This is a genomic window from Mycobacterium lehmannii, assembly GCF_001499925.1.
Classification (GTDB): domain Bacteria; phylum Actinomycetota; class Actinomycetes; order Mycobacteriales; family Mycobacteriaceae; genus Mycobacterium; species Mycobacterium lehmannii.
In genome coordinates this window covers 1-57,281 of record NZ_LQIR01000021.1, presented here as the reverse complement: position 1 = coordinate 57,281, position 57,281 = coordinate 1, and the positions used below count along the sequence as shown (strand labels likewise).

Annotated in this window: 53 protein-coding genes and 2 tRNA genes (1 of these 55 running past the window's edge); 27 read left to right on the top strand and 28 right to left on the bottom strand. The window is 66.7% G+C overall.

Annotation, left to right across the window (positions count from 1 at the left end; translation table 11 throughout):
* A protein-coding gene (locus tag AU192_RS12735) for an SDR family oxidoreductase (RefSeq protein WP_064396638.1) crosses the window boundary here: on the bottom strand, nt 1–611 show its 5' portion. It extends 214 nt beyond the left edge of the window; the window shows 611 of its 825 coding nt (coding positions 1–611); the start codon lies at nt 609–611; its stop codon lies off the left edge, out of view.
* A 69-nt stretch (nt 612–680) separates the two neighbouring features.
* Here AU192_RS12735 and AU192_RS12730 point away from each other — a divergent pair, with 69 nt between their 5' ends.
* From AU192_RS12730 to AU192_RS12720, 3 genes are all read left to right on the top strand, one after another.
* Complete coding sequence (locus AU192_RS12730; protein WP_064396636.1) at nt 681–1,373, top strand: demethylmenaquinone methyltransferase; 693 nt, start codon at nt 681–683, stop codon at nt 1,371–1,373.
* Between the two features lie 115 nt (nt 1,374–1,488).
* Nucleotides 1,489–3,270 carry a hydroxysqualene dehydroxylase gene (locus AU192_RS12725; RefSeq protein WP_064396634.1) on the top strand — a complete coding sequence of 594 codons (1,782 nt, stop codon included), beginning with the start codon at nt 1,489–1,491 and terminating at the stop codon, nt 3,268–3,270.
* A gap of 46 nt (nt 3,271–3,316) precedes the next feature.
* A complete protein-coding gene (locus AU192_RS12720) occupies nt 3,317–4,375 on the top strand; it encodes an alpha/beta hydrolase (protein WP_064396632.1) in 1,059 nt (352 codons plus the stop codon).
* On the opposite strand, the gene AU192_RS12715 is transcribed toward AU192_RS12720, so the two are convergent.
* Entirely contained in the window at nt 4,372–4,617 is a 246-nt protein-coding gene (locus tag AU192_RS12715; RefSeq protein WP_133148028.1) for a hypothetical protein, read from the bottom strand. The genes AU192_RS12720 and AU192_RS12715 overlap by 4 nt on opposite strands.
* Before the next feature lie 114 nt (nt 4,618–4,731).
* Complete coding sequence (locus AU192_RS12710) at nt 4,732–5,172, bottom strand: hypothetical protein (RefSeq protein ID WP_064396628.1); 441 nt, start codon at nt 5,170–5,172, stop codon at nt 4,732–4,734.
* 21 nt (nt 5,173–5,193) lie between these two features.
* Here AU192_RS12710 and AU192_RS12705 point away from each other — a divergent pair, with 21 nt between their 5' ends.
* Entirely contained in the window at nt 5,194–5,448 is a 255-nt protein-coding gene (locus AU192_RS12705) for a hypothetical protein (RefSeq protein WP_064396626.1), read from the top strand.
* Here AU192_RS12705 and menJ read toward each other — a convergent pair whose 3' ends face one another.
* Nucleotides 5,449–6,669 (bottom strand): menaquinone reductase, encoded by a 1,221-nt coding sequence (menJ, locus tag AU192_RS12700; RefSeq protein WP_064396624.1) that lies wholly within the window; start codon nt 6,667–6,669, stop codon nt 5,449–5,451.
* 21 nt (nt 6,670–6,690) lie between these two features.
* On the opposite strand from menJ, the gene grcC1 reads away from it, so the two are divergent.
* Entirely contained in the window at nt 6,691–7,698 is a 1,008-nt protein-coding gene (grcC1, locus tag AU192_RS12695) for a nonaprenyl/(2E,6E)-farnesyl/geranylgeranyl diphosphat synthase (RefSeq protein WP_165593300.1), read from the top strand.
* 68 nt (nt 7,699–7,766) lie between these two features.
* Nucleotides 7,767–8,645 (top strand): zinc metalloprotease HtpX, encoded by an 879-nt coding sequence (gene htpX / locus AU192_RS12690; protein ID WP_064396620.1) that lies wholly within the window; start codon nt 7,767–7,769, stop codon nt 8,643–8,645.
* Between the two features lie 4 nt (nt 8,646–8,649).
* Here the strand turns inward: htpX and AU192_RS12685 are convergent, their stop codons facing one another.
* Nucleotides 8,650–9,162 (bottom strand): nitroreductase family deazaflavin-dependent oxidoreductase, encoded by a 513-nt coding sequence (locus AU192_RS12685; RefSeq protein WP_064396618.1) that lies wholly within the window; start codon nt 9,160–9,162, stop codon nt 8,650–8,652.
* Between the two features lie 256 nt (nt 9,163–9,418).
* On the opposite strand from AU192_RS12685, the gene AU192_RS12680 reads away from it, so the two are divergent.
* Entirely contained in the window at nt 9,419–10,396 is a 978-nt protein-coding gene (locus AU192_RS12680; RefSeq protein ID WP_165593299.1) for a helix-turn-helix transcriptional regulator, read from the top strand.
* Here AU192_RS12680 and AU192_RS12675 read toward each other — a convergent pair.
* Nucleotides 10,364–11,539, bottom strand: a complete 1,176-nt coding sequence (locus tag AU192_RS12675; RefSeq protein ID WP_064396615.1) for a flavin-containing monooxygenase — start codon at nt 11,537–11,539, stop codon at nt 10,364–10,366. The genes AU192_RS12680 and AU192_RS12675 overlap by 33 nt on opposite strands.
* A gap of 134 nt (nt 11,540–11,673) precedes the next feature.
* On the opposite strand from AU192_RS12675, the gene AU192_RS12670 reads away from it, so the two are divergent.
* Nucleotides 11,674–12,249, top strand: a complete 576-nt coding sequence (locus AU192_RS12670) for a hypothetical protein (protein WP_064396613.1) — start codon at nt 11,674–11,676, stop codon at nt 12,247–12,249.
* Between the two features lie 3 nt (nt 12,250–12,252).
* Here AU192_RS12670 and AU192_RS12665 read toward each other — a convergent pair whose 3' ends face one another.
* Together AU192_RS12665 and AU192_RS12660 are read right to left on the bottom strand one after the other, a co-directional pair.
* Nucleotides 12,253–13,278, bottom strand: a complete 1,026-nt coding sequence (locus tag AU192_RS12665; RefSeq protein ID WP_064396611.1) for an NAD(P)H-dependent glycerol-3-phosphate dehydrogenase — start codon at nt 13,276–13,278, stop codon at nt 12,253–12,255.
* A 155-nt stretch (nt 13,279–13,433) separates the two neighbouring features.
* A complete protein-coding gene (locus AU192_RS12660) occupies nt 13,434–13,925 on the bottom strand; it encodes a YajQ family cyclic di-GMP-binding protein (protein WP_064396608.1) in 492 nt (163 codons plus the stop codon).
* Between the two features lie 115 nt (nt 13,926–14,040).
* On the opposite strand from AU192_RS12660, the gene AU192_RS12655 reads away from it, so the two are divergent.
* Nucleotides 14,041–14,123: transfer RNA gene (locus tag AU192_RS12655), tRNA-Tyr, on the top strand.
* A 56-nt stretch (nt 14,124–14,179) separates the two neighbouring features.
* Here AU192_RS12655 and AU192_RS12650 read toward each other — a convergent pair.
* Nucleotides 14,180–14,857: a TetR/AcrR family transcriptional regulator gene (locus AU192_RS12650; RefSeq protein WP_064396605.1), complete on the bottom strand. Its 678-nt coding sequence runs from the start codon at nt 14,855–14,857 to the stop codon at nt 14,180–14,182.
* 79 nt (nt 14,858–14,936) lie between these two features.
* Between AU192_RS12650 and AU192_RS12645 the strand changes: the two genes are divergently transcribed.
* From AU192_RS12645 to AU192_RS12630, 4 genes are all read left to right on the top strand, one after another.
* Nucleotides 14,937–15,680, top strand: a complete 744-nt coding sequence (locus AU192_RS12645) for a carboxymuconolactone decarboxylase family protein (protein WP_233151475.1) — start codon at nt 14,937–14,939, stop codon at nt 15,678–15,680.
* Nucleotides 15,680–16,513: a mycofactocin-coupled SDR family oxidoreductase gene (locus tag AU192_RS12640; protein ID WP_064396603.1), complete on the top strand. Its 834-nt coding sequence runs from the start codon at nt 15,680–15,682 to the stop codon at nt 16,511–16,513. Before AU192_RS12645 ends, AU192_RS12640 begins: the two co-directional genes overlap by 1 nt.
* A gap of 7 nt (nt 16,514–16,520) precedes the next feature.
* Entirely contained in the window at nt 16,521–17,327 is an 807-nt protein-coding gene (locus tag AU192_RS12635) for an SDR family NAD(P)-dependent oxidoreductase (RefSeq protein WP_064396601.1), read from the top strand.
* A gap of 98 nt (nt 17,328–17,425) precedes the next feature.
* Nucleotides 17,426–18,280: a phytanoyl-CoA dioxygenase family protein gene (locus tag AU192_RS12630; protein WP_064396599.1), complete on the top strand. Its 855-nt coding sequence runs from the start codon at nt 17,426–17,428 to the stop codon at nt 18,278–18,280.
* A gap of 61 nt (nt 18,281–18,341) precedes the next feature.
* Here the strand turns inward: AU192_RS12630 and AU192_RS26145 are convergent, their stop codons facing one another.
* Entirely contained in the window at nt 18,342–18,467 is a 126-nt protein-coding gene (locus tag AU192_RS26145; protein ID WP_269845555.1) for a hypothetical protein, read from the bottom strand.
* A 125-nt stretch (nt 18,468–18,592) separates the two neighbouring features.
* Nucleotides 18,593–20,056: an APC family permease gene (locus AU192_RS12625; protein ID WP_064396597.1), complete on the bottom strand. Its 1,464-nt coding sequence runs from the start codon at nt 20,054–20,056 to the stop codon at nt 18,593–18,595.
* Nucleotides 20,057–20,489: 433 nt separating this feature from the next.
* On the opposite strand from AU192_RS12625, the gene AU192_RS26215 reads away from it, so the two are divergent.
* Nucleotides 20,490–21,422, top strand: coding sequence for a BBE domain-containing protein (locus AU192_RS26215; RefSeq protein WP_068193250.1), 933 nt, complete (start codon nt 20,490–20,492; stop codon nt 21,420–21,422).
* 7 nt (nt 21,423–21,429) lie between these two features.
* On the opposite strand, the gene AU192_RS12620 is transcribed toward AU192_RS26215, so the two are convergent.
* On the bottom strand, nt 21,430–21,912 hold the full coding sequence (locus tag AU192_RS12620; RefSeq protein ID WP_064396595.1) for a hypothetical protein: 483 nt from the start codon (nt 21,910–21,912) through the stop codon (nt 21,430–21,432).
* 226 nt (nt 21,913–22,138) lie between these two features.
* On the opposite strand from AU192_RS12620, the gene AU192_RS12615 reads away from it, so the two are divergent.
* On the top strand, nt 22,139–24,352 hold the full coding sequence (locus tag AU192_RS12615) for a 6-phosphofructokinase (RefSeq protein WP_064396593.1): 2,214 nt from the start codon (nt 22,139–22,141) through the stop codon (nt 24,350–24,352).
* Nucleotides 24,353–24,597: 245 nt separating this feature from the next.
* On the opposite strand, the gene AU192_RS12610 is transcribed toward AU192_RS12615, so the two are convergent.
* The 4 genes from AU192_RS12610 to AU192_RS26130 form a co-directional block, all read right to left on the bottom strand.
* Complete coding sequence (locus tag AU192_RS12610; protein WP_064396591.1) at nt 24,598–25,560, bottom strand: L-lactate dehydrogenase; 963 nt, start codon at nt 25,558–25,560, stop codon at nt 24,598–24,600.
* Nucleotides 25,561–25,659: 99 nt separating this feature from the next.
* Nucleotides 25,660–25,782: a hypothetical protein gene (locus AU192_RS26140; RefSeq protein WP_120275612.1), complete on the bottom strand. Its 123-nt coding sequence runs from the start codon at nt 25,780–25,782 to the stop codon at nt 25,660–25,662.
* A 21-nt stretch (nt 25,783–25,803) separates the two neighbouring features.
* Entirely contained in the window at nt 25,804–26,202 is a 399-nt protein-coding gene (locus AU192_RS26135) for an SLC13 family permease (protein ID WP_278183965.1), read from the bottom strand.
* Nucleotides 26,181–26,429 carry an SLC13 family permease gene (locus AU192_RS26130; RefSeq protein WP_278183964.1) on the bottom strand — a complete coding sequence of 83 codons (249 nt, stop codon included), beginning with the start codon at nt 26,427–26,429 and terminating at the stop codon, nt 26,181–26,183. The genes AU192_RS26135 and AU192_RS26130 overlap by 22 nt, the downstream gene beginning before the upstream one ends.
* A gap of 204 nt (nt 26,430–26,633) precedes the next feature.
* Between AU192_RS26130 and AU192_RS12595 the strand changes: the two genes are divergently transcribed.
* Nucleotides 26,634–28,976, top strand: coding sequence for a glycoside hydrolase family 65 protein (locus AU192_RS12595; RefSeq protein ID WP_064396585.1), 2,343 nt, complete (start codon nt 26,634–26,636; stop codon nt 28,974–28,976).
* Nucleotides 28,977–28,992: 16 nt separating this feature from the next.
* On the opposite strand, the gene AU192_RS12590 is transcribed toward AU192_RS12595, so the two are convergent.
* Nucleotides 28,993–29,379, bottom strand: coding sequence for a DUF2237 family protein (locus AU192_RS12590; protein ID WP_064396583.1), 387 nt, complete (start codon nt 29,377–29,379; stop codon nt 28,993–28,995).
* Nucleotides 29,380–29,455: 76 nt separating this feature from the next.
* On the opposite strand from AU192_RS12590, the gene AU192_RS12585 reads away from it, so the two are divergent.
* Nucleotides 29,456–30,706 (top strand): KasA/KasB family beta-ketoacyl-ACP synthase, encoded by a 1,251-nt coding sequence (locus tag AU192_RS12585; RefSeq protein ID WP_064396582.1) that lies wholly within the window; start codon nt 29,456–29,458, stop codon nt 30,704–30,706.
* Between the two features lie 3 nt (nt 30,707–30,709).
* Here AU192_RS12585 and AU192_RS12580 read toward each other — a convergent pair whose 3' ends face one another.
* The 4 genes from AU192_RS12580 to AU192_RS12565 form a co-directional block, all read right to left on the bottom strand.
* Nucleotides 30,710–31,585, bottom strand: a complete 876-nt coding sequence (locus AU192_RS12580; RefSeq protein ID WP_165593298.1) for a cyclopropane mycolic acid synthase family methyltransferase — start codon at nt 31,583–31,585, stop codon at nt 30,710–30,712.
* Between the two features lie 82 nt (nt 31,586–31,667).
* Nucleotides 31,668–32,612: a cyclopropane mycolic acid synthase family methyltransferase gene (locus tag AU192_RS12575; RefSeq protein WP_064396577.1), complete on the bottom strand. Its 945-nt coding sequence runs from the start codon at nt 32,610–32,612 to the stop codon at nt 31,668–31,670.
* 124 nt (nt 32,613–32,736) lie between these two features.
* Nucleotides 32,737–35,112 carry a lysylphosphatidylglycerol synthase transmembrane domain-containing protein gene (locus AU192_RS12570; RefSeq protein WP_064396576.1) on the bottom strand — a complete coding sequence of 792 codons (2,376 nt, stop codon included), beginning with the start codon at nt 35,110–35,112 and terminating at the stop codon, nt 32,737–32,739.
* Nucleotides 35,113–35,220: 108 nt separating this feature from the next.
* Nucleotides 35,221–36,678, bottom strand: a complete 1,458-nt coding sequence (locus AU192_RS12565) for an aldehyde dehydrogenase family protein (protein WP_064396574.1) — start codon at nt 36,676–36,678, stop codon at nt 35,221–35,223.
* Nucleotides 36,679–36,720: 42 nt separating this feature from the next.
* Between AU192_RS12565 and AU192_RS12560 the strand changes: the two genes are divergently transcribed.
* A complete protein-coding gene (locus tag AU192_RS12560) occupies nt 36,721–38,106 on the top strand; it encodes a cytochrome P450 (RefSeq protein ID WP_064396572.1) in 1,386 nt (461 codons plus the stop codon).
* Here the strand turns inward: AU192_RS12560 and AU192_RS25105 are convergent, their stop codons facing one another.
* Together AU192_RS25105 and AU192_RS12555 are read right to left on the bottom strand one after the other, a co-directional pair.
* Entirely contained in the window at nt 38,107–38,676 is a 570-nt protein-coding gene (locus AU192_RS25105) for a hypothetical protein (protein ID WP_082695007.1), read from the bottom strand.
* A gap of 210 nt (nt 38,677–38,886) precedes the next feature.
* The gene (locus AU192_RS12555) at nt 38,887–39,474 is read right to left on the bottom strand and encodes an Rv1733c family protein (protein ID WP_133148027.1); all 588 of its coding nucleotides are present in this window, start codon (nt 39,472–39,474) and stop codon (nt 38,887–38,889) included.
* 329 nt (nt 39,475–39,803) lie between these two features.
* Here AU192_RS12555 and stpK7 point away from each other — a divergent pair, with 329 nt between their 5' ends.
* Entirely contained in the window at nt 39,804–41,612 is a 1,809-nt protein-coding gene (stpK7, locus tag AU192_RS12550; protein WP_064396568.1) for a serine/threonine protein kinase StpK7, read from the top strand.
* 274 nt (nt 41,613–41,886) lie between these two features.
* Nucleotides 41,887–42,363, top strand: a complete 477-nt coding sequence (locus AU192_RS12545; RefSeq protein WP_064396566.1) for a DUF5994 family protein — start codon at nt 41,887–41,889, stop codon at nt 42,361–42,363.
* A gap of 3 nt (nt 42,364–42,366) precedes the next feature.
* On the opposite strand, the gene selD is transcribed toward AU192_RS12545, so the two are convergent.
* Complete coding sequence (selD, locus tag AU192_RS12540) at nt 42,367–43,374, bottom strand: selenide, water dikinase SelD (RefSeq protein WP_064396644.1); 1,008 nt, start codon at nt 43,372–43,374, stop codon at nt 42,367–42,369.
* A gap of 51 nt (nt 43,375–43,425) precedes the next feature.
* On the opposite strand from selD, the gene AU192_RS12535 reads away from it, so the two are divergent.
* Nucleotides 43,426–43,520, top strand: a tRNA-Sec gene (locus tag AU192_RS12535).
* A 13-nt stretch (nt 43,521–43,533) separates the two neighbouring features.
* Here the strand turns inward: AU192_RS12535 and AU192_RS12530 are convergent.
* Nucleotides 43,534–44,055, bottom strand: coding sequence for a DUF488 domain-containing protein (locus tag AU192_RS12530; RefSeq protein WP_064396564.1), 522 nt, complete (start codon nt 44,053–44,055; stop codon nt 43,534–43,536).
* A 110-nt stretch (nt 44,056–44,165) separates the two neighbouring features.
* On the opposite strand from AU192_RS12530, the gene selA reads away from it, so the two are divergent.
* Together selA and AU192_RS12520 are read left to right on the top strand one after the other, a co-directional pair.
* Nucleotides 44,166–45,476, top strand: coding sequence for an L-seryl-tRNA(Sec) selenium transferase (gene selA, locus AU192_RS12525; RefSeq protein WP_064396562.1), 1,311 nt, complete (start codon nt 44,166–44,168; stop codon nt 45,474–45,476).
* Complete coding sequence (locus AU192_RS12520) at nt 45,464–47,173, top strand: selenocysteine-specific translation elongation factor (RefSeq protein WP_064396560.1); 1,710 nt, start codon at nt 45,464–45,466, stop codon at nt 47,171–47,173. The genes selA and AU192_RS12520 overlap by 13 nt, the downstream gene beginning before the upstream one ends.
* A gap of 312 nt (nt 47,174–47,485) precedes the next feature.
* Here AU192_RS12520 and AU192_RS12515 read toward each other — a convergent pair whose 3' ends face one another.
* The 3 genes from AU192_RS12515 to AU192_RS12505 form a co-directional block, all read right to left on the bottom strand.
* Complete coding sequence (locus AU192_RS12515; RefSeq protein WP_064396558.1) at nt 47,486–47,956, bottom strand: nuclear transport factor 2 family protein; 471 nt, start codon at nt 47,954–47,956, stop codon at nt 47,486–47,488.
* 75 nt (nt 47,957–48,031) lie between these two features.
* A complete protein-coding gene (locus tag AU192_RS12510; protein WP_064396642.1) occupies nt 48,032–49,549 on the bottom strand; it encodes a glycosyltransferase family 39 protein in 1,518 nt (505 codons plus the stop codon).
* Nucleotides 49,543–50,388: a glycoside hydrolase family 16 protein gene (locus AU192_RS12505; protein ID WP_064396640.1), complete on the bottom strand. Its 846-nt coding sequence runs from the start codon at nt 50,386–50,388 to the stop codon at nt 49,543–49,545. Before AU192_RS12505 ends, AU192_RS12510 begins: the two co-directional genes overlap by 7 nt.
* A 221-nt stretch (nt 50,389–50,609) precedes the next feature.
* Here AU192_RS12505 and fdh point away from each other — a divergent pair, with 221 nt between their 5' ends.
* From fdh to AU192_RS12480, 4 genes are all read left to right on the top strand, one after another.
* On the top strand, nt 50,610–53,861 hold the full coding sequence (fdh, locus tag AU192_RS12495) for a formate dehydrogenase (protein ID WP_120275610.1): 3,252 nt from the start codon (nt 50,610–50,612) through the stop codon (nt 53,859–53,861).
* On the top strand, nt 53,858–54,748 hold the full coding sequence (locus AU192_RS12490; protein WP_064396552.1) for a 4Fe-4S dicluster domain-containing protein: 891 nt from the start codon (nt 53,858–53,860) through the stop codon (nt 54,746–54,748). The genes fdh and AU192_RS12490 overlap by 4 nt, the downstream gene beginning before the upstream one ends.
* On the top strand, nt 54,748–55,704 hold the full coding sequence (nrfD, locus tag AU192_RS12485) for an NrfD/PsrC family molybdoenzyme membrane anchor subunit (protein ID WP_064396550.1): 957 nt from the start codon (nt 54,748–54,750) through the stop codon (nt 55,702–55,704). Before AU192_RS12490 ends, nrfD begins: the two co-directional genes overlap by 1 nt.
* Before the next feature lie 101 nt (nt 55,705–55,805).
* The gene (locus AU192_RS12480; RefSeq protein WP_064396548.1) at nt 55,806–57,155 is read left to right on the top strand and encodes an MFS transporter; all 1,350 of its coding nucleotides are present in this window, start codon (nt 55,806–55,808) and stop codon (nt 57,153–57,155) included.
* The last annotated feature ends 126 nt before the right edge of the window (nt 57,156–57,281 follow it).

Below are 57,281 nucleotides of genomic sequence, written 5' to 3'. Positions count from 1 at the left end.
TGCACCTCTTTATAGTCAGGCAACGGCGTCGAGCGGCGAGACGACGAGCCCGCCCAGTCGGTCGAGTAGCCGCCCGGTTCGATCAGCGTGACGTGCACCCCGAACGGGGCCACTTCCTGCGCCAGCGACTGCGAGAAGCCCTCAAGGGCCCACTTCGACGCGTGGTAGATGCCGACGTTCTGGAACGCGACGATCCCGCCGATCGACGACACCTGGATGATGTGCCCGCTGCGCTGGGCCCGCAGATACGGCAGTGCGGCCTGGGTGACCCACAGCGCGCCGAAGACGTTCGTCTCGATCTGATCGCGCGCCTCCTGTTCGGTCACCTCCTCGATGAAGCCGAAGTGCCCGTAGCCGGCGTTGTTGACGACGATGTCGAGCCGGCCGAAGTGGTCGTGGGCCTGCTTGACCGCGGCGAAATCCGCCTCGCGATCGGTGACGTCCAACGCCAGGGGCAGCAACGCGTCGCCGTATCTCTCGACGAGATCGTCCAGTGAGGAGACGTTGCGCGCCGTCGCCGCGACCTTGTCGCCGCGCTCGAGCGCCGCGATCGTCCACTCGCGCCCAAAGCCCCGCGACGTTCCGGTGATGAACCAAACCTTTTCGCTCATGCTCCCTATATCTCCTCTGGACGGACTCCGCATTCCCGCTTCAAGCATCTTCACAGCTACGGTTGCCTCATGAGCCGCGCGACGCTGGAGAAAGACCCCCGCGATGTGGCGTCGATGTTCGACGCGGTGGCCCGGCGTTACGACCTCACCAACACTGTCATGTCGCTGGGCCAGGACCGGTTCTGGCGACGGGCCACACGGGCGGCACTGCGCATCGGCCCGCAGGACAAGGTGCTCGACCTGGCGGCAGGCACGGCCGTGTCGACGGTCGAGTTGGCCACCTCGGGGGCGTGGTGTGTGGCCGCGGACTTCTCGGTCGGCATGCTGGCCGCGGGCGCCTCGCGGGACGTGCCCAAGGTGGCCGGTGACGCCACCCGACTGCCCTTCGGCGACGGTGTGTTCGACGCGGTGACGATCAGCTTCGGTCTACGCAACGTCGTCGACCACGTAGCGGGGCTGCGCGAGATGGCGCGCGTCACCCGTCCCGGCGGACGGCTGGTGGTGTGCGAGTTCTCCACACCGACGAACCGATTGTTCGCGACGGTGTACAAGGAGTACCTGATGCAGGCGCTGCCGAGAATCGCTCGGGCGGTCTCGTCCAACCCGGACGCCTACGTCTACCTCGCCGAGTCGATCCGCGCATGGCCCGATCAGACGCAGCTGGCCCATCAAATCGCCGACGCCGGATGGTCCTCGGTGCGCTGGCGCAACCTCAGCGGCGGCATCGTCGCACTGCACGCCGCCACCAAACCCCAGCGCTGACGACAACATCGCACGCACGAAAACCATCGCCCACCCGGCGTGTCGCACGCTGTTGTGACGAGAATCACCATTAACTTGTTGCGACAACGGGGTCCGCGAATGAGGCGGTGGCGGAATGTCGGGTGGGGTCGGATCGCGACGGGTGTCGCGCCGGACGTTCGTGATGGGCACCGCAACCGCGGCCGCCCTGATGGCGATGCCGCCGACGGCACGCGCGGCACCGGGCAAGTCGGTCGCCGTTTTCGGGGCGGGTATTGCGGGGCTCACCGCCGCTCACGAACTTGTCGAGCGCGGCTACACGGTGACCGTCTACGAGCGCAAGGCGCTCGGCGGCAAAGCCAGGTCGATTCCTGTACCGAACTCCGGTGTGACACCGTTGCCCGCCGAACACGGCTTCCGGTTCTTCCCCGGCTTCTACCGCAACGTCACCGACACGATGCGACGAGTCCCGTTCCCCGGCAACCGAAACGGCACCTGGGACAACCTGACCCGCGCGACGTCATATCTGCACTCCGGACTCGGGCGCCACGACCTGACGATCCCGCTTCCGTTCCCGCTGCCGATGATCCCGAATCCGATCACCCCGAAGGCGTTCATCGACTCGGTGGCGACGGTGTTCGAGACGCTGTTCCAGTTGCCGCCGTGGGAAGCGGTCTACGCGGCGCAGAAGCTCGCCGTCTACGTCACCAGCAGCACCGAACGCAAACTCGGGCAATGGGAGCACATGACGTGGGAGGACTACATCGGCGCGAACAGGAAGTCGCCGGAGTACAACCGGTATCTCGCCGACGGCATCATCCGCAACCTCGCCGCATCGAAATCCAAAGACGCGAGCGCACATTCGATCGGTCTGGTCGGCGAAGCCTCTGTCTGGTCGATCCTGCTTCTCGGAAACGACTCCGACAACAAGGGATTCGACCGCGTACTCAACGGGCCGACCAGCTCGCAGTGGCTCGACCCGTGGGTCGACCACCTGCGTGCGCAAGGCGTGACCTTCCGCGTCGGTGAGGCCCTGGCCCGCCTCACACCGAACGGCAGGCACATCGAATCCGCCACCGTCGTCAGCACCAGCGGAGTACCACGCCAGGTCACCGCCGACTGGTATGTCTCCGCGATCCCGTGTGAAAAGCTCGCCGCCGTGCTCACCGCCGATGTGCTCGAGGCCGACCCGCAACTGGCGAACATCGCCTTGCTGCGCACCGAGTGGATGAACGGCCTGATGTTCTACCTCAAGGAACGGGTCGACGTCACCAAGGGGCACGTCAACTACGTCGACTCCGGATGGGCCATCACCTCGATCAGCGAGGAGCAGTTCTGGAAGAAGAGCCTGACGAACTACGGCGACGGCACCGTCAAAGACTGTCTGTCCGCGATCATCTCGGACTGGACCACGCCCGGCAACTTCAACCGTCGAAGCGCGCGGGACTGCACACCGCAGGAGATCGCCAGTGAGGCCTGGGCTCAGATCAAGGCGCACCTCAACGACACCGACAGGGTCGTCGACGACGCGATGCTGCACTCCTGGTTTCTCGACCCCGCGATCATCGACCCGGGCACACCGGATGTGCGAAACGACGAACCGTTGTTCATCCAGGACCCCGGCTCGTGGAACCGTCGCCCCACCGCGGTCACCGGTATCGACAACCTGTTTTTGGCCGGCGAATGGATCAAGACCGACCAGAACGTCACGACCATGGAGGGCGCCAACGAGGGCGGCCGCTACGCAGCCAACGGCGTGCTGCAGGCGTCGGGTTACAACGGGGACATGGTGAAGATCGTCGAATTATTCCAGGCGCCGTGGTGGGTGCCGTTCAAGAACGCCGACCGGGCTCGCTACCGCGCCGGTCTTCCGCATCTGCTCGACATCGTCGACACGCGGTGGCCGACGCGGCGGTAACCGGAAACCGGGTTCAGTCCCGGCGATCGCGCGCTACGGTCTGGACATGTACGGACGCCTGACCGACCCGGACCGCACGCTGGCAACCGACCCCCGTTCCGACCCCCGAATGGTCAAGGCGTTCGCGCAGTTCGGTCTCGAGGGCCGACTGCCCGCGGTACCGCTGAGCGTCGACTCCCCGCTCGAGGACCGCATCGCCTTCGCGACGATGAGCGAGGAGGGGATGGGCGCGATCCTCGAAGCGCTGGGCAAGGATCTGCCCACCGTCTCCGGGGTGGCCACATCGACGACGACGATCACCGGACCCGACGGCAACGACATCACGCTCTACATCAGCCGCCCAGAGGACGACGCCGGCGGCCCGCTGCCCGCCGTCGTCCATCTGCACGGGGGCGGTATGGCGATCGGCAGCGCGGCCGACATCGGCTACATGAGGATGCGTGAATACCTCGCCGCCACAGGGCTCGTCGTGGTCGGTGTGGAGTTCCGCAACTCCGGCGGCAAACTCGGCCCGCACCCATACCCCGCCGGTCTCAACGACTGCGCGGCCGCGGTGCGCTGGGTGGCCGCCAACCGCACAGAACTCGGTGTCAGCCACCTGATCGTGTCGGGGGAGTCCGGCGGCGGCAACCTCACACTGACCGTGGCGCACAAGGCCAAACGGGAGGATTGGCTGCACGAGATCGCCGGGTGCTACGCGCAGTGCCCGTACATCTCCAACCGCTGGCTCGACGAGTGCGAGGACCTGCCCTCACTGGCGGAGAACGACGAGTACTTCGTCAGCCGCCACCAACTCGCGCTGCTCGGTTCGATCTACAACCCCGACGGCTCTCACGCCGGCGACGCCACGTGCTGGGCTGCCGTTGCGACCGACGAGGAACTCAGTGGGCTTCCGCCACATGTCATTTCGGTCAACGAACTGGACCCGCTGCGCGACGAGGGCCTCGCCTACTACCGCCGCCTGCTCCGCGCGGGCGTTTCCGCGGTCGGCCGGGTGGTGGCGGGCACCTGCCATGGCGGCGACCTACTGTGTGGGGCTTATATGCCCGAGGTGTTCGACGCATCCATCCGCGACGTCAGCGGGTTCGCGAAATCGCTAGGTTAGTCGTCGATGTCGATCGCCGCTTGCTGGCCGCCGCCTGTTGCCGGGGCGGTGTTGACGACCGGCAGGGGCGGTTCGGACTTGGCGTTCGAGGACGGCTTGCCGGTGGCCCCTCGATACGGTGTGCACACACCGACGAAAGGCACGTCCTGACAGGGCCCCTGCGGCAGAGCGGGTGCGACGGGGGCGGAGAGAAGCGCGGCAGCCGCGACCGCGATCGCGGCAACTGCCGATCGAACCGTCACACCGAGCATCGTGGTTTCCTTCCGCCGATGCATATATGAACGCCGCTGTGCTCCAGGATAATCCCCGTAGGACGCCAAAAACAGGTCGTCTAGCTGGGCTTACAGTTAGCCTGGTTACGAAATTTGATCGCTGCGGGCATCCCACACGCGTTCCGTATGCGGGCCCACATCGGGGTCGTGCGTTTGCTGAAAGTTGCGCCCACCGCGTGCGTAGGTCGCGAGAACCGCTGCGGGAACGTCGGATTCGAGGATGGGTTCGCTGAGCCAGCGGCACGGCCGCACGTGAACCAGGTCGACAGCGGCGGCCTCGTCGGTGTCGTCACGGCGGTACGGGCCTTCGATCCGGCCCAACCAGAAAAGGCCATCCGCATCGCGTGTCCACACGAACGACCCGTCCTCGATATCGGCGAACCGGTCCACCCGGCGAGCCAGCCGCTCACCGAAACCCGCGTCGCCGAAACCGACGACCCCCACCGACAACGCCCGATCGAGCGACGCCTGCGGGTCGATGTCATCGCGGCGGGATCGCATCGGAGCCCGGTACACGGCGGTCATCCGCGATATTCTGCCTGCGACATGGAGACGTTCAAGCGCTATCTGATGTTTCAGGGCATGATGTTCGTCTTCGGCATCGTCGGCCCGATCTTCCTCGTCTTGTACTTCGCGTCCCAACCGGACCCCACGGTGCGGTGGGCGTACTGGATCGGGCTGTTCATCACCGCGGCCGACATTCTGATTGCCTTGAGGCTCACGGCTTCTACGCAGACGAACCGGGATCCCGCGCACACCCGCATCGCCCTCAAGCTCGCTGAGCGGCGTCGTCGCGACTGACTAACTGAACGGTGTGCGGGTATCGATACGCCCCGACAGCAGGCCCGCTGCGCGCCAAACCCGGGCGGTCCAGTCCTCGTCCTCGTCGGTGACGAAGTTGCCCATCACCCGCACCGCGATGTTCATCAGCGTCTCCGACCGCATGGCGAGCGGCCCGGTCGACGGCAGGAACCGCGGGAACGTCAGCAGTAGCGCGAGCCGCCGGGCCACCGAGAATCCGCGCGCATAGTGCGCCGTCAGCACGGCGGGCCACGCCTGCGAGAGATCGCCGGTGCCCAGCAGTTCGGCGGCCAGCCTGCCGGTTTCGAGGCCGTAGTCGATGCCTTCGCCGTTGAGCGGGTTCACGCAGGCGGCCGCGTCGCCGATCAGCATCCAGTTCGGTCCGGCCACACCCGACACGGCGCCGCCCATCGGCAGCAGCGCGGACAGGCCGGCGCGCGGTTCCCCGACAAAGCCCCATTCCTCACGACGTAACTCGGTGTAATACGACATCAGCGGCCGCAGCGCGGCGTCTGCCGGGCGCTTGGCCGTCGCGAGCGCCCCGACGCCGATGTTCACCTCCCCATTGCCCAGCGGGAAGATCCAGCCGTATCCGGGCAGCACCGCACCCTCGGGCGAGCGCAGCTCCAGGTGTGAGGTGATCCACGGTTCGCTTGCGCGCGGTGTGGCGATGTAACCGCGGATCGCCACGCCGTACACCGTCTCCTGATGCCATTCGCGGCCCAGCACGCGGCCCAGCGTCGAGCGGGCTCCGTCGGCGACAATCAGCTCGCCGCAGCCGATCTCGGCTCCCGAGTCGAGGATCACCGCCTCCACGCGCCCCGAGGCGTCACGGCGCACGTCGACGGCTTTCACGCCGAGCATCATCTTCGCGCCGTCGTCGACGGCGACCATGCGGATGCGGTCGTCGAGTTCGGTGCGGGGGACCGCGCTCGACGTCGAGGGGAACGACGGCCCCGGCCATTCGATCTCGACGTCGGCCCCGAATCCGGACATCCGCAGTCCGCGGTGCTGCACCCGGTCATCCAGCCACGGCCCGAGTCCGAGGCGGCGCATCTCCAGCACCGCGCGCGGGGTCAGCCCGTCACCGCAGGCCTTGTCGCGCGGGAACTGCGCCTTGTCGATGACGAGGACGTCGCGGCCGTTGCGCGCGGCCCACGCTGCGGCGGCCGAACCCGCGGGCCCGGCCCCGACGACGACCACGTCCCCTCGGGTTTCCATGGTTCCCAGTATGTTGGCAGGGTGAGGACGCCAGCGACGGTGGTAGCCGGGGTGGACTTCGGAGATCCCGAATTCGCGCAGGAAGTGCGCGACGGGGTCGCCCGCATCGAAGACCTGATGGCCACTGAGCTCGGCAAAGCCGACGAGCTGATGGCCGAAGCGGTACAGCACCTGTTTCAGGCCGGCGGGAAGCGGTTCCGTCCGCTGTTCACGGTGCTCTCAGCCCGGCTGGGTCCGGACCCGGATGCGTGGCAGGTCACCGTCGCGGGCGCGGTCATCGAACTGGTCCACCTCGCGACGCTGTACCACGACGACGTGATGGACGAAGCGCAGGTCCGCCGCGGTGCCGACAGCGCCAACGCGCGCTGGGGCAACAACATCGCGATCCTGGCCGGCGACTACCTGTTCGCCACCGCCTCGCGCCTGGTGAGCAGGCTCGGGCCGGACGCCGTGCGCATCATCGCCGACACCTTCGCCCAGCTGGTCACGGGCCAGATGCGGGAAACCCGCGGCGCGGCCGAGCACGTCGACTCCGTCGAGCACTACCTGAAGGTCGTCTACGAGAAGACCGCATGCCTGATCGCGGCGTCCGGCCGGTTCGGGGCGACGTTCTCCGGCGCCGACGAAGAGCAGATCGAGCGGCTGAGCCGGCTGGGCGGCATCGTCGGCACGGCATTCCAGATCTCCGACGACATCATCGACATCGACAGCGATCCGGACGAGTCGGGCAAGGTGCCGGGCACCGACCTGCGCGAGGGCGTGCACACGCTGCCGGTGCTGTACGCGTTGCGTGACGACGGTCCCGCCGCCGACCGGTTGCGTGAGCTGCTGGCCGGGCCGGTGGAGAACGACGACGACGTGGCCGAGGCGCTGCGGCTGCTGCGGGGCTCGCCGGGCATGGCGAAGGCCAAGCAGACCGTCGCGCAGTACGCGGTGCAGGCCCGCGAGGAGCTCGCCCAGCTGCCCGAGGGGCCGGGCCGTCAGGCCCTGGCGACCCTGGTGGATTACACGGTCAACCGGCACGGCTGAGCGCCGGAACTTGCGGAGCCCGACTAAGCGTTGACTCAGCGAAGTCTTTCTTTCTGGAGGAGGAAGCGATGACCTGGCATCCGCACGCGAACACCGCCAAGACGTTCGCTCTGCTGGTGGGGTTCTCGGCGCTGATCGTGTTCATCGCCGCGCTGTTCCGCAACACGGCGCTCATCGGCCTGGCGGTGCTGTTCGCCGTCGGCATGAACGCCTACATGTATTTCAACAGCGACAAGATCGCGCTGCGGGCGATGCACGCGCAGCCGGTCACCGAGATGCAGGCGCCGGTGATGTACCGGATCGTCCGTGAGCTGGCCACCACCGCCCGCCAGCCGATGCCGCGGCTGTACATCAGCGACACCGACGCGCCGAACGCGTTCGCCACCGGGCGCAATCCGCGTAACGCCGCGGTGTGCTGTACAACCGGCATCCTGCAGATCCTCAACGAACGCGAACTGCGGGCGGTGCTCGGCCACGAACTGTCGCACGTCTACAACCGCGACATCCTGATCTCGAGCGTCGCGGGCGCGATGGCCGCGGTCATCACCGCGCTCGCCAACCTCGCCTACTTCGCGACGATGTTCGGCGGTAACCGCGAGGGCACGAATCCCTTTGCGATCCTGTTGGTTTCGATGCTCGGCCCCATCGCGGCGATGGTGATCAAGATGGCGGTGTCGCGGTCGCGGGAGTACCAGGCCGACCAGACCGGCGCGGAGTTGACGGGCGATCCGCTGGCGTTGGCCAGTGCGCTGCGCAAGATCAGCGCCGGCGTCGAGCAGGCGCCGCTGCCGCCCGACCCCAAGCTGGCCGATCAGGCGCACCTGATGATCGCCAACCCGTTCCGTGCGGGCGAGAAGATCGGCAAGCTGTTCTCGACGCACCCGCCGATCGGCGACCGCATCGCCCGCCTGGAGTCGATGGCCGGCCGCGGCCCGGGTTACTACTGACGCCTCACCGGTCAGGATCTGTCAGCCGCAGCTCGACCATCGGCAGGGCGGTGTTCTCGGTCGTGATCGGTGCGCCCAAGGTCGATTCGAGGACCGGCTTCATCGTCTCCCACGCCCGGCGGTGCCGGTCGACGTAACGACGCAGCGCGGCGTCAGCCTCGCCGATGCTGAGCGGACGTGCGATCGCGGGCATCGACGCCCGGGTCCCCACGGACACCTTCACCCGGGGCTCGGCCTCGACGTTCTTGTACCACTGCGCCCGAGTTCCGAAGCCGGACGCGACGATGTAAGCGTCCTGGTCAGGACGGTCGAGCACCTCGAGGAGCACTTGCCGGGTATGCCCCGACTTGCGGCCGACATGTTCGAGCAACAGGATCCGCGAGCCGAAGACAAATCCGAGGCGAGCTCGATACAGCCCGATTGGGGCCCGCATCAGCCGACGTGACCGCAGAGCCTTGACGCCTGCACCGACCAACACGTCCGAGGCTGTGCGACCCAGGTTCGAAAGCGCACGCATCGAAATCCTCCTTTGCTGTTCGTATGCGCCACCCGTGCGAGTGCGCTGTGTGAGCGGCCCGCAGAGTCCTTGTCTGCGTGCGTCAAAGGGGAGTAGAACCGACAGTACGGACCACCTCGACGGACGGCGAACCCCAACGGAAGGGCGGTAGGTCGGTATGTCACCGGCGATGTCGTTGAGCGGGCCTGCCCGGTTGGAACAGCGGGTCGCGCGAATCTGCGCGCGGGCTCACGATCCGCTCGAACTATTGGCTGCGGTGGCCACCGCCGTGAGGGCCGAGATCTCATACGCCGCTGCGGGCTGGCTGCTCACCGACCCTGACACTCTGCTCATCACCGGGGTGCACGCCGAGAACGTCACACGTCAGCAGAACCTCGCTCTCATCGAATGCGAGTTGACCATTGACGACGTGAACAAGTTCGTCGACCTCGCGCGGCGGGATGTCCCGGCGGCGTCGCTCGGCATCGAAACCGCCGGTGACCTGAGCCGCAGCGCGCGGTGGTCGAAGATCTACCAGCCCAACGGTTATGGCGACGAGATGCGCGGCGTCTTCAATTCCGGGTCGGCCACCTGGGGGCACTTCTGCCTGACCCGGCGGGCCGAGGATGCATTCTTCACCGAAGGCGAGGTCGCGACGATGGCGAGGCTCTGCCCGCACGTGGCCAACGGCATCCGGGCATCCCTTCAACTTGGCGAGAAGCCCGCGGTAAGTGTTGCCGCAGCACCCGCACTGCTGATGCTCGCCGACGACGGCAGCATCGAGTCGATGACACCGCAGGTCACGGAGTGGCTGGGTCCGGTCGAGGACGAACGTCTGGAAAGCACCATCGTGCTGCACGAGGTCGCCCACCAGGCACGTGTTCTCGCCGAAACCGGTGTCGGTGAGCCGGCGATGGCGCGCACCAGAGCGCGCTCGGGTGACTGGCTCGTGGTGCGGGCAGTCCGTATGGAGCGAGATGGGTCGCAAACTGGTTGCACCGCAGTGGTTTTGGAACAGGCGCGGCGTTCGGACATTGCGCCGCTGCTGGTTCACTTGAGCCAGCTGACCCGTCGTGAGAAGGAGATCGCCCAGCTGCTGTTGACCGGCATGTCCACCAGGGAGATCGCCGGCCGGCTGTGGATCACCGCCGAGACGCTGCGCGGTCACGTCAAGGCAATCTTCGCCAAGCTCGGTGTGAACAGCCGTCCGGAGCTTGCGGCACTACTCTCGCAAGATCTCGTCCTTCGGCGATGACTCAAGCTCAGAAGCCGCCAGCTGCCCGGCGATGTCGTCGGCTACCCGTCTGGCGAGCGTTCCCACGAATTTGGTCAGCCCCGGCCGGTACACGTAGCCGACGAAGCGAAGGCCCGGCAACACCTCGCCGCCACGCCCGTCACGCGGCATGCCTCGCTGCTCGAGGACATCGAGGTGAGAGACCATGGCGTCCAGCCCCGTTCGGTACCCCGTGGCCGCGACGATGGAGTCGACCTGGACGGTTGTGCCGTCAGCCAGGACCGCCCCATCGGGTTGCAGTCGGTCGACGGCTGCTACCACACGCAGCGAACCGTCGCGGATCGCGTCGACCACTTGACGGTCGACGATCGCCGTTCCGGCGCCGCGGCGTTTGAGTCCGGCGATCGGCCCCTCCGGCGGCGTGGAGAACCCGAAATCGCTGAGATCGCCGATGATTCCGCGCTGCACGGCGAGCAATACTTTGTCGACGAGGCCGGCGGGCAGCCGGAGAAAGAGCGGCATCGGCAGGTCGAAGGGCAACCCGCCGAGTTCGCGAAGAAGGATGTTCGGCGGAGTGCGCACCGCCAGCAGCACCTCTGGGCAACCCGAGCGGCTCAACTCGTGCGCGATCTCGAGTCCGCTGGAACCGGCACCCGCGACCAACACACGCTGGCCGGAGAACGGGTCGGCGTTGCGGTAGTGCGCGGCGTGCACGACCTGCCCGGCGAAGCGATCGTCGGCTGCCCAGTCGGGCAGAGCGGGCTGATTGAAGATGCCCGTGGCGACCACGACATGGCGCGCCCTGCGCGGCCCGCCGTTGGTTTCAACGTTCCAGCCGCCGTCGGGCGCCTGGTCGAGCCGCTGCACGTCGACCCCGAACTCGACGGTCACATGATGGCGTCCGGCGTACGTCTGCAGATATTCGACGTACTGGTCGCGGGTCGCAAACTGCCCGAAGCGGCGCGGGAACGGAGCGCCGGGCAAGGCCGAGTTGCGCCGGCAGGTGTTGAACCGTAGGGCGTCGTAGCGGCCGGACCAGGCGGCGCCGATCTGCCCGCCGCGCTCGACGACGGTCACATCGATCCCTCGCGCATGCAATTCTGCGGCGCAGGACAAGCCGGCCGGGCCGCTGCCGATCACCAGCACGGTGTGCGCGGTTCGCATTCGGTTCCTCCGTGACGTTGCCTGACTACAGCGTCGGCCGAAGCCGCGCTCGGCACCACCCCACAGGTGGGGGGTCCACAGCCGGCGGGGTCGGCGTCGGTAACAGCGTGCCGACCTGCGGCGATGTGATTCGTATGCTGCGAGGATCCGCCGCACCCCTTAGGGTGTGGACCGTGCTGAACCGGGTGTTGATCGGCGTCGTCGGGTCCGCGGGGGCGGCCATGATCGGTGCGCAAGGTATCGCCGTAGCTCAACCGTCCGAACCACCGCCGCCACCAGCGCCGAACGTCAATGCGCTCGCACCGGTGAAGCTGTCGGAGTTCGCGAAGATGGACGGCCACTGGTACGCGTTCAAGACGCCGGACGGGTTGACGTGCGTCCTGCAGCGCAACGGCGGTTACGGCTGCAGCGGCGCGATCCCCGCGGCACCGGACGGCGCGAACTTCGTCAGCGGCGGCCCGGGGGTTCCGCAGTTCTCCGCGACGACGGCCGATGTGTTCGCCGTCGTCGGCGACGCCAAGCCACTTCCGGCCGGTTCGCGGATCAGCTTCCAGACCGTCAGCTGCGGCAGCGACGGCGGTGTGACCACGTGCTCGGACAGCCGCAACCAGTCCGGCTTCGTGTTGTCCCCCGCGGGCAGCTACATCATCAACGGCGGCAGGGATCCGTTGCTCGAGCGGCCCGAGGGCACCAACCCCTTCTTCAACTGAGCGCTAGAACCCCGCGCCGTGCACCTCGTGCCCGGGCTTTTCGACCATCAGGCCGCGGTAGGCCTCTTCGACACTGGAGCCGTGGTTGACCACGGCGTCGACCTCGCGAGCGATCGGCATCGAAATCCCGTACTGGTCAGCGAATTCCATGATGACGCTGGCGGCCTTGACGCCCTCGGCGACCTGGTTCATCGACGCGATGATCTCGTCAATCGGCTTGCCCGCGCCCAACTGCTCGCCGACGTGGCGGTTGCGGCTGCGCTGGCTGGTGCACGTGACGATCAAGTCACCGATGCCGGCCAGGCCGGCGAATGTGTCGCGGTGCCCGCCGGTCGCCTCGCCGAGTTTGGACATCTCGCGGATCGCGCGGGCCATCACCATCGCCCGTGTGTTCTCGCCGATACCGAGTGAGTAGCCCATGCCGACCGCGATCGCGTAGACGTTCTTCAACGCCCCGGCCATCTCCACGCCGACCACGTCGTCGGTGGTGTAGGTGCGAAACCGCTTGGTGCGGAACAGTCGTGCCAGGTCCGCCGCGAGTTGCTGGTCGGGCATGGCGAGCACCGCGGCGGCGGCGTACCCCTCGGCCACCTCGCGCGCGATGTTCGGCCCGGCCAGAATGCCGGCCGGATGTCCGGGCAGCACCTCGGAGACGACCTGGCTCATCCGATAGTTGGTGCCCTGCTCGAGACCCTTGACCAGCGACACCACCGGGACCCACGGCCGCAGCTCCCTGGCCAGTTCGGTGAGCACGGCGCGGAAGCCGTGTGACGGCACGCCCATGACGATGACGTCGGCGCACGACGCCGCCTCGGAAAAGTCCGTCGTCGCCTTCAGACCGTCCGGAAGCTCGACCTCGTTGCCCAGGTACTTCGAGTTGCGGTGGTTGTCGTTGATGTCATCGGCGGTCTCCGCAGAGCGCACCCACTGCAGCGTCGGCCCGCGGCGGGCGCAGATGGACGCCACGGTGGTGCCCCAGGAGCCTCCACCGAGAACGACGACTTGAGGTACACGTTGCGCAGGTGCCATGCCGATCAGGGTAGGTCGGACGGCCCAAAACCAGGGCGTATTCGGAAACGACGGCCCAGTGTGCGCGCCGATTTCTGCGGCAGGGCCGTGCTTGACCGGTTGGGCCCGACCCTCAGGCAGAAGTGGGCGCACTCACGCTAGGTGGGTCCGAGCGCTTAGCGGTAGTTGACGAACTGCAGCGCCACCTCGAGGTCGGCGCCTTTGAGCAGCCCGATCACCGCCTGCAGATCGTCGCGCTTCTTGCTGCTGACGCGGATCTCCTCACCCTGGATCTGCGCCTTGACGCCCTTGGGGCCCTCGTCGCGGATCAGCTTGGTGATCTTCTTGGCCTGCTCGCTCGTGATGCCCTGTTTGATTTGGCCGCTGACCTTGTAGGTCTTGCCCGACGCCTGCGGATCGCCGGCGTCGAACGCCTTCATCGAGATGTCGCGGCGCACGAGCTTCTCCTTGAACACGTCGACGGCGGCCTTGGCGCGCTCCTCGGTGGAGCTGGTGATGACGACCGTCTCCTCGCCCTGCCACTCGATGGACGTGTCGGTGCCGCGGAAGTCGTAGCGGGTGGCCAGCTCCTTGGCGGCCTGGTTCAGCGCGTTGTCCACCTCCTGGCGGTCGACCTTGCTCACGACATCGAACGATGAATCCGCCATGGATCGGTCCTCCTAGATGCTCGACTGAGGGTCTGGTCCCGTTTTCGTCTTCGGACCATCCTCGTTGTACCCTGCAAGTCGCACCAAACCGGGTCACCCGGCGGTGCAGCACCCAGGCAGGTTGCCCGAGCGGCCAATGGGAGCGGACTGTAAATCCGTCGGCTTACGCCTACGCAGGTTCGAATCCTGCACCTGCCACGCTATTCAGGTCGTTTGAGCGGGCCTGATGTGTTATGACCGCTCGCTTCCACCTCCTACGGCAATGCCCGAAGCACCACGCCTCGCTGCCGAGAGCCCTTTAGCGCAGCGAGCGTCTCCTCGGACGGCGCAGCGGTGAGCATGGCGACGAAGTCGTCGAGCAGTGCGCTCACGTGCAACGCGTACGACGCGACCGGTTGTCCGAAAGAGCGATATCGGTGACGGTCGGCGCACGCGTGCACACACATTGCGGAGACCTTGTGGATCCGCTCGTCGCGGATGGCTCGCGGAATGTGCTTGGTGAGATCGCCGACCCTTCGGACGTACTCGCGATGGGACTGCGCGTGCTCCTCCGGTAGCGAGGCCAGCGGGCTGACTGACGAGTCATAGCGCAGTAGCTGTTCGAGGAACGATACGTAGAAGCAATTCTCGTCCTCGGCCATCTCGATGAGCGGCAACTGGTGCGCCTCGACGATGCCCCGTAGGTCATCGGAGCCGGCGCGCGCCGCCAGCAGCCGGCGTCGCTGCGTCAGGTGTTCCAGCCGGTTCAGCAGGATCGCTTGCACCAGAGCCTCTTTGGACCCGAAGTGGTACTGCACCGCCGACTTGTTGGCCATGCCCGCCTCGGTGCCGATTTGACGAAGCGGCACACCGTCGAGACCGCGTTGGGCGAACAGCCGCTCCGCGGTGAGCACCAACTGTTGCTTCGGCGACAGTTCCACTGACACGGACATGGCAAGACAATCTCATACTGGACGGATTAAGTCTAGGGACTTAAAGTGCAGTCATTCGTCTTCACCGAGAGAGGTGCCTGTGAGCACGAACCCGCCTTATCAGGACGTGATGGTCGCCGACCCGGTCGTCGGGCCGGTGTGGGAACGGCCGGGGTTGAGTCGGCGAGACCGCCGGTTCGTCACGCTGACCTGCGTGTGTGCACTCGAAAGCGTCGACCTCATGAACCAGCACATGTACGCCGCACTGGCCAGCGGCGACATCACCTACGAGGAACTGCTCGAATTCGTCTTGCACTTCGCGGTGTACTGCGGCTGGCCGCGGGCGTCGGAAGCCGAAGGCGCGGCACGTAATGAGTGGGTTCGATTAGCAGAAGAGCGGGGTGAGGAAGTACCGCCGAGGCCAGAACTCCCGACGGAATCGCTTGGGCCGACGGATCACGACGTTCGCCTCGACGAGGGTGAGAAGTGCTTCGTCGACGTGAACCTGCTGCCGGCTCCGCCGCGGGACTCGCCGTACTTCCAGGCCGGCATCCTGGCATTCGTCTTCGGCCACCTCTGGCAACGACCGAACCTCGGCCGTCGTGAGCGCCGGTTGATCACGGTCGCTGCGGTCGGGGTGTCCGGTGCGCTCGGGCCGATCTATTCCCATGTCGGGTCGGCCCTGGAGTCCGGCGACATCAGCCGTTCGGAGATGAACGAAGTCATTTTGCAGTTCTCTGCCTACAGCGGATTTCCCAAGGGCCGGGTCCTCCAGACAGCCGCAGACCAGTCGTGGCAGCGCATCGCGGCCGCCATGCCAACCGCCAATGCGAAAGGAGTCTGATGTCGAAGTCACTGGCAGGAAAGGTCGCCTTCATCACCGGCGCGGCGAGAGGGCAGGGCCGTGCGCACGCCGTGCGGTTGGCTCGTGAAGGAGCCGACATCATCGGAGTCGATATCTGCGAGAACATCGCGTCGATGACGTATCCGAATGCCTCGATGGCCGACCTCGACGAAACCGAGAGGCTCGTCGAGAAAGAAGGTCAACGCATGGTGGCGCGCAAAGGCGATGTTCGGAGCTATCGCGACATGCTAACCGCGGTGGATGCCGGCGTTGAGCAGTTCGGCCGTATCGACATCATCATCGCCAATGCCGGAATCGTCCGTCTAGCAGGCGAATCAGACGATTTCATGCAGGATTGGCAGGATGTGATCGACACCAACCTGACCGGCGTCTACCACACCATCCGAGCCGCGTTGCCCGTCATGCGTGGGGGCAAACAAGGTGGATCGATTGTCATCACAAGCTCCACGGCGGGTCTGAAGGGCACCGCCTCGCTCAACGCCAGCGGAAACGCCTACGCCGCAGCCAAACGCGGCGTGGTCGCACTGATGCAGAACATCGCCAACTACCTTGCCCCCGAATGGATCCGGGTGAACACCATCCACCCCACCGGAGTGCTCAGCGGAATGACGCAGAACGAGGCGATGGACGCGCTGATGGCGCAGGCGGCTGAAGGCGGCCAGAATGCGATCTCGGGCATGGAGAACGCGCTACCGCTGCCCATCCTCCAACCCGAGGATGTCGCCCACGCTGTAGCTTTCCTGGTTTCGGAGGAGGCCAAATTCATCACCGGCATTCAGTGGCCGCTCGACGCAGGCTTCACGGTTCGGTGAGGCAACTGTGAGATCACTGAACGGTGCGACGGCCGTCATCACCGGCGGAGCCAGCGGCATCGGATTGGCGACCGCGCACTCCCTGGCCAAGCGGGGAGCGCGGCTCGTGATTGCCGACATCCACGCCGACAACGCGGATCGGGCAGTGGCGGACATCAGGGCCGACGGCCACACGGCAGAAGCCTTCGTGTGTGATGTCGCCAAGGAGCAGGCATTCGCAGATCTCGGCGAATTCACGCGGCAGCGCTACGGATCGGTCGACATCGTCATGAACAACGTCGGCGTTTTGACCAGCGGCCGACCCGACCATCTCCCGGTCGGCGAATGGGAACGGATCATCAAGATCAACCTGATGTCCGTCGTTCGGAGTAACGCCGTCTTCCTGCCTCAACTCATTTCGCAGGGGCACGGCCATATCGTCAACACCGCCTCGTTCGCCGGGCTCTACACGTATTCCTACGATCGGATTCCGTACGCGGCGACGAAGGCCGCAATTATCCAGATCTCCGAAGGCCTCCGGCTCTACCTGCACCCGCACGGCATCGGCGTCACCGTAGTGTGTCCGGGTCCGGTGGCGACGAACATCCTCGCGACGATGCCCCCTACCTTCGGGCCAGAGGTCCAGACCGGCCTGCCCGGAGAACAATTCGGCATCCTGCAACCCGAGGAAGTCGGCGAGCAGGTCGCAGAGGCGATTCTCAACGACACCTTCATGGTCTACACCGACGATCAGGTGCGTGATCTCCTCGTCGAGCGCGCGACGGACTGGAACTCCTTCATCGCAAAACAGACCGAGAAGCTGGCTCAACGCTGAGTTCGGCGCGGCCCCGCGAGACACTTGACCGGCGGTCCAGCCAGGTCCAGTGTTTTTGCATAGGCCGCCAACCGCGCGCCGGCCAGTGAGGACTGCTCATGAGCATCGACGACGATCCGGTCAGCACGCTCGATGATCTACGTAGCGATCTCGCGCGCCGGCACAGGTGGACACCCAGCAGCGGCGCCTCGGTGGACCCGGCGGTCGTCGACGCCGATATGGCGGCCCTCGACCGCGACGGCTACCTCATTTGGGAGAACCTGCTCAGCGACGACGAGTGCCGGCAGATCAAAGCGACGGTCGCACCCTGGCTCTCGCACACCGGCCGCAACTCCTTTGAAGGGCACCGCACACAGCGCATCTACAGCCTGCTGAGCAGGACCCGCGGGTGCGACCGACTCGTCGACCATCCGCGGGTGCTCGCGGTCCTCGACCGGCTGCTGATGGACAACTACCTCCTGTCGGCCCTACAAGCCATCAACATCCAGCCCGGCGAGACCGCGCAACTGCCTCATCACGACGACGGGTTCTATCCGATTCCGCGGCCCCGCGCTCCGCTCGCCGCCGCGACGATGTGGGCGATCGACGATTTCACCGCCGACAACGGCGCCACCGTGCTCTACCCGGGCAGTCACCGCTGGGGCAGGCGGCGGCCCGAGCGGGGCGACCCCGCGATCCCCGTCGTCATGCCTGCCGGCTCGTGCGTCTTCTTCGTCGGCACCCTCTGGCACGGCGGCGGCGCCAACACCACCGACAACGCGCGACTGGCCGTCACCGCCCAGTACTGCCAGCCGTGGCTGCGGCCGATGGAGGCCTTCACGCTGTCGATCTCCCGCGACACGGCGCGAGAGGTCTCCGACGACATCCGGCGCATGATCGGCTACAGCATTCACCCGCCGTTCGTCGGCGCCGTCGACGGTCTGCACCCGCTGCGGCTGTTGGAGCAGCCATAGTCGACATTGCCACTGAGGTTGCTGCAAAGCCGACGCAACAACCCGGTGTGCAATCTCGACGCTAGGACGCCACCCGCGAGCCGAAAGCCGGCCGAGCGGTGACCAGCGCCTCGGCCGGAAAAAGCTGGTCCGCCAGGGCGAGCCAGTCCACGGTTTGATCCTCAGGGGCGTGCGTCGCTTCGAACATCGTCGGTTCCTTCGTTTGGTCTTGGACCAATCGTCGACGTCAAGCGCCGCGCGCGTAATGGCCGCCGAGCCAGTTTCGGCTGCGCGATCGGAAGCCTTTCCTATCCGCCAGGTAAGGGTCGCAACTCAGAACGCGTCGGGATCACCGGGTTCGGTTTCGAGCACCTCACGGTTGAAGATCAACATCTTGGCGAAGTACAGCCCGCCCGCCGCTACGACGCCCAGGACGATCAGGTCGGGGACCAGTGAGTCCGAGGGCGACATCAGCGCCACCAACGAGAACACCACCCAGATGATGGCGGCGATCGCCACGGGCACCTCGAAGCGTCCCAACCCGAACGCACCCTCCCTGCGGCCCAGCCGCTTTCGCACCGACAGGTACAACACGGAGATGGCTCCGTAGATCAGCGCCGGAAGGATCGTCGACCCGACAATCAGCTGCAGCAAGGCCTGACCCGGCAGCGCCACCATGAGAGCGACGCCCACGACGAACATCAGCACGGTCGCGGGAATCGGCGTACGGGTGCGCGGGTTGACTCGGCGGAACAAGGTGTAGCCCGGGAAGCGGGAATCACGAGCCATGGCGAACACGATGCGAGAGCAGGAGGCCAACATCACCATTCCCGCACCGAACATCGCAAACGCGATTCCCGACAACAGGATTCGCTCAGTAAGGGATCCCAGCTGGTCGCGGATGATCGTCGCCACCGGCGATTCGCTGTTGCTGACCTCCGGAATGCTCTTGATGCCGACGGTGAGGGTGAAGATGAAGATGAACCCCAGGACGGCCGATGCCAGCACCGAGGTGACGATCGCCCGCGGGACGCTGCGGTAGGGGTCCTTGGCCTCCTCGGCCAGGTTGGCCGCCGAGTCGAAGCCGACCAGCGTCACCAGTCCCATGACCATCCCGGCCATCAAGCCGCCGCCGATTGCGAAGTAGTCGGGTGAGCCGGCGGCGATGCCATGCGATACCACGTTGTCGACGGTTCCGCTGCCGCCGAACATCATCACCGCACCGAGCGCGATCACCAGCACCACGACGATCGTCAGCTCCAGCGCCACCGCCGTCGAGGTGACCATTCCGAGCAGTCGGGTCGAGGCGATGACGAGCACCGTTTGCGTCGCCAACACCGCCAGCGTGATCGCCCGCGCCACATCCTCGTCGGGCGCCATACCCAGCAGCGGCATGAGCGCCTGGCTGGCGAGCGCGTTGTCCATGGCCACCACGCCGATGGCCAGAAACCAGAACGTCAACCACCCGAAGAACCAGCCGACCTTCGGGTTCGCCAGCCTCGATGCCCACTGATAGGAGGAGCCGCTGAGCGCGATCCGAGCGGCGAACTGGGCGACGACAAGTGCCACCAGGGTCTGCCCGGCCGCCGCGACCAACCACAGCCAAATGCCGACGGGTCCTGAACTCTGAAGCACCGCACCATAACTAGCGAAGACGCCGACCGCAACCGAGATGAACGCGAACGAGATCGCGAACACCTGGAACGAGCCGAGACTCCGCTTCAGTTCGGGCGTATAACCGCATTCTCGAGACTCGTCATCGGCGGATTGACCCTGCACGACGCCCTCCGTGGTCATCCACCCATCCCTTCTGAAGTTAGGTGAACAGTATGGCACCGGATATTTCGCGGTCGTCAATTCGGTGATTATCTTCGCCGCTGATCTGTACGTTCGGAGAAGTGTCCTCAGTCGTCGGAAGGTCAACGGTCATGACAGAGGTTGCACCGGACGAAACAGACGCAGACGAAACGGTGAGGACTGTGGCTACGAGCCGGAACTCAACCGCTCCCTCGGGGTTGACGGGAGACGTTGTGCGGCCCGGAGACTCGGGCTACGACGCGGCCCGAATGGGCTACAACCACCTGTTTGCCCCGCAACCCGACGCGGTCGGGTTCTGCGCCGACACACAGGAGGTGGTCGACGCCGTGTCATGGGCGCGGCGCAGCGGCGTGCCTCTGCGGGTGCGTAGCGGACGCCACTGCCTCGAGGGCTGCTCACCCGCCGGTACGGCATGGCGTCTGACAATCTGCTCGCGGCGGAGGTCGTCGTGGCCTCGACCGACGGTGGCGCGACGACGGTCATCGCCGACGAGCAGAACAGCCCGGACCTGTTGTGGGCGTTACGTGGCGCAGGCAACGGCAATTTCGGGATCGTCACATCGCTGACGTACCGCATCCATCCCGTGAAGCACACCATCCATGTCGTGGCGACAGCGCAGCGCCCCACATGCCGACGATCGGCTCACCAGCCAGTTGGAGATCCGCCCCGACAAGGTGGTGCTGGTGGCCAGGCCTCGAAGACCGGCGAAAGCTGCTCGAGCCCCGGCCACGTCGATGAAGCCGCGAACTGGAAATTCCTGTCGCAGTTCGTCTATGCACCGTATCCGCCGCAAGCCATCGACCTCGTCACATCGTTCATGGCTAAGGCCCCGACGCCGGATTGCAACTACTTCACCAACGCCTTCGGTGGCACAGTGCGAGCAAGTGAGCCGCCCGGCGGTTCTGCCTTCGCGCATCGCGATGCGCTGTTCTACGCTGAGCCCGGCGCGGGGTGGGGTGTCCGCGGCGGGATACCGGCCGCCGGCGATCCGCTGACGGACGAGTGCCTGACATGGTGCGCCGAATTCGGAGAAGCCTTGCAGCCGTATGCGAGTGGCGCCTACGTCAATGTCCCGAATGCCGGTATGCCGGAACGGCTGGTGGTTTCTGGACGCCCGCGTAGACATCGGCCCACCGTGCGTCGTCGGTCGAGACTTGTGGCTTGCCGACTGCCAGGATCGGCGCCAGTATCTGCTGGGCCTCGGCCGAGGACCCGTCGACCAGCACCGCCATGGGAATCGGCGTATTGGGGGGACAACGTCGAAAGGTTGCGCGCGATCAAGGCGAAATACGACCCTCAGAACGTGTTCGCCTTCGAGCAGAGCCTTTCGGCCGACGGCGGCTGATAACGCTTCACGCCGGTCTGAACCGCACCGCCGCGATACGTTCCCGACGAACCACATCCGCGAAATCCTCGGCCGACGGTATGCCGTCGTCGCGGAACTTCAGCCCCATCATCGTCGGGGCACGCTTGGCGCCCCAGGCTTTCGCGCAGCGGTGCGACAACTCGGCGACGAGCGCGGTGTCGGTCAGCAGTTCACCGCGCATCGTCGTCGTCCTACCGTCGAGCAGTATGTCCGCGGTCGCCCCGTCGCGGAAGTTGTTCTTCCATCCCGCTGAGGTCAACGCATACAGTTCGCCGTCAATTCGATGGGCGCTCACCGGGATTGAGTATCGGCGTCCGCTCTTGCGGCCGACGACGTTGACCACCATCATGCGGCTGCGCAGTGGTCCGGCCAGGGGAGTGCGCAGCAACCTGCCGACCAAGGGGTTCACGATCCGCAGCACCCTGTCGGACGGATGCGCCGCCGTGACAGCGGGGGTTTGTTCTGCCATGGATGTCACGGTATGACGGGGCGGTCCCGCAGAAGCGGTTCTCGCCAAAGTCGAAGCGCATGTGCCCAACACCATCGATGAGCGGTCCTTACGCTGGTGACGCTGAAGTGACGCCTGTGGTCGAGCGGGAGATTACGCCGACGTCGGTTGATCCGTTCCTACGCATGTCGGCTCCAGCCGTGCAAGATGGTCGTGGAGCATCCCCGAACGGTACGGAGGCGGGTACATGCCTGAAGTCCAGTCCGCACCATCCAGTATTGGTGTCCTGACCAGCGGCGGTGACGCCGCCGGCATGAACGCAGCGGTACGCGCCGTCGTGCTTACCGCCGCGCACCACGGCATCGACGTGTATGCGGTCCACGAGGCATACCACGGGCTCGTCACAGGTGGTGACCTCATCCGGCGCATGGAACCGATTGATGTCGAGGCAATCCTGCACCAAGGCGGTACGGTCATCGGCACCGCCCGATCGAAGCAGTTCAGAACTCGTGAAGGCCGACGATCGGCCGCGCGCAACCTGGTCGAGCACGGTATCGACGCCCTCGTGGTGATCGGCGGCGACGGCAGTCTTGCGGGGGCAAACCTGTTCCGCCAGGAGTGGTCGGGATTGCTCGCTGAATTGGTTGAGGCCGGAGACATCTCGCAGGACCTGGCCGATGAACACCCTTTCCTGCGACTTGCTGGTTTGGTCGGGTCGATCGACAACGACATGGCGGGCACCGACATGACGGTCGGCGCCGATACGGCGTTGCACCGGATCATCGAGGCATTGGACGCCCTGCACAGCACCGCTGCCAGCCACCAGCGCACCTTCGTGGTGGAAGTGATGGGCAGGAATTGCGGCTACCTCGCCCTCATGTCGTCGCTGGCCACCGCCGCGAGTTGGGTCCTCATACCCGAACGGCCGCCCGACGAGGGTTGGCGAGAGCAGATGTGTCGCGACATCAAGGCGGGCCGATCCATCGGCCGTCGTCACAGCGTGGTCGTCGTCGCCGAGGGTGCCCACGACCGCGACGGCAACCGGATCACCGCCGAACAGGTCAGAGCGCTGCTACAGGACGAACTCGGTGAGGATGTCCGCATCACCGTCTTGGGCCACGTTCAACGTGGCGGCGCGCCAAGCGCTTTCGACCGCTACCTGGCAACGCACTTAGGCTTTCTGGCTGTGGAACGACTGCATGCCGACACGCCCGACGCGCCCGCGCAACTGATCGGATTGCGGGGTAACCGCGTGGTCGCCTCGCCGCTGATGGAGTGCGTGGAGCGCACCCAAGAAGTCGCCAAACGCATGAAGTCACGGGACTATGCGGGAGCGATTCAGGCGCGCGGCGGATATTTCGCGGAATCGTGCAGGGTCCTGGACACCATCCAACAGGCCGCGCCGCGGCCCGCCGAGGCGAAGCGCTTCCGGATCGCGGTGGTACACGCCGGCGGACCGGCACCGGGGATGAACGCCGCGGTGCGCGCCGCCGTCCGACTCGGCCTCGACCGGGGTTACACCGTCCTGGCGGTCAAGAACGGGTTCCGTGGGCTAGGCGACGGTGACATTCACGAGATGGACTGGATGGATGTCAGCGGCTGGGTGTCCGATGGAGGCGCCGAGATCGGCACCAATCGTTATGTGCCCGATTCGGTCGGTATCGCCCGAATCGCCGAACAGATCGCCGCTCACCGCATCGACGGGCTCATCATCGCCGGCGGATGGGCGGGCTACCGGGCCGCTCATGAGCTCTATCGGCATCGGCACGAGTATGACGCCCTCGACATCCCACTAGTGTGCATGCCGATGACCATCAACAACGACGTCCCGGCAAGCGAATTGAGTATCGGCAGCGATACCGCGTTGAACAGCATCGTCTCCGACGTCGACAAGATACGGCAGTCCGCGGTCGCCACGCGACGAGTTTTCATTGTCGAAGTGATGGGCCACGACTGCGGTTATCTCGCCTTCGTCAGCGGGCTGGCGACGGGGGCAGATCGCGTCTACCTACCGGAGGACGGCATCACGTTGAACTCGCTGACCACCGATGTCCGCGCGCTCGCGGAACGTTTCCGAGCCGGCAAGCGGGTGGGCCTGATCGTGCGCAGCGAAGGTTCCGATCGCGTCTACACCACCAGATTCATCACCGCGCTGTTCGACAAAGAAGGCGCGGAGTTGTTCGACGCGCGGGAGGAGGTTCTCGGCTACGTCCAGGAGGGCGGCGACCCTTCGCCGTTCGACCGGGTGCAGGCGACGATCATGACCGCCCGCTGTATCGGATTCCTCTCAGAACAGCTCTCGTCCGGCGGCCGCGCCGGCGCAATGCTCGGATTTCAGTCCGGCGAACTGCGATTCACCGATCTCGCGCATTACCCGACGCTCATCGAGGACAACGCTCAGCGACCGGTCGAACAGCAGTGGTGGGACCATCGTCACCTGGCTGACGTCATGCGCGACTAAAGGGGCGGCCACGATGCGAAACTCGTGATTGCGCGGCAACGTCGCGCCGGGCAAGCGCGCTGGCGCACTCCCGAAGTGTCGCCGAAGTCCTTGCGGTATTGGGCAGTTCCGCAGACGGGCTCGACGGCGCCACCATGCACAAGCGGCTGGATGTGTTCGTCACCTCGTCAAGCTCTCGGCCCCAGGTGTTTTCGGGGTGTTGGTCGCCCTCACGCCTCGCGACCGCGACTCCACCGACGAGTCGACTACAGACCCAGCGACGTCTGCGCCTGCTTGAGGGTCGCCGCAGAACCCTGCAAGCTGAGCAGTTCGGAGACCGACAACGGCACCTCGAGCACCCGGCCCGCACCCGCGGCCGTCACGACCGTCGGCAATGACAGGCACACATCGGTGATCTCATAAATGCCGCGCTGCACGGTCGACACCGGCAACACCCGATGTTGGTCGTAGAGGATCGCCTCGATGATCCGGGCGGTCGACAGTCCGATGGCCAGGCTCGTCGCGCCCTTACCGGCGATGACCTCGTAGGCCGCGTTTACGACGGCCGCCGATATCTCGTTACGGGTCGGTTCGTCGAACACCACAGTGCCGTCGATGCGGAACTTCTCGGCAGGCACCCCGCCGATCGACACGCTCGACCACAACGGAATCTGCGAATCGCCGTGCTCGCCCACGATGAAGCCGTGCACATTGGCGATGGCCAGGTCAGCCCGCTGAGCGATGAGATAGCGAAACCTGCTGGAATCCAACACCGTCCCGGACCCGAAGATCCGGCCGTCGTCGGCGCCCGCCGCGGCGATCGCGGCGTAGGTGACGACGTCGACCGGGTTGGTGACGAACACGATGACCGCGTCGGGTGACTGTTCGAGCAGCTGTGGCGTCAACGATTGCGCCATCGCCACATTGGCGGTCGCCAAGTCCAGTCGGGTCTGCCCCTCGTCCTGTTTGGCGCCTGCCGTGACGATGATGATCCTCGAACCGGCGGTGATGCCGATCTCATCAGAGCCGATGGTGGGGCAGTGAGGTACGAACTGGCTGCCGTGATTGAGGTCGAGCAGCTCGGCGCGGACCTTCTTGGCGTTGATGTCATAGAGCGCCAGGGCACCCGCGGAGCCCCGGATCAGGCAGGCGTAGGCGATCGCGGTGCCGACGCTGCCCATCCCGACGATGCTGACCTTGTTCGACAGCCCCTGCGACGTCTTCCTCATGGCTCCATAGTCGACGATGCGGGCCTGTTCCGGATGGATCCAGACGGAAATAGGACGGAAATCAGCCTGCCGCCGGGCTTTCCGTCCGCCGGCCCGGACTCAATACAGCGGCCACCAGACGGGGATCACCACCATCGCGACCGCGAACCACGCCACCATCGTGACGATGCCGAGCCGCCAGTAGTCGCCGAAGCGGTAACCACCCGGGTTCAGCACGATCATGTTGGCCGGTGTGGCGATCGGTCAGCAGGTCGACTCCCGCTCCGGCAACAACCGACGGCCGAACACCACCGTAACCAGCACCGTCACGAGCACCAGCGGGACACCGACCAGCGCGAATTCGAAGTAGCCGAACCCTGAACCGCCATGGTCGCGCGATGCGTCGTAGATGAGGACGTTCACCGGGCTGCCGCCCAGCGTGAGCAGCGCCCCCGCACTGGCGCCAAACGCCAACGGAATCAGTACTTTCGATGGCGCGATCCGCGCCCGTCGCGACACCGACACGGTCACCGGGACCAGCGCCGCGGCCGCGCCGTTGACGGTTATCACCGCGCTGACCACTGCTCCGAGGGACATCACGGTGGCCGTCAACCGGGCGTATGCCCGTCCCGCCAACCGAGTCAGCGTCCCCGGCTCACCCACGCAGTGACTCCGGATGCTTCCAAGCCCTCGCTGACGACGAAGAGCGACGCGATGAACACGATCACCGCATCACCGAATCCGCTGAAGAGCGTCCTCGTGTCGACAAGCCCGGTGAAGTACAGCAGCAACGCCACACCGATCGCGACCACCTCGACGGGAAGTCGATTCCAGACGAACAACACGACGGCGACGCCGACGATCACCAGGCTCAGTGTTGCTTCAGACATTCTAAGGACATTCGATCGTTTCACCTGTGCTGGTTGTACGGCGTTCCGTGGTGGTCTGACGCATGCTGTGGTCGATTATCGCGACGATGACCACAACTCGGCGGTGCTTTCACGACGCCGCTCGTCGACGGGCAGCCGCTCCGCAACGCCGTAACCTCCGCCGAACACGGCATGCGATCGCAAAGGTGTGGCGATAATGGCGTCATGGCAGCCCATCCTGAGTTCGAGATTGCCCCCTGGGAACTGCGGTTGTCCGGCTTCGATCTCGACTTGCTGCCTGACGTCGAATCGATCTTCGCTCTCTCGAACGGCCATATCGGCCTGCGTGGATCCCTCGACGAGGGTGAGCCGGTCGGCACACCGGGCACGTTCCTGAACGGGTTCTACGAGAACCACGAATTACCTTATGCAGAAGGCGGATACGGCTATCCCGAGGATGGCCAGACCATCGTCAACGTCACCGATGGGAAGATCATCCAGCTGTTCGTCCAGGACTCGCCGATGGATATGCGCTACGGCAGGGTGGTCGAACACGAACACGTCCTCGACTTCCGTACCGGAACGCTGCGCCGCAACACGGTCTGGGCGTCACAGACCGGGCGGTGCGTCCGAATCAGCTCCGAGCGCCTGGTCTCGTTCACCCAGCGCGCGGTGGCCGCGATCCGCTACGAGGTCGAACCGCTGGACTCGTCCTTGGAACTCGTGGTGCAGTCCGATCTACTCGCCAACGAGGCGGTGGTCACCGCAAGTAACGATCCGCGGCTGGCGGCCGCACTGGATCATCCCCTGGTCGCTGAATTCTCCTTCGCGGAGCGAAGTTCCGCATTGCTCGTCCATCACACCAGACATTCCGGTTTGCGTGTCGCCGCCGGCATGGACCACCAGCTCGACCTCCCGTCCGGCGTCGCGTGCGATACCCGCGCCGAAGACGACCTGGCGCGCATGACCGTCGCGGTCGACGTCGACAAGGGCCAAGTACTGCGGATGACGAAGTTCATCGCGTACGGATGGTCGAGCAGGCGCTCGACAGAGGCGTTGCGGGCGCAGGTGGAGGCCGCGCTGGCGCAGGCGAAGCAGACCGGGTGGGACAATCTGCTGTCAGCGCAACGCGAATACCTCGATGGGTTCTGGTCCCACGCCGATATCGAGATCGACGGAGATCCGGAACTCCAACAGGCGATCCGATACGCGTTGTTCCAAGTGCTCCAGGCCGGGGCCCGCGGTGAAAGCCGACCCATCTCGGCGAAGGGCCTAACCGGAACCGGATACGGCGGACACGCCTTCTGGGATACCGAGATCTACGTCCTGCCCATGCTGACCCACACCATGCCGGAAGCGGCGGCTGCTGCACTGCGCTGGCGGCACTCCACGTTGCCGAGCGCCAAGCGACGGGCTCGTGAGCTCGCCCATGACGGAGCGATGTTCGCGTGGCGGACGATCAACGGTGACGAGTGCTCCGGCTACTGGCCGGCTGGGACGGCGGCCGTACATGTGACAGCCGACATCGCCTATGCAACAGCACAATACGTCGCTGCGACCGGAGACCGACAATTCGAAAACGACTACGGCGTCGAGCTGCTGGTGGAGACTGCGCGCCTGTGGGTGAGCCTCGGTCACCACGATTCAACGGGGCAGTTCCGGATCGACGGCGTCACCGGACCCGATGAGTACACCGCGCTGGTGGACAACAATCTGTTCACCAACTTGATGGCCCAACACAATCTCACCGAAGCCGCCGCCGCGTGTGAGCGTAATCCGGTGGTGGCCCGCCGCCTCGGCGTGAGTGCGGAGGAGACCGCGGTATGGCGCGTCGCGGCCTCGCACATGGTGGTGCCGTTCAACGACGACCTCGAAGTGCACGAGCAGTCGGAGAGCTTCACCCGGATGGCCGTGTGGAACTACGCCGAGACACCGCCGAGCGCGTACCCGCTTCTGCTGAACTACCCGTACTTCGAGTTGTATCGCACCCAGGTCGTCAAACAGGCCGATCTCACGCTGGCGATGTACTTGCGGGGCGACGCGTTCACCGCGGAGGAGAAGGTTCGCAATTTCGAGTACTACGAGGCGCAAACCGTCCGGGACTCGTCGCTGTCGGCCTGCGGACAGGGGGTGCTGGCCGCCGAGGTCGGCCAGCTGCGGCTCGCCTACGACTACTTGGTCGAGACGGCGTTCATCGACCTGCACAACCTCCATCACAACGTGTCCAGCGGGCTGCACATCGCCGCGCTTGCCGGGACGTGGCTGGTCTGCGTGGCGGGTTTCGGCGGAATGCGTTGTCGCGGAGACGAACTGACGTTCGCTCCCGCACTTCCGCCGGCGCTGAACCGGCTGAAGTTCAGGGTCACCTGGCGCAACAGTTGCCTGGCGGTGGAAGTCACCGCGCATGAAGCGACGTATCGACTGACGTCGGGTGATCCGGTACTCCTCACCCACCACGGTCAGCCGGTGACCGTCGATAAGGAGCCCGTCGCTCGACCGCTCCCGAAACCACCGCCAGAGCGCGACATCGAGTTCCCCACTCATCGCGCGCCGTACCGAAGGGCGTGACGCCCGACGGGAGTGGCTAGAGCGATCCGAGGTCGTCGGGCACGTCGACGGCGTGTTCGCGCAGCGCCTCCAGCGGAATCACCTCGAGCGTGCGTTCGTGCGTCGACGCCAGCACCACCGGCGCGGCGAAGCCGTCCTGATAGGCCTTCAACCAGTTCACCGCGGTCACGCACCAGCGATCGCCGGGCCGCAGACCAGGAAAGCGGTATTCGGGTCGCGGGGTGGACAGGTCGTTGCCGATCGACCGCTGGTGCCGGAGGAACTCCGCCGTCACCACCGCGCAGATGGTGTGGCTGCCGAGATCCTCGGGCCCGGTCGAGCAGCACCCGTCCCGGTAGAAGCCGGTCAGCGGGTCAGAACTGCACGGCTGAAGCGGCTCGCCGAGCACATTGAGTTCAGCCACCAGTCGTCCATCGTTTCGGAGGGTCCTAATATTCAGTACTACCCGAACATATTCGAGTGAACGAGGAGCATCCGGCATGGCCGCGCTCAGGACTGGCGACGGATTTCCCGACATCGTCGTGACCGCTGTCGCCTCGACGACAGCGTTGGCCACCGACGCCGAAGAGACCTGGCAGCTGCTCCAGCAGGGCAGAAGCGGCATCCGGGCGCTCGACAAGTGGTTCGTCGACGAGTTCAACTCCCCGGTCCGCATCGGGGGCGCGATCCTCGAGAATCTCGACGAGCACCTGGACCGCGTCGAACGGCGCCGGACGTCGTATATGCAGAAGATGTCGACCGTCCTGAGCCGCAGGCTCTGGGAGATCGCGGGCAACCCCGACGTCGACACCCGCCGGCTGGCGGTCTCGGTCGGCCTCGCGCTCGGCAGCACCGAGGAGATCCCGCTCCAGCACGATCTCTGGCGGCAGAAGGGCCTGCGCGCGGTGTCGCCGCTGACCATCCAGATGTACATGCCCAACGGGGCGGCCGCCGCGGTCGGACTGGATCGGAAGGCGAAGGCGGGCATCATCTCGCCGGTGATGGCCGACGCGTCGGGCGCCGCGGCCATCGCCCAGGGCTGGCGACACCTCGTCCTGGGCGAGGCCGACATGGTGATCTGCGGCGGCGTCGAGACCCACATCGAGGCGGTCCCGGTTGCGGCGTTCAGCCTGCAGGAGCTGTTGTCGACCAACAACGACGATCCCGCGGGCGCCTGCCGCCCCTTCGACAAGGACCGCGACGGCATGGTTTTCGGTGAGGGCGGCGCGTTGATGCTCATCGAGACCGAGGAGCACGCCAAGGCGCGCGGTGCGCAACCGCTGGCCCGGCTGATGGGCGCGAGCATGACCTCGGACGCGTACGACGTCACCGAACCCGATCCCGAGGGCGAGCGCGCCAGCGACGCGATCGCCCGGGCGATCGAACTGGCCGGCCTCAACCCGACCGACATCGACCACATCAACGCCCACGCCACTGGCACGGTCCACGGCGACCTGGCCGAGGCCAGGGCCATCCGCAAGGCGCTCGGTGACCACTCACCCGCGGTGTACGCGCCCAAAGCGGCGCTGGGGCATTCCCTGGGATCGGCCGGTGCGATCGAGGCTGTGTTGACGGTGCAGGCGCTGCGCGACGGGCTCGTTCCGCCCACACTCAACCTCAAGGACCTCGACCCGCAGATCGACCTCGACGTGGTCGCCGAAGGCCCGCGCCGCGCCGACTACCGCTACGCGGTCACCAACTCGTTCGGCCTCGGCGGCTACAACGTGTCGTTGGTGTTCGGCGCCTACTAACGGCTATTTGGTCAGCGTGAACTGTCCGACGTAGCTGACGTTGCGGCTGAAGAAGTCCGAGCAGCCGCGCAGGTACTTCATGTAGCGGTCGTAGACCTCCTGCGACGTCACCGCGATCGCCTGATCCTTGGCGGCCTCGAGCTTTTCGGCCCACGTGTCCAGGGTGCGCACGTAGTGCGGGGTCATGTCGTCGAAGTCGGCGACAGTGAAGCCGGCGTTCCCCGCGAACTCGTAGACGTCCTCGTCGCACGGCACGGCGCCGCCGGGGAAGATCTCCTTGGCGATGAACCGCATGAACTTCAGGTCCGACATCACGATCGGAATGCCCAGCTCAGGCCAGCGCTTGAGCGGGTGCCCCATGATCGTCTGCAGCACCATCCGGCCGTCGGCGGGCATGACGCGGTGGCACGTGTCGAAGAACGCCTTGTACTTCGTCTTGGGCCACGCCTCGAATGCCTCGATGGACACGATGCGGTCGACCGGCTCGTCGAACTCCTCCCAGCCCTTGAGCAGCACCCGCCGGGAGCGTTCGGTCTCGACGGCGTCGAGAATCTGCTGGCCGAGTGCGTGCTGGTTACGGCTCAGCGTCAGCCCGATGACGTTGACGTCGTAGGTCTCGATCGCGCGTTTCATCACCGAGGCCCAGCCGCAGCCGACGTCGAGCAGCGTCATCCCGGGTTTCAGGTCAAGCTTGGCGAGCGCGCGGTCGATCTTGGCGTACTGCGCTTCCTCGAGGGACATGTCGTCGCGTTCGTAGTACGCACAGCTGTAGGTCCGCGTCGGATCCTGGAAGAGGCCGAAGAAGTCGTTCGAAAGGTCGTAGTGGGCTTGAACGTCCTCGTACGCCACCCTCATCGTCGTCCCCGAACTATCCGACATCTTCCTTTGGCCTCCTATGCGGTTACGTGACCCCGACGACCCCGTAACGACCAAGCTTTATATCGCATTTTTCCTAACCCGGCTAAGCAGCCGCCTTCTCGCACGTGAACTGAGCGACATCGGTGTAGCCGTCGCGGAAAAGATCGGCACAACCGGTCAGGTATTTGCGGAAGCGCTCGTAAATCTGCTCGGAGGTGATCTCGATCGCCTCGTCCTTCTTGGCCTCGAGGTTCGCTGCCCAGGTATCGAGCGTCTTGACGTAGTGCGACTGCAGGTGCTGTTCACGCGTGACCGTGTAGCCGGCCTTGTTTGCGTGCTCGCGCACCATCGAGGCCAGCGGCAAACGTCCGCCGGGGTAAATCTCGTCCATGATGAACTTGATGAATCTCACCCGGGACATGGTCAGCGGCAGGCCTTTGGCCTTGATCTCCTCGTCCTCGGGAATGATGATCGTGTGTAGCATCATCACGCCGTCGTCGGGCATCCAGTTGAAGGTCTTCTTGAAGTAGTCGTCGTACTTGTTGAAGCCGAAGTGCTCGAACGCGCCGATCGAAACGATCCGGTCGACCCGGCCCTCGAACTCCTCCCACGGCTGCAGCCGGACTTCCATCTTGCGGTCGCTCTTGATGTTGGCGAACCGGTTCTCCTCGATGTGGCGCTTCTGGTTCTCGCTCAGCGTGAGGCCGATGACGTTGACGTCGTACTTCTCCACGGCCCGCTGGATCGTCGAACCCCAGCCGCAGCCGATGTCGAGCAGTGTCATTCCGGGCTTCAGACCCAGCTTGCCCAGTGAGAGGTCGACTTTCGCGAGCTGTGCCTGCTCCAGCGTGTAGTCGTCCTTCTCGAAGTACGCGCAGCTGTAGGTCTGCGACGGATCCTGCCAGAGCTTGAAGAACTCGTTGGAGATGTCGTAATGGAACTGGACCTCGTCCTTGTCCGATCCGCGCGTCTGCGATGCGGATTTAGACAGCCACTTCGACTGCGCCTGGTCTGTCGAGCTCTGCTGTGTATCTGAGGTTCCCACCACGGCCCACCCTTAAAAACTGATCGAGGGACGAATATTCGACTATCGCGCAGTTTTTTCTCGACACGATGGTGAAACAGTACCTCCGAGCACTGCGGTGGTGAGGGGCGGCACTACGACAACGGGCCTAGATTTTCGAATTTCTGGTCATCCAGCGCATCACCTGCCAACCGACGAAGACCGGCAGCCAGATGGTCAGCACCCGATAGAGCAGAACCGACGGTACGGCGACGGCGGCGGGCATGCCGAACGCCGCCAAACCGCCGATCAGCGCCGCTTCGACCGCCCCGATCCCGCCCGGTGTGGGTGCGGCCGAGGCCAGCGTGCCGCCCACCATCGTCACCACGGTGACCGTGATGAACGACGTGTCACCGCCGAAGGCCTCGATCGCCGCCCACAGCGCGAACGCGTTGCCCAGCGTCGTCGCGGCGCAGCCCGCCATGATGATCGCCAACCGCCGCGGTTCCCTGGCCAGCGCGATGAGGTGCCCGATCACCTCCTCCAACCGCGGCCGCACCGCCGTCGACAGCCACCGGCGCAGCTTCGGCACCAACAAGAAGGTGCCGACCAGCCCGAGCAGCACACCGCCGATCAGGTACAGCAGCGTCACGTTGGGCACGAAGCGTGACAGGTCCGCCGATACGCCGGCCGCGGTGGAGAAGAAGATGAGCAGCCCCAGGTGGGTGATGACCTGGACCGACTGCTGCAGCGCGACGGCGGTGGTGGCGCGCATCGGGCTGACACCGCCCTTCTGCAGATACCGCGCGGACAGCGCCAGCCCACCCACCCCCGCGGGCGTCGTCGTGGCGGCGAACTTGTTGGCCACCTGCATCACGATCAGCCCCCACAGGCTGACCAGCCCATCGGCACACGCCCAAAGTGCTGCCGCGGCACCGAGATACGTCAGGCTCGAGGCGGCAAGGCCGAGGAGCGCCCACCACCAGTTCGCGGTGCGCAGTTCGGTGACGAACGTCGGCACCGAGGACAGGAACGGGTAGGCGACGTAGACCAGCGCGGCCAGCAGTACCAGCTGGATCACCTGACCGCGGGTGAACCGCGTGACGGTCTCGGTGCGGATCTCATCCACCCGGGTTTGACGCTTCACCTCGTCACGGGCGGCGGAGATGACGGCCTTGGGGTCGGTCACGGAGTTGCGGATGCGCATCGGCATCGCGGCCATGGTCAGCCGCCGCGACGCGGTCAGCACCGCGTCGTTGCCGAACGCGTCGATCGCCGCCCGCACCGCCGAACCCGCGTCGTAGAGATGCGTCGTCGTCACCAGCAGCTGAGCGATGTCGCTGCGCAACTGGGCGTCGGTGGCGCCGTACTCGGCGTTGTCGAACCCGCCGAACAGCACCGTGTCTCCGTCCACGGTGATCTCGCTGCTGCGCAGGTCGCCGTGCGAGATCTGACAGTCGTGCAGGTCGCGAAGCGACTCCCACACCCGGCCGACGGGAATCGAGTCGGCACACTCGCTGATCGGAATTCCGCGGGGCGGGGAGTGGGCGTACAACGTCCAGCCGCGGTCCAGCGCGGCGACGGCGATCGTCGACGCGTTGGCGATCTTGAGCTCGCCGATCGCGATGGCCATCAGGGCGCGGTGCTCGACGAGGCGGCGCATCGACGCGTGCAGCGGCGCGGTCTCGCGGTCGCGTAACCGCACTTTGCGCCACAGCTGCAGCAGCACGCCGCCGCCGCGCTGGTGGGGTCCGTAAAGTTCCATCACCGCCGCGGTCTGCTGGTCTTCGCAGGTGGCGGTCAGCACGAGCGGTCCGGCACCCGCCGGGCGCACCACCCGCAGGCCGGTGACGACGCAACCGCGCCGGGCCATCGCCCGCACCGCGCCGTCGAGGGGGACCTCGAGTCCGGGGGTTCCGACGACGAGCACCACCAGGGCGCCGACAAACCAGCCGACCGCCAGCCCGACCAGCGAGCGGGCCGGCACCACCGCGCTGACCACCAGGTGGATCGGCACGAACGCCAGCAGCAGGGTCCACCACCAGCGCCGCCATCGGGCAGGCAGCCAGGGGCCGGAGACAGTGAGCACGGCGGCGAGCATCGCGATCCAGCGCGGGTCGTCGACGAATTGGGACGCGAACGTGTCGAGGCGCCCGGACAGGTCGAAGTGCCAACGCGGCGCGGTCAGCCCCAGGCCGCTGATCGACAACGCGGATCCGGCGATGACGGCCGCTGCGGCGTAGGCGGCGAGCAGCTTCCACTGTCGCGACAGGATCAGGCTGACCAGGATCACGAACGGCAGCGCGACGATCGCGATGCCATAGATGAGGTAGACCAGGTTGGCCTGGGTGGGCGTCAGAACCGCGACGATCTCGGAGATCGAGCGTTCCAGCGCCACCCACTCGTTGCGGGTGATGACCGAGCCGGTGATGACGACCGCGAGGAATAGCGCGGCCAGCACGACGCGGACGATGTCGTTGGTCCGCCTCGTCAAAGGCTGCAGCAGGCTGCCGGAGACGGCGATGTCCCGTCCGTCAACGCGCATGTATCAACGATCTTCTCCGGTCGGGGGCCACGTCGGTAGCGACCCGCCGTCAACTTAGCCGCTGACCCGTGGAAAGCGGCTCATTGGCCGACCGGGGACCGGGGGAAGTCAGATCGCGTACTGCCTCGGCTCGTGCTGCACGGAGATCCAGTGTTCGATGGTGAATTCGTCGATCGCCCACTGGCCGCCGAAGCGGCCGATCCCGGACGCCTTCTCCCCGCCGAACGCCGTGTTGGCGTCGTCGTTGACGGGCGCGTCGTTGACGTGGGTCATGCCGGTGTCGATGCGACGGGCGAACCGCACCGCGCGCTCGACGTCGCGGCTGAACACCGCCGACGACAGCCCGTACTCGGTGGCGTTGGCCAGTTGCAACGCGTCCTCGTCGCCGTCGGCCCGGATCACCGTCATCACCGGCCCGAACACCTCCTCGCGGGCGGTCGCCACGTCGTTGGAGCCGGTGAGGATGTGCGGCGGCAGGCACTGGCCGGTCGGGCCGAAGGGGTCGCCGCCGATCAGCAGGGAAGCGCCGTCGGTGCGGGCGCGGTCGAGTTTGTCCTGGATGGACTCCACCTGCGAGGTGTTGATGATCGGCCCCAGCTGGGTTTCGGGATCGCGCGGGTCGCCGACGCGCAGCGCCTTCGTCCGCTCGACGAAGCGGTCGAGGAACTCGTCGAAGACACGGCCGTCGACGATCGTCCGGTTGCCGATCATGCAGATCTGGCCCTGGTGGAAGAACGAGCCGAACACCGCGGCCCTGGCGGCGAGGTCGAGGTCGGCGTCCTCGAGCACGACGATGGGGCCGTTGCCGCCGAGTTCGAGCGCGGTGCGCTTGATCCCGGCCTTCGCCGCGATGCCCTCGCCGACGGGCGTGGAGCCGGTGAACGAGACGACGCGCGGCACCGGATGTGCCACGATCGCATCGCCGATGTCCGAGCCCGAGCCGATCACCACCGACAACAGGCCTGGCGGCAGGCCGGCCTCCTCGAAGATCCGCGCGAGCAGCAGTCCGCCGGTGACCGGGGTGTCGCCCGCCGGTTTGAGCACGACAGCGTTGCCGACGGCGAGCGCGGGGGCCACCGAGCGGTTCGACAACTGCATCGGGAAGTTCCACGGCGAGATCACCGCGACGACGCCGACCGGCTCGCGGTAGATGCGGCTCTCCTTGCCGGGGATGTCGGACGGCATGATCTTGCCCTCGACGTGGTGGGGCATCGACGCGGCTTCCCACAGCACCGAGCGGACGAGGTTCCACTCGAGTTCGGCCTTGGCGACGGTGCCGCCGGACTCGCGGATCAACCAGTCGGTGATCTCGTCCTTGCGCGCCCCCATCACGTCGGCGGCGTCGCGCATCACCTGCGCGCGGGCCATGGGCGGTTGGGCCGCCCAATCTCGTTGTGCCTCAAGGGCCGTCGTGTAGGCCTCGTCCAGGTCGTCGGCGTCGGCCTGGGGAATCTCGGTCAGCACGTCACCGGTGTAGGGGTCGGTGTCCTGCCGGGTCTTGCCGGACGAGCCTGCTCGCCACTGCTTGCCGATGGGCATGGTGTCGAAATCGGGATAGCTGCTCATTGCCGTTGCCTACCCGCTGCCGGCAGCATTACTCTATTAGGCATGAGTACAACAACGGCGTCGGCGTTGCCGCCGGGTCCTCGGCTTCCGTCGTTCGCACTGCTGTTGCTGATGATGCGGTGGTGGCCGCGGATCGTGTCGATCTGCCAACGCCGTTACGGCAACGTGTTCACGCTGACCAATTCGATGGTCGGCTCGATGGTCTACCTCTCCGATCCGGCCGACATCAAGACGGTGTTCGCCGGCGACCCGCGGATTTACCATGCCGGCGAGGCGAATTCGATGCTGGCGGGACTGCTGGGGGACAGCTCGGTGCTGGTGGTCGACGACGAGGTGCACCGCGAGCGCCGCCGGCTGATGATGGCGCCGTTCCACCGTGACGCGGTGGCGCGGCAGGCCGACGTGATGGCCGAGATCGCGGCGGACAACATCGCCGGGTGGCCGGTGGGGGAGCCGTTCGCAGTTGCGCCGAAGATGTCGGAGATCACCCTCGAGGTGATCCTGCGGACGGTGATCGGCGCCAGCGACCCGGATCGGTTGGCCGCGCTGCGTGAGGTGATGCCGCAACTGCTGAACGTCGGCCCCTGGGCGTCGGTGGCGATCGCCAAACCCAAGTTGTTGAGACATCGCCTGTGGCAACGGTTGCGCCGCAACATGGATCACGCCGACCGGCTCTTGTATGCCGAGATCGCGGACCGCCGCGCCGATCCCAACCTCGCTCAGCGCACCGATGCGCTGGCGATGCTGGTGCGCGCCGGGGTCGACGACGGCGCGGGGATGACCGACCGGGAGCTGCGCGATCAACTGATCACGCTGTTGGTTGCCGGGCACGACACGACCGCCACCGGGTTGTCCTGGGCGCTGGAGCGGTTGACCCGCAATCCGGATGTGTTGTCAAAGGCCGTGCAGGCGGCCGAATCCGGCGACGACGAGTATCTGGATGCGATCGCCAAAGAGACGCTGCGGAATCGCCCCGTCGTTCCCGATGTCGGCCGGATCCTCACCGAGCCGGTGGAAATCGCCGGTTACCGGTTGCCTGCGGGGGTGATGGTGGTTCCGAGTATCACGCTGGTGCACGACGATGCCGGCATTTATCCCGACCCCGACCGCTTCGACCCGGATCGCATGGTCGGCGCGCCCCTGAGCCCGACAACGTGGTTGCCGTTCGGTGGCGGCAATCGCCGGTGTCTCGGTGCGGGATTCGCGATGGTGGAGATGCGGATGGTTTTGCGTGAGGTGTTGCGCCGCGTCGAGCTGGCAACGACGACCTCCCCAGGCGAGCGGCAGAAGCTCAAGCACGTGATCATGACACCGCACCGCGGTGCCCGAATCACGGTGTCGGCGAAGAAGACTGCCGTGTCGACGGCGGCGGATCAAGCTGCATCAAGATCCGCCACCGCCGACACGTCATCCGCGACGCAGAACTGATCAGGGGATGTCGGTAGCGGGAACGCTGCCGCAAGCGACTCCGGGAATGCACCCTGCGGCGCCTTGCGGGCCGGCCACGCCGGACGGTCCGCCGGGGATGGCACCCGCGGCGCCCTGCGGTCCGGCTGTGCCGGCCGGGCCGCCGGGGATTGCGCCCGTCGCGCCTTGCGGTCCGGCTGCTCCCGCGGGGCCGCCGGGGATCGCGCCCGCTGCGCCTTCGGGGCCGGCTACGCCGGCCGGGCCGCCGGGGATCGCGCCCGCTGCGCCCTCGGGTCCGGCCACGCCGGCCGGTCCACCAGGAACGGCGCCGGCCGCGGCGGGCGCGCCTGGAGGCGGCGGCGGTGGTGTCCACACGCCCGGCGCGGGCGGAGGCGGCGGTGTCCATACACCCGGCGCGGGCGCCGGGGCCGGGGCGACCGCGCAGCCTGTGCCGGCGGGGTCGACGCAGCCCGAGGGGCCACCGGTCGGGAGGAACGACGGCGAAGCAACGCTTGCAGGCGCGGCAGCGATCGCGGCAGCCGCCGCGCCGGCCACCAGGAGCGGTGAAAACTTCTTCAGGTTGGTCAACATGCCGGTGCTTTTACCACCGTCGGCGGAGCTCAAACCTCTAAACACCGCGAGAGCCCACCTCTAGCCCCGCGAGAGCCCACCTCAAAGCACCGCGAGTGACCGTGTTTGTGCGCCGGCACGCCGCGTTTGGCCGTACAAGAGCGGTCGCTCGCGGGGGTTGAGTGGCCGCCTGGTGCTTGAGTGGCCGCCTGGTGCGCGAGTCACCACTCGTCAGGAGCGACGGTTCGCCGTGCCGCCGTCGTCGGCGAGGCTGGCGATCTCGCGGTCCCACGCCGCATACCGCACCCGACGCAGGCACGGCCGGACGCCGACGACGAACATCGCCGCCACCGCCGTCACCGCGAGCCAGAACGACATCGCCGCGACCGCCGCGTCGACCCCGGCTCGCCACCACGGATCCAGCGGCTGCGCGCGACGGCCGTCCGGATGGACCGAGATGTCGATGGTCTGCCCGGCTTTGACGGGCCTGTCCCATCGGAAACGCTCGGTGTGCTGAACGCCCGCAAATCGCCAATTCGCCTGTACGACGGAGACATCGGTGCCTCGAAGCGTCGCGCTCGTGGCGGTGACGGTCGCGGTGACCGGGTAGCGGTGCTGGGCTTCTGCCACATACGCGCGGCCACGTTCCTCGTGGATGGCCGTCGCCATCGCCCCGGCGACCGGTATTGCGATCAGCGAGGCCGTCACCGCCATCGCCATCACGAGGGTCTCGACGCGATCGCTCATCCGCACCAGCGGATTTCGACCGAGCGCGTGGATCATCCGCCAGTGCCACCACCCGCGCTGGACCGTCTGCATGGCGCCTCCCTCGGTCATCCGAGGAATTGACCGAGACCGCCCATCCAAACCTCGTTTCACCCCCTCCGCGACCGTGCGCGTCGGCACTCGAAACGCCGCGAAAAATCAGCACTTTGCGCACGCTCGCGACCGCGAACGACCGGCCGCATTCGTCGCCGACAGCAACCTGTCCCACCCGCCCCGAAAACCCCGGCACAAGCACCACCACGGCAGGCCCGAGGCTGCCGCCCACGAACGGCGGAGAATATTCAGAGATTCTGGCAAACATGATGTAACTTCAATCGACACACGATGCGGGGTTGGCCGCTGTCGAGGGGTTAATAGAGACGGTGGACGCGATACCTTTCGGGCACTACCAGCTGCAGGAATTGATCGGCCGCGGCGGTATGGGCGAGGTCTATCGCGCCTACGACACCAAGACCGACCGCATCGTCGCGCTGAAGGTGTTGCCGCCCAGCATGGCCGCCGACGAGATCTTCCAACAGCGCTTCCGGCGCGAGTCGCAGGCCGCCGCCGGGCTCAACGACCCGCACGTCGTGCCCATTCACGGGTTCGGCGAGATCGACGGCCGCCTCTACCTCGATATGCGCCTCATCGAGGGCCGCAACCTCGGCGCCATCCTCAGCGACGCCGGTAAACGCCCGCTGGACACCACGCTCGCGGTCAGGATCGCCGAACAGGTGGCGACGGCCCTCGACGCCGCCCACGCCCGCGGCCTGATCCACCGCGACATCAAGCCGTCGAACATTCTGGTCACCGAACGCCAATTCGTGTACCTCATCGACTTCGGCCTGGCCCGCAGCGCGGGCGAGAAAGGCCTGACCACCGCGGGCAGCACGCTAGGGACGATGGCGTACATGGCCCCCGAACGCTTCGAGGGCAAACCCGTCGACCAGACCGCCGACATCTACGCACTGGCCTGCGTGCTCTACGAGTGCCTGACCGGCGTGCGTCCCTATCCCGCCGACAGCCTCGAGCAGCAGATCGCCGGTCACATGAGCAAGGACGTGCCGAAGCCGTCGGCGGTCGATCCGCGATTGGCGGCCTTCGACGAGGTCATCGCCAAAGGTATGGCCAAGACGCCTGCCAAGCGGTACCAGAAGGCCGGCGACCTGGCCGACGCCGCGCGCCGTGCCCTCACCGCACCGGTGCGCACCGCTGGCAGCGGCAGGCACCAGGCCCGACGGGCACCGGCAACGGCACGCGTCAGGCGGGTGCCACGCCGGGCGCTGGCCGTGGCCGCGTCGGTCATGCTGGTCGCGGCGCTGGGCACGTTCGGCGTATTGCAGTGGCGCGGCGGCCAGGACGGCAGCGCTAGACCGGCCAGCGTCGAAGAGACGACGGCGCCGCCGCCCGCCGCTGAAGGCGCGGTGGCATCGATCGCGGCGACGGTGCCCGAGGAGATCCGGTCGACGGGCAAGCTCGTCATCGGTGTCAACACCCCTTATGCGCCAAACGAATTCAAAGATGCCGACGGTCAGATTGTCGGCTTCGACGTCGACCTGATGAACGCGATCGCCCGAACGCTGGGCCTGGTTCCCGAATACCGCGAAACCGCGTTCGAGGCGATTCTGCCGTCCGTGCGCGCCGGTGACTTCAACGTCGGCATGTCATCGGTCACCGACACGAAGGAGCGCGAGGAGTCCGTCGACTTCGTCACCTACTTCCAGGCGGGCACAATGTGGGCGCAGCGGACCGGGTCCGGGTTCACCCCGGCCGACGCGTGCGGGCTGCGTATCGGCGTGGCGTACGCGACGCTTCAGCAGACCGAGGAGATCCCGGCGAAGAGCAAGGAGTGTGTGGCCGCCGGATCGGCGCCGATCGACGAAGTGGTCTACGTGACGCAGGACGACCTCACCAAGGCGCTGGTCAACGGCGAGGTCGACGTGATGGCCACGGATTCGCCGGTCGCGGGGTTCGCGATCAAGACCTCGGGCGGTGCGCTGGAGGCCGCAGGGGACGTTTTCAACTCCGCGCCGTACGGCTGGCCCGTGGCCAAGGGGTCCGGGCTGGCCGAGTCGCTGCGCCAGGCGTTGGCGCATCTGATCTCCACCGGCGAGTACCGCACCATCGCCCTGATGTGGGGCGTGGAGAAGGGCATGATCTCCACGCCGCAGATCAATGGCGCGACCCGTTGATCACACGCTTCTGGGTACGGGTGTAACCTGAAGGCAGCCGTCTCCGGTTAGCAGCCATCTTTTCCACGCGATGGAACTGCGCTTTGACACCGCGCGCCACTTTCGGCATCGGCCGCAGCGGAACGTAACGAAGGACTTGCTACATGCAGTCGAACGACCTGTTTTCACACCCTCAGCAGCCCGAGTACGTCTCGAGCGAAGACCACTCCAACGAACCCGTGACCAATCCGGTGTTCTCCGACCGCCCTGAACGCGGTCCGTCCACACCCTCCGCATGAACGGCCTCACGGGGACGCGGCGGCTCGCCCGACCCGTCCGCCTCGTGCTCGCACCACAACTCGGCTCCGACATCGACGGTGCCTGGTGGCCCCACACCGGCTCGGTAGCCGGTGAACTGCCCGAGCTGATCGAAACCCTGCACAAGACGCTGGGTGAGATCATCGACATCCGGGTCAACTGGGCGGCCACCGAGGGCACGCTGGACTACAACTCGATCCTGTCGAGCACCAGGACCAAGAATCCCGGCCCGCGCCGTCCGCATCGACTGATGGTTGTCGCCGGACGCTCGGCGTCGGTGAAACTGCTTGTGATACCGCATATGACGACACCCGCGCTCGGTGCGATGGTCATGCGTTGCGCGGTCGGCAAATCGAACGACGGCACTCCGGAATGCGAGCAGTGGAGCGACGCCGCCGACACGGTCATCCGGGCTGCCCAGTCCGACAGCGTGGCCTGGACGGCCAGGGCATAACTTTCAGCGCACGACGATCGTGTGCTCGCCACGCGGTACCAGTTCGCCGATCACGGGTGCGCCCGGAATCTCGCCGGCGATCAGCAGCCCACCTGAGGTCTGCGCATCGGCCAGCAACAGCGACTCGTCTTCGTCGACCGCGGTCAGATCGACGTGCGGCGCCACCCATTCCAGGTTGCGCCGAGTTCCGCCGCTGACAAAGCCCTGCGCCAACGCCTCTCGCGCACCGTCGATATAAGGCACCGCCGCGCTGTCGATCACCGCGGTGACACCGCTGGCGCGCGCGAGTTTGTGCAGGTGTCCGAGTAGCCCGAAACCCGTAATGTCGGTAGCGCATTCGACGCCCACATCGACGGCGACCCGCGCGGCATCGGCGTTCAGCGTGGTCATCACCGCGATCGCCTCCGGGAACGTCTCTCCGGTGTTCTTGTGCCGACTGTTGAGTACCCCGACGCCGAGCGGCTTGGTCAACGACAGGGGCACACCCGGTTTGCCTGCATCGTTGCGCAGCAACCGATTCGGATCGGCCACGCCGGTGACGGCCAACCCGTACTTTGGTTCCGGGTCGTCGACGCTGTGCCCACCGGCCAAGTGGCAGCCCGCAGCCCCGCACACGTCCAGGCCGCCGCGCAACACCTCGCTGACCAACTCGAACGGCAGCACCTCGCGCGGCCAGCCCAACAGATTCACCGCGACGACCGGCCGTCCGCCCATCGCGTACACATCCGACAGCGCGTTGGTTGCCGCGATGCGGCCCCAGTCGTACGGGTCGTCGACCACCGGGGTGAAGAAGTCCGTCGTCGCGATCAGCGCCAACCCGTTGTCTGAAAAACCGACGTCGATGCGCACCGCCGCCGCGTCGTCACCGTCATCGAGGCCCACCAGCAGCTCGCCGACCGGATCGCGCGGCGCCGCGCCGGTCAGCCCCCGGACCACGTCCTCGAGCTCACCGGGCGGGATCTTGCACGCGCATCCGCCACCGTGGGCGTACTGAGTCAGTCGGTAGGTCATCTGCTCCGTCACAGCCTCCATGCTGCCTGGCATGATCGGGCGGTGGGTCAGGGAGGCGTATCCGGTCTGGTGACCGGCGCGGTCTTCAAAATCGCTGAGCGGCAGATCCTGTCGCTGGCGGGTTCGATTCCCGTCCGCCTCCGCCACCCTTTCCGGTGATCACCCGTCCCACACCACCAGGCCGTCATCGCGGATCCGCGCTCCGTCCGACGGCTCGTGCGGCACAAGCCGACCGTCGTGCATGAGGTGCATGACCGGCACCGAGTACCGCAACATCGCGACGTCGGCGACGATCCGGCGGTGGCACCGCCACCACACCGACTCGCTGCACATCATCGCGGTGTGCTGTCGCTGCGACTGCTCCACGAGCTCGCCCATGGCGGCGTCGAACTCCTCGGTGCGCGTGTACGCGGCATAGGCCGCGAACTGCTTGACGCGCCACCACGGATCCTCGGGCTCGGACCCCGAGGACAGGCTTCTGCGTCCGCCCAGTCGCTGCTCCCAGCGGTAGCTCAGCCCCGCCTCGTCGGCCCACTCGGTGATCGCGGCCATCGCCACGTCGGGATTGTGCCTGCTGTTCGGATAGCGGCGGATGTCGATGAGCGCCTCGACCTCGGCTTCGCACAGCAGCTTCGCGAGCTCCGACTTATCGAGCGCACCATGGCCCACCGACGTCAACACACCACCGGTGTACCCGATCGACGCCGTTGCGCCATGATGGCCTCATGCGATTTGTGCACGTTTTGTTGCGCTGGGCGCCCCTAGGTGCACAAATCGCAGGGGGTGGCCCGGTGACGGATCCGCGACGACGGGTGCCGCGCACCGATGCGCTGCTCGCCGATCCACGCCTGGTCGAGGCATCGCGGGTACTGGGCCGGACACTGGTGAAAACCGTTGTGGGACAGTCGCAACAGCGTGCGCGGGCCGGTGAGATCGAGCCGGAGCGGGTTGCTGACGACGCGGTCGCATCGCTGCCGACGAGCGCGGCCACCCTGCGCCCGGTCATCAACGCCACCGGGGTCGTCGTGCACACCAACCTGGGTCGGGCGCCACTGTCGGGAGCCGCGGTCGACGCGGTTGTCACCGCAAGCGGCGCCACCGACGTGGAGTTCGACCTCGAAACCGGACGCCGGGCCCGGCGCGGTCGTGGCGCGCTCGCCGCGTTGGCCCGAGCGGTCCCGACCGCCGGCGGCGTGCACGTGGTCAACAACAACGCCGCCGCGCTGCTGCTCACCGCGATGACGCTGGCACCCGGCAAGGAGATCATCGTCAGCCGCGGTGAGCTGATCGAGATCGGCGACGGTTTCCGCCTGCCCGAACTGATGGAGTCGACCGGTTCTCGCATCCGCGAGGTCGGCACCACCAACCGCACCCACCTGCGCGACTACGCCGACGTGCTCGGCCCCGACACCGGTTTCATCCTCAAGGTGCACCCGTCGAACTACTCGGTCACGGGCTTCACCTCGACTGTCGGCGTGCCCGAGCTCGCCGAACTCGTCCGGGGCGAGCGAAGCGACGGGAAGAAGGTCGTTCCGCTGGTCGCCGACATCGGCTCGGGGCTGCTCACCCCGCACCCGCTGCTGCCCGACGAGCCCGACGCGACCACGATGCTGCGCGACGGCGCCGACGTCGTCACCGCCAGCGGGGACAAGCTGCTCGGCGGGCCCCAGGCGGGCCTGCTGTTCACCTCGGCGGAGCTCATCGAGCGGCTGCGCCACCATCCGGCCGCGCGGGCGCTGCGCGTCGACAAGCTGACCCTGGCCGCGCTGGAAGCCACACTGGTCGGCCCGCCGCCGCCGGTCGTGCAGGCGCTCGACGCCGACGTCTCCGACCTGCGGGCTCGCGCGCAGAACCTGGCCGCCCAGCTCCCGGGAGCCGAGGCCGTCGACTGCACCGCCGCGGTCGGCGGAGGCGGCGCACCCGACGTCGCGCTGCCGAGCGCCGCGGTCAGCCTGCCGGAGTCCTACGCCGCGCCGCTGCGCACCGGCACACCCGCGATCGTCGGACGGCTGGAGGGCGGTCGGTGCCTGCTGGACCTGCGCACGGTGGCCCCCGAGGACGACGGCCTGCTCGCCCAGGCGGTGCTGGCGTGTACGTCGTAGCGACCGCGGGCCACGTCGACCACGGCAAGTCCACGCTCGTCGAACGCCTCACCGGCATGTGGCCGGACCGGCTCGCCGAGGAGCAGCGTCGCGGCCTGACCGTCGATCTCGGCTTCGCGTGGACCACTCTCGACGGGCGCGAGGTCGCATTCGTCGACGTGCCGGGCCACGAACGGTTCGTCGCGAACATGCTCGCCGGCGTCGGCCCCGTGCCTGCGATCGTGTTCGTCGTCGCCGCGACGGAGGGCTGGATGCCGCAGTCCGACGAGCACCTCGACGCGCTGCGCGCGCTCGGCGTTCGGCATCTGCTCGTGGTGATCAGCAAGGCCGACCTCGCCGACCCCGCGCACGCGATCGGACAGAGTCGCGAGCGACTGCCCGACGTTCCGGTGGTGCTCGGCACGGATCTGGAAGCCGTTCGCAGCGCGGTCATTTCGCTTGTCGACGCGCTGCCTGCGCCCGATCGCGACGCCGACGTGCGGCTGTGGGTGGACCGGTCGTTCACCGTCCGCGGCGCGGGCACGGTGGTGACGGGAACGCTGGCGGCGGGCACCTTGCGCGTCGGCGACGAGCTTGAGCACGCGGGACGACGGTTGACGATCCGCGGCCTGCAGTCGCTCGGCCGGGACCGGCGGGAGGTCGGCGCGATCGCGCGGGTCGCAGTGAATGTGCGCGGTGTCGACCGCAGGTACATCGGCCGCGGCGACACCATCCGCACGCCGGGTGCGTGGGTGGACACCGCCGAAATCGACGTTCTGTTAAGGGAATCCGGTGAACTGCATCGGCAGCTCGTGCTCCACGTCGGGTCGGCCGCGGTGCCGGTGCACGTGCGTCCGCTCGGCGCGGCGGGCGCGCGGCTTCGGCTGACGCGTCCGCTTCCGCTGCGGGTCGGTGACATCGGCTTGCTGCGTGACCCCGGCGAGCACCGTATCGCCGCGGGCGTCGAGGTGCTCGACGTGCGGCCGCCCGCGCTGCGGCGTCGCGGTGCGGCACGCGAGCGCGGTGAGGAGCTGGCCACCGGGCGTGTGCGTCCGCCACCGTGCGCGCGCATAACCGATTTGCGCGCCATGGGTTTCGACGCCGACGGCACCCACATCGGGGAGTGGATGGTCGACGATGACTGGTGGGCCCAGCGTCGCCACCAGATGACCGCGGCGCTCAACGACTGGACCGCCGGGCACGACGTCGCGGCGGGGATGCCGCTGGAAGCCCTACGACAGCAGGCCGGTGTGCCCGCCTCCGAACTCCTGCTCGCGCTGTTGGAGGGCACCGGACTTCAGGTGACCGACGGCGTGGTGCGACGCCCCGACGCGGAGTTGCCCGCACGCGTCGACAAGGCGGTGCGAACGGTCGAGGAGTGGTTGGCAGCTGAGCCGTTTCACGCACCGGAGGCCGACGAACTCGCCGACCTGAACCTGGGTCCGCGGGAACTCGCGGCTGCGGTACGCGCCGGACGGCTCACCAGGATCGCCGAAGGCGTCGTCCTCGGCTTCGATGCCGCTGACCGTGCCGCCGAGATCCTCGCGACGCTGCCGCAACCGTTCACCGTCGCCGAAGCCAAGCGCGCGCTGAACACCACGCGGCGGGTCGCGGTGCCGCTGCTCGAACTCCTCGACGCTCGAAAGGTCACATGCCGGGGTGCCGACGGCACCCGAACGCTTCTTCCGCGGGAGCGCTCAACGCCCAAGCCTCATTAGCTCGGCAGCCTCCTTAGCTTCAGCCTCATTAGCTCGGCAGCCTCATTAGATTCAGCCTCGTCTGCTCCACCAGCCTCACTGGCTCTACCAGCCTCACTGGTTTCTGGTGGGTTCCGCATCGCAAGTGCCCGCCTCAGAGCGAATTATTCGCTCCAAGCGAATAATTCGCTGATAGCCGGGCAGCGTCGAGGGCTGTCTGCCGGAGCCCAGGCGGCGTCGAGGGGCTCCCTGCTCGACGCTGCTGAGGGCGACTGTGACTGCTGACTTACGCGGTCGTCCACACGTTTCGTACCTGACGGAGCGCTCGTTCCGTCACAACCCCAGTTCGCTCAGGCCCGGATGCTCCGTCGGGCGCGGGCCGGAGCGGTCCCAGTGGAACAACCGTTGCTCGTCGGTGATCGCGACATCGTTGATGCTGGCATGGCGCGTCTTCATCAGCCCGTCGGCGGCGAACTCCCAGTTCTCGTTGCCGTACGCCCGGAACCACCTGCCCTCGGCGTCGTGGTACTCGTAGGCGAACCGCACGGCGATACGGTCATCGCCGTACGCCCACAGCTCTTTGATGAGTCGATACTCGAGTTCCTGCTCCCATTTGCCGGTCAGAAACTCGATGATTTCCTCGCGGCCATGAAGAAAGGTCGACCGGTTGCGCCACCGGCTGTCCGGTGTGTACCCCTTCGCGACGCGCTCGGGATCACGGGTGTTCCAGTTATCCTCAGCGGCACGAATTTTCGCGACAGCGGTGTCGTGGGTGAACGGCGGTACCAGCGGCGGCGTGCTCATCGCGTGTCCTTCTCCGTGTCCTGAAGCGGGTTCACCTACAAACCGTACGCTCGGCGTCAACATTCCGACGCGCGGCTAGCGTTCCGCCTTGATCACCTGCGCCAAACTGAACTGCCAACGCTCGACCAGTCGGAAACCCATGTCGTGGCTGACCGCGAACGCCCGCGTCCCACCGAAAAGGGGACCGGGTGGAATCGCCACCCCCTCTTCGTGTTCGGGGGCGTCGGGATCGGCCTGCGTGATGATCCACACGACGCCGCAGTGCTCGAGCGGTCCGACCGAGGCCTCGGGGATCAGGTTGGTGTCGAACACGTGGCGGCGGTCGGCAGCGCGCTGCCACAGGCTGACGTCGACCAGGCCGGCGTAGGCGTCGGGGCGCGCGGCCATCAACGGTCGCATCGGCGCCGGATGGAAGGTGACGGTATCGTTGACCAGCAAGCAGTCACCTGCAGCGGCCTCCACGGAGATCAGGTCGGCCACCGGGCTGTAGTCCATGTGGTACTTGGCGTACGGACCACGTTGCACGGCAATGAAAGTGGGCGCCGCGACCAACGCGAACACCACCACGACCGCCGCCGCCACCCACGCGGAGCGCGCCACCGCCATGATGCAGACGCCCAGCAGCAGCGCCATGGCCGGTGCGGTGAAGCACAGATATCGGGGGGTGTAGAGCGGTTCGCGCACCGCCGAGTACGCAACGATCAACCCCGTCGGGATCACCAACCAGGCGGCGGCCAACACGACGGCTTCCCGCTCGCCGACACTCGGGCGCCTCGCGAAGACCCACACCCCGATCGCCACGAGTACCACGACCGCGGCCAGCGCCGCGAAATACGGGTTGCGGTCGAAATACTGTTGTACGGCAACATCTTCGAACGTGCGCGAACCGATCGGCGTGATCCAGCTGATCTGCTGGGCCTGCCCGGCGACCACCGCGACGAACGGCGCCATCACCGCGACGCTCACACCCGATGTGATCGCAAACGGCAGCACCACCGCCCTGCGCCGCCGAAACGCCAGCACGAACACCGCGTGCGCGAGGACAAGCAGCGCCAGGTAGACGTCGAACAGGATCGACACCGCCAGCAGGCCGCCGTAAACCCCCCAGATCCAACGGGATTCGCGTCCGGCGGTCCACACCAGCACGACAGCCAGCCAGACCGCGAACATCATCGTCAGCGCATACGGGCGCGCCTCGATACCCGCCCACGTCGCCCGGGGCAGGATCGCGCACATGACGCCGGCCGTGAGCCCGACCGCCCGCGACGACAGCTGCCGACCCAGCACCACCACACCGGCCGCGGCGGCCCCGACGGCCAGACCACCGGGCACCCGAGACCAGAACTCCGTCGGCGGCACGATGGTGAACCAGCCGTGCATCAGCACGTAGTACAGGCCGTGTACGGCGTCGACGTCGCCGAGCATCTGCCACAGCGCAGACAGCGACCGGCTGTAGGACGCCGAGATCGTCGCGGCTTCGTCGTACCAGAACGACGGTCGTCCGGCGCCCGCGAGGCTCACCGCGGCACCGAGAATGCCGACGAAAAGCGGTTCCAGCCACGCCAGCCGACCGCGGGCGGCGACGTCTACCAGACGCGGATCCAGTCGATGAGCATGGCCGACGGGTAGGGCGCCCGACGCGGATCCCCGCCGCCCGAACCGCCGACCGCGAGGTTGAAGATGGCCTGCAGCCAGTAACCGGGGATGCCGAACGGCCACCGCAGGTCGCCAGGCCGGCCGTGGACCGGGATCGGGTTGTTGTTCACGGTGAAGTACGGCTCGGCGCCGTCGACGTAGTCACGCCAGAAGCTGAACCCCTCCTCGCCCCAGTGCACCCGCCAGTTGTGCCAGGCGGGATCGACCAGCCCGGGAATGGACTTCCCCTTCCAGGTCCGGCCGTTGGACGCGGCGTGCACGGTGGTCCCGGGCGGCCAGTCGCCGTTGCCGTAGTACTCCAAAACGTCTACCTCGCCGTCCGGCAGCGGGTCCTGGTTCAGCAACCAGTAGGCGGGCCAGAGACCCGGGTGCATGCAGTCCAATTTGATCCGCGCTTCCCAGGTGGTGCCGATCTGGCCGCGGAAGTGGCTGAGCACCTTGCCGCTGAAGTACTGGTCGCCTTCCTGGGTGGCGCACAGCACGAGGTTGGAGTTGCCGTCGATGAACACGTTGCGGCGGTCGTCGCGGTAGTGGCCCGCGATCGGCGGGTTCACCGGGTCGTCCCAGCTCTGGATGATCCACTTCGACCGGTCGGGCGCCGATCCGGCCGGACCGTCGAATTCGTCGTGGAAGAGGTAGGTTCCGGCCGCCGCGTCCGGTGGTGGTTGCGACGGCGGGGACGGCCGGACCGGCGAGGCGTTGGCCAGCGGCGATTGGATTGCGGCCGCGCCCACGGCGGCGGCTCCGGTCATCATCATCAGGGTGCGACGGTCGATTTCGGCCACAGCAGCACCATAGAGGGTGCAAACCATGATCGGGTCGGGTTCCGACCACCGTGGCGCCCACAGCAGTCATCCGACGACGGCGCCCGCCCGCGCCGCACCCCGTGTGACTAGGCGCAACGCCGAGATACGCCCGGTTGTAGCAACCGCAGCCCGCACGCGGTTTGATGGGGGCAACGTCGGGTAAGGAGCCTTCGAGGCCTGAAGGAGGCGCGGTGGACATCAAGGGGTTGTTCCAGTCGTGGCCGGTGTACCGGCAGCTCACGGGTCAGGACCCGTTGGGGCGCGGCCACGCCGCCCAGTCGAAGCGCTCGATCGAGTTGACCCCGCGCACCGTCGAAGCCGACCGGGTCGCGCACTCCGTATGCCCGTACTGCGCGGTGGGTTGCGCGCAGAAGGTCTACGTCAAGGACGAGAAGGTCATCCAGATCGAGGGCAACCCCGACAGCCCGGTTTCGCGAGGCCGCCTGTGCCCCAAGGGATCTGCGAGCAAGCAGCTCGTCACAGGTCCGCAGCGGCTGACCAAGGTTCGCTACCGCCCGCCGTACGCCACCGAGTGGCAGGAGATCGACCTCGACACGGCGATGGACATGGTCGCCGACCGGGTGCTCGACGCGCGCAACAAGGGTTGGCAGCAGTTCGACGCCGACCGCAACACGCTGCGCCGGACCATGGGCATCGCGAGCCTCGGCGGCGCGACGCTGGACAACGAAGAGAACTACCTGATCAAAAAGCTGTTCACCGCCTTAGGAGCGCTACAGATCGAGAACCAGGCGCGTATTTGACACAGCGCCACGGTTCCCGGTCTGGGAGCCTCCTTCGGTCGCGGCGGGGCGACGGACTACCAGCAGGACCTCGCCAACTCGGACTTCATCGTGATCATGGGTTCGAACATGGCCGAAGCCCATCCGGTCGGGTTCCAGTGGGTGGTCGAGGCCAAATTGCGCGGCGCCAAGGTCGTGCACATCGACCCGCGGTTCACCCGCACCAGCGCGCTGGCCGACCGGCACCTCACGCTGCGGGCGGGCAGTGACATCGCCTTCCTCGGCGGCGTCATCAATTACATCCTGAGCAACGACCTCGACTTCCGCGAGTACGTCACCGCCTACACCAACGCCTCGTTCCTCGTCGACGAGCGGTTCCAGGACGCCGAGGACCTCAACGGTTTGTTCTCCGGCTACGACGACGAATCCGCGTCCTACGACCCGTCGACGTGGCAGTACCAGCGCACCGATCGCGAAGGCGGCGGGTCCGGGGCCAAGGAGCAGGCCGCGCCGGACCAGCAGGGGTCCGGCGGCGCACCCATCGACGACACCGCGCACCGGATCCCCAGCGATCCGACGCTGCAGCACCCGCGCTGCGTCTTCCAGATCCTCAAACGCCATTACGCCCGCTACACCCCGGAGATGGTGGAGCGAGTCTGCGGTGTGCCCGCAGAGGATTTCCTCGACGTCGCGCGGGCGTGGGCCGAGAACTCCGGCCGCGAACGCACCGCCGCGCTGGTGTACAGCGTCGGGTGGACCCAGCACACGCTGGGAGCGCAATTCATCCGCGCCGGGTCGATCATCCAACTGCTGTTGGGCAACATCGGCCGCCCCGGCGGGGGAGTGTTCGCACTCCGCGGGCACGCCAGCATCCAGGGCTCGACCGACGTGCCGACGCTGTTCAACCTGCTGCCCGGCTACCTCGCGATGCCGCACGCCGGCCAGGAGACGCTCTCGCAGTACGTCGACGACATCCGCGGGGACCACCAGAAAGGCTTCTGGCACAACGCCGATACCTACATGGTGTCGCTGCTCAAGGAGTATTGGGGCGAAAACGCCACCGCAGACAACGACTTCTGCTTCGACTATCTGCCCCGCATCAACGGTGATCACGGCACCTACCGCACGGTGATGGACATGGTCGACGGCAACGTGTTCGGGTACTTCCTGCTGGGGCAGAACCCCGCGGTCGGGTCTGCGCACGGCCGATTGCAGCGACTCGGCATGGCCAACCTGGACTGGCTGGTGGTGCGCGACCTCGTCGAAATCGAAAGCGCGACATTCTGGCAGAACGCGCCGGAGATCGAGACCGGTGAGATCGACCCGAAGACCTGCCGCACCGAAGTGTTCCTGTTTCCCGCGGCTTCGCACGTCGAGAAATCCGGCACGTTCACCCAGACGCAGCGCAAACTGCAGTGGCGCGAACAAGCGGTCGAACCGTCCGGCGACGCCCGCTCCGAGCTGTGGTTCTTCTACCACCTGGGCCGGATTCTGCGCGAAAAGCTCGCCGGCTCAACCGATGAGCGCGACCGGCCGGTGCTGGACCTGTCGTGGGACTACAAGCTCGACGGTGACGAGCCGTCGGCCGACGACGTGCTCCGGCGCATCAGCGGCGTGGATCTGACGACGGATCGCGCCGTCGACGGCTACACCTCGCTGAAGGCCGACGGTTCCACGCTATGCGGCTGCTGGATCTACAGCGGCGTGTACGCCGACGAGATCAACCAGGCAGCGCGACGCGAGCCACACGACGACTCCCAATGGGGTTGGGCGTGGCCGATGAACCGCCGCGTGCTCTACAACCGCGCGTCGGCCGACCCGCAAGGCAGGCCGTGGAGCGAGCGCAAGAAGCTCATCTGGTGGGACCCCGATAAGGGGGAGTGGACGGGTTACGACGTCCCGGACTTCGAGAAGACCAAACCGCCCGACTACGAACCACCTTCGGATGCAGTCGGTGTCGAGGCGCTGCGCGGTGACGACGCGTTCGTCATGCAGGCCGACGGCAAGGGATGGCTGTTCGCGCCCAACGGGGTACTCGACGGGCCGCTGCCGACGCACTATGAACCGCACGAGTCGCCGATGGCCAATGCCCTCTACATGCAGCAGGGCAACCCGGCGCGCAAGGTGTACGGGCGAGCGGACAACCCGTCGAATCCGTCGCCGCCGGAGTTGCACGGAGAGGTGTTCCCGTACGTCTTCACCGCCGCACGGTTGACCGAACACCACACGGCGGGCGGGATGAGCCGCCAGTTGCCGTATCTCAGCGAGCTGCAGCCCGGTCTGTTCGTCGAGGTGTCACCCGATTTGGCGGCCGAACGCGGTCTGACGCATATGGAATGGGCGCACGTGGTGACCAGCCGCTCGGCGGTTGACGCGCGGGTGTTCGTGACCGACCGGATGCGGCCGTTGCGCGTCGAGGACCGGGTCGTGCACCAGGTGTGGATGCCTTATCACTGGGGCAGCGTCGGTTTGATCGACGGCGACGTGGTCAACGACCTGCTCGGGGTGGTGGCCGATCCGAACGTGTTCATCCAGGAGAGCAAGGTCGCGACGTGTGACATCCAGCCTGGGCGGCGGCCGCGGGGTCCGGCGCTGCTGCAGTACATCGCGATGTACCGCGAGCGTGCCCGCATCACGCCCGAGACCGGTACCAACGTGGACACCACCGAGCCGTCGGAAGACCACACCGAGGAGCAGCCATGAGCCACAACAGCTTCTACGGCCCTCTCGACGACGTCGCCGCCGACGCGGGTTACGACGAACACCCGCCGCGGATGGGCTTTTTCACCGATACCTCGGTGTGCATCGGCTGCAAAGCGTGCGAGGTCGCGTGCAAGGAGTGGAACGAGGTACCCGACAGCGGTTACAACCTGCTGGGCATGTCGTTCGACAACACCGGCGAGCTAGGCGCAAATTCGTGGCGGCACGTCGCGTTCATCGAGCAACCCTCACGCGAACGCGTTGACCTCGGGATCCCCGGTTTCGAGCGCCCCGGCGACACGATGAGCGCCGAGACCCGCCAGGACTTCCGTTGGTTGATGAGCAGCGACGTCTGCAAGCACTGCACCCACGCTGGCTGTCTCGATGTGTGCCCGACGGGCGCGCTGTTTCGCACCGAGTTCGCGACCGTCGTTGTGCAGCAGGATATCTGCAACGGGTGCGGTTACTGCGTGTCGGGCTGCCCGTACGGGGTGATCGAGCGGCGCGAGGGCGACGGCCGAGCCTGGAAGTGCACGCTGTGCTACGACCGTTTGCGCGACGGGCTCGAGCCCGCCTGCGCAAAGGCGTGCCCGACGGACTCCATTCAGTTCGGTGTGCTCGACGAGCTGCGCGACCGAGCCGCTTTGCGCGTCAACGAGTTACACGAACAGGGCGTTACCGAAGCGCGGCTGTACGGCGAGAATCCCAACGACGGTGTCGGCGGTGACGGCGCATTCTTCCTGCTGCTCGACGAACCGGAGGTGTACGGGCTGCCGCCGGATCCTGTGGTGCCGACACGCGACATGGGTGCGATGTGGCGGTACGCGGGCATGGCGGCGTCGGCGATGATCGGCATCGCCGTGTCCTCGTTCTTCGGAGGGCGCAGCTGATGGCCCGCGAGCAGCTCGCCGTGCCGAAGGCCGAATTCCGTTCCTACTACGGCAAGCAGATCCTCAAGACTCCGGTGTGGGATTGGAGGATCGCGGCGTACCTGTTCTGCGGCGGGTTGTCCGGGGGGGCGGCGATGCTCGCGGCGGGAGCGGACCTGACGGGGCGGAACGAGTTACGCAAGGTCACCCGAATCGGTTCGCTGGTCAGCATTTTGGCGAGCCTGTACTTCCTGATCGCCGACCTCGGGCGGCCGGAGCGGTTCCACCACATGCTGCGGGTGGCCAAGCCGAGCTCGCCGATGAGCATGGGCACCTGGATCTTGTCGGCGTACGGCCCGGGGTCGGGCGTGATCGCGGTGGCCGAGCTGATGCCGCGTCGACTGCGCAAGACTGCGTTGGGCCGCTTAGTCGAGCGGGCGGCGCGACCGGCGGGGCTGTGGGCGGCGGGAACAGCGTCGGGGGTGGCTTCCTACACCGCAGTCCTGTTGTCGCAGACGGCGGTTCCGGCGTGGCGGGAGGCGCACCCGTATCTGCCGTTCGTGTTCACGGGTTCGGCGGCGGCCAGCGGCGCCGGTCTGGGCATGTTGTTGGCGCCCTACGACGAGACCGGTCCGGCACGCCGCATGGCGGTGCTGGGCGCGGGCATGGAGGTGGGGGCGTCGCGGCTGATGGAGCGGCGAATGGGTGTCGAAGGCGAGGCGTACACCACGGGGCGCCCGCACCGGTTGCGCCAGCTGTCGGAGGTGCTGACCGTGGGAGGAGCCGTCGGCGCAGCGCTCGGACGGAACCGGGGGACGATGGTCGCGTCGGGAGCGGCGCTGCTCGTCGGCAGCGCGCTGCAGCGGTTCGGGGTGTTCGAGGCCGGGGTCGCGTCGACGCGCGACCCGAAGTACGTCGTGGTCCCGCAACGGGAGCGGGTGGATGCCCGCGAGCGCCTACGCACGAGATCGCACTGAGGGCTGTTCACGACCGACCACGACCCTGAGTGCAATCTCGCCCATAGGACCATGAACAACATCCATCCGACGGGATTCTCCGTCGGATACCGTGTCCGTCCATGACCGTACCGACCACCGAAGCGCAGCCGCCGCGGTCGACTCCCGCTGAGACCAGGCGGGCGATCTGGAACACGATCCGCGGCTCGTCGGGCAACCTCGTCGAGTGGTACGACGTCTACATCTACACGGTGTTCGCCTCGTATTTCGAGGCGCAGTTCTTCGACGAGTCCGAGAAAAACTCGACGGTGTACGTCTACGCGATCTTCGCGGTCACCTTCGTGATGCGTCCCGTCGGGTCGTGGTTCTTCGGACGGTTCGCCGATCGGCGAGGCCGGCGTGCCGCGCTGACGGTCAGTGTGTCGCTGATGGCGTTCTGTTCGATGGTCATCGCGCTGGTGCCGTCGCAGGCGACGATCGGGGTCGCCGCGCCGATCGTCCTCGTGCTCGCGCGCCTTGTGCAGGGATTCGCGACCGGAGGCGAGTACGGGACGTCGGCGACGTACATGTCCGAGGCCGCGACCCGCGAACGTCGCGGCTTCTTCTCGAGCTTCCAGTACGTCACGCTCGTGGGCGGGCACGTGCTGGCGCAGTTCACGCTGCTGGTGCTCGACGCGTTCCTCAGTGAAGACCAGCTGCGCGACTTCGGCTGGCGCATCGGTTTCGCGATCGGCGGGGTTGCGGCGGTCGTGGTGTTCTGGCTGCGCCGCACCATGGACGAGTCGCTCAGCGAGGACGTCATCGAGGCGACGAAGGCCGGCGAGGACAAGGGCGCCGGCTCGATGCGCGAGCTGTTCACCCGCTACTGGAAACCGCTGCTGCTGTGCTTCCTGATCACCATGGGCGGCACCGTCGCGTTCTACACCTACAGCGTCAACGCCCCGGCGATCGTGAAGACCGCCTACAAGGGCGAGGGTATGACGGGCACGTGGATCAACCTGATCGGCCTGATCTTCCTGATGCTGTTGCAACCGGTCGGCGGGATGATCAGCGACAAGGTCGGCCGCAAACCGCTGCTGCTGTGGTTCGGCTTCGGCGGGTTGGCCTACACCTACATACTCATCACCTACCTGCCCGAAACCCGTTCTCCGCTTACCTCTTTCCTGTTGGTGGCGGTTGGGTACATCATCCTCACCGGCTACACCTCGATCAACGCGCTGGTGAAGTCGGAGCTGTTCCCGGTGCACGTTCGGGCGCTCGGCGTCGGTGTGGGATATGCGTTGGCGAACTCGATGTTCGGCGGCACGGCGCCGTTGATCTACCAGGCGCTCAAGGAACGCGATCAGGTGCCGCTGTTCATCGGATACGTCACCGTATGCATCGCGATCTCGCTCCTCGTGTACATCTTCGCGTTGAAGAACAAGTCCGAGACGTTCCTGGACCGCGAGCGCGGCGCGGCGTTCGTCCGCTGATCACTGCTTTCGCAGCCTGGTATGGATTCGCCTGTGCACCAGACTGTTTAGTTGGTGGGTGGTGGTTGGGGTTGGAAGGGTTCGTACCAGCGCCATTGGGCGTGTTCGCCGAGGGGTCCGGGGCAG

Excerpts from the sequence above, each read along its gene's own strand:
- AU192_RS12585 (WP_064396582.1), top strand. The coding sequence starts at position 29,456 with ATGGCCGCGCTCAGGACTGGCGACGGATTTCCCGACATCGTCGTGACC.
- AU192_RS12595 (WP_064396585.1), top strand. The coding sequence starts at position 26,634 with ATGGCAGCCCATCCTGAGTTCGAGATTGCCCCCTGGGAACTGCGGTTG.
- AU192_RS12625 (WP_064396597.1), bottom strand. The coding sequence starts at position 20,056 with ATGACCACGGAGGGCGTCGTGCAGGGTCAATCCGCCGATGACGAGTCT.
- AU192_RS12610 (WP_064396591.1), bottom strand. The coding sequence starts at position 25,560 with ATGAGGAAGACGTCGCAGGGGCTGTCGAACAAGGTCAGCATCGTCGGG.
- AU192_RS26215 (WP_068193250.1), top strand. The coding sequence starts at position 20,490 with ATGGCGTCTGACAATCTGCTCGCGGCGGAGGTCGTCGTGGCCTCGACC.
- AU192_RS12565 (WP_064396574.1), bottom strand. The coding sequence starts at position 36,678 with ATGAGCAGCTATCCCGATTTCGACACCATGCCCATCGGCAAGCAGTGG.
- htpX (WP_064396620.1), top strand. The coding sequence starts at position 7,767 with ATGACCTGGCATCCGCACGCGAACACCGCCAAGACGTTCGCTCTGCTG.
- AU192_RS26145 (WP_269845555.1), bottom strand. The coding sequence starts at position 18,467 with ATGTTCGAAGCGACGCACGCCCCTGAGGATCAAACCGTGGACTGGCTC.
- AU192_RS12615 (WP_064396593.1), top strand. The coding sequence starts at position 22,139 with ATGCCTGAAGTCCAGTCCGCACCATCCAGTATTGGTGTCCTGACCAGC.
- AU192_RS12640 (WP_064396603.1), top strand. The coding sequence starts at position 15,680 with ATGTCGAAGTCACTGGCAGGAAAGGTCGCCTTCATCACCGGCGCGGCG.
- AU192_RS12725 (WP_064396634.1), top strand. The coding sequence starts at position 1,489 with ATGTCGGGTGGGGTCGGATCGCGACGGGTGTCGCGCCGGACGTTCGTG.
- AU192_RS12720 (WP_064396632.1), top strand. The coding sequence starts at position 3,317 with ATGTACGGACGCCTGACCGACCCGGACCGCACGCTGGCAACCGACCCC.
- AU192_RS12710 (WP_064396628.1), bottom strand. The coding sequence starts at position 5,172 with ATGACCGCCGTGTACCGGGCTCCGATGCGATCCCGCCGCGATGACATC.
- AU192_RS12620 (WP_064396595.1), bottom strand. The coding sequence starts at position 21,912 with ATGGCAGAACAAACCCCCGCTGTCACGGCGGCGCATCCGTCCGACAGG.
- AU192_RS12515 (WP_064396558.1), bottom strand. The coding sequence starts at position 47,956 with ATGAGCACGCCGCCGCTGGTACCGCCGTTCACCCACGACACCGCTGTC.
- AU192_RS12670 (WP_064396613.1), top strand. The coding sequence starts at position 11,674 with ATGCTGCGAGGATCCGCCGCACCCCTTAGGGTGTGGACCGTGCTGAAC.
- AU192_RS12580 (WP_165593298.1), bottom strand. The coding sequence starts at position 31,585 with ATGTCGGATAGTTCGGGGACGACGATGAGGGTGGCGTACGAGGACGTT.
- nrfD (WP_064396550.1), top strand. The coding sequence starts at position 54,748 with ATGGCCCGCGAGCAGCTCGCCGTGCCGAAGGCCGAATTCCGTTCCTAC.
- AU192_RS12560 (WP_064396572.1), top strand. The coding sequence starts at position 36,721 with ATGAGTACAACAACGGCGTCGGCGTTGCCGCCGGGTCCTCGGCTTCCG.
- menJ (WP_064396624.1), bottom strand. The coding sequence starts at position 6,669 with ATGGAAACCCGAGGGGACGTGGTCGTCGTCGGGGCCGGGCCCGCGGGT.
- AU192_RS12555 (WP_133148027.1), bottom strand. The coding sequence starts at position 39,474 with ATGCAGACGGTCCAGCGCGGGTGGTGGCACTGGCGGATGATCCACGCG.
- AU192_RS12490 (WP_064396552.1), top strand. The coding sequence starts at position 53,858 with ATGAGCCACAACAGCTTCTACGGCCCTCTCGACGACGTCGCCGCCGAC.
- AU192_RS12730 (WP_064396636.1), top strand. The coding sequence starts at position 681 with ATGAGCCGCGCGACGCTGGAGAAAGACCCCCGCGATGTGGCGTCGATG.
- AU192_RS12705 (WP_064396626.1), top strand. The coding sequence starts at position 5,194 with ATGGAGACGTTCAAGCGCTATCTGATGTTTCAGGGCATGATGTTCGTC.
- AU192_RS12570 (WP_064396576.1), bottom strand. The coding sequence starts at position 35,112 with ATGCGCGTTGACGGACGGGACATCGCCGTCTCCGGCAGCCTGCTGCAG.
- AU192_RS12675 (WP_064396615.1), bottom strand. The coding sequence starts at position 11,539 with ATGCGAACCGCGCACACCGTGCTGGTGATCGGCAGCGGCCCGGCCGGC.
- AU192_RS25105 (WP_082695007.1), bottom strand. The coding sequence starts at position 38,676 with ATGTTGACCAACCTGAAGAAGTTTTCACCGCTCCTGGTGGCCGGCGCG.
- AU192_RS12545 (WP_064396566.1), top strand. The coding sequence starts at position 41,887 with ATGAACGGCCTCACGGGGACGCGGCGGCTCGCCCGACCCGTCCGCCTC.
- selD (WP_064396644.1), bottom strand. The coding sequence starts at position 43,374 with ATGACCTACCGACTGACTCAGTACGCCCACGGTGGCGGATGCGCGTGC.
- AU192_RS26130 (WP_278183964.1), bottom strand. The coding sequence starts at position 26,429 with ATGTCTGAAGCAACACTGAGCCTGGTGATCGTCGGCGTCGCCGTCGTG.
- AU192_RS26140 (WP_120275612.1), bottom strand. The coding sequence starts at position 25,782 with ATGATCGTGCTGAACCCGGGTGGTTACCGCTTCGGCGACTACTGGCGG.
- AU192_RS12660 (WP_064396608.1), bottom strand. The coding sequence starts at position 13,925 with ATGGCGGATTCATCGTTCGATGTCGTGAGCAAGGTCGACCGCCAGGAG.
- AU192_RS12650 (WP_064396605.1), bottom strand. The coding sequence starts at position 14,857 with ATGTCCGTGTCAGTGGAACTGTCGCCGAAGCAACAGTTGGTGCTCACC.
- AU192_RS12480 (WP_064396548.1), top strand. The coding sequence starts at position 55,806 with ATGACCGTACCGACCACCGAAGCGCAGCCGCCGCGGTCGACTCCCGCT.
- AU192_RS12685 (WP_064396618.1), bottom strand. The coding sequence starts at position 9,162 with ATGCGTGCGCTTTCGAACCTGGGTCGCACAGCCTCGGACGTGTTGGTC.
- AU192_RS12665 (WP_064396611.1), bottom strand. The coding sequence starts at position 13,278 with ATGGCACCTGCGCAACGTGTACCTCAAGTCGTCGTTCTCGGTGGAGGC.
- AU192_RS12630 (WP_064396599.1), top strand. The coding sequence starts at position 17,426 with ATGAGCATCGACGACGATCCGGTCAGCACGCTCGATGATCTACGTAGC.